The 57,671-nt window shown below is 73.6% G+C and carries 41 protein-coding genes, 1 tRNA gene, 1 other RNA gene and 1 pseudogene (1 of these 44 running past the window's edge); 11 read left to right on the forward strand and 33 right to left on the reverse strand.

Going from position 1 to position 57,671, the window contains the following annotated elements:
* Positions 1-382: 382 nt before the first annotated feature.
* On the reverse strand, positions 383-1,846 hold the full coding sequence (locus ACFWZH_RS29425) for an MFS transporter (RefSeq protein ID WP_384437799.1): 1,464 nt from the start codon (positions 1,844-1,846) through the stop codon (positions 383-385).
* 204 nt (positions 1,847-2,050) lie between these two features.
* Here ACFWZH_RS29425 and ACFWZH_RS29430 point away from each other — a divergent pair, with 204 nt between their 5' ends.
* A complete protein-coding gene (locus ACFWZH_RS29430; RefSeq protein ID WP_384437802.1) occupies positions 2,051-3,670 on the forward strand; it encodes a hypothetical protein in 1,620 nt (539 codons plus the stop codon).
* 128 nt (positions 3,671-3,798) lie between these two features.
* Positions 3,799-3,873, forward strand: a tRNA-Cys gene (locus tag ACFWZH_RS29435).
* Between the two features lie 491 nt (positions 3,874-4,364).
* Here the strand turns inward: ACFWZH_RS29435 and ACFWZH_RS29440 are convergent.
* The 12 genes and pseudogenes from ACFWZH_RS29440 to ACFWZH_RS29495 all read right to left on the reverse strand — a co-directional run bounded on the left by ACFWZH_RS29440 (position 4,365) and on the right by ACFWZH_RS29495 (position 20,228).
* Positions 4,365-4,907 carry a hypothetical protein gene (locus ACFWZH_RS29440; RefSeq protein WP_384437805.1) on the reverse strand — a complete coding sequence of 181 codons (543 nt, stop codon included), beginning with the start codon at positions 4,905-4,907 and terminating at the stop codon, positions 4,365-4,367.
* Between the two features lie 1,079 nt (positions 4,908-5,986).
* Positions 5,987-6,400 (reverse strand): cytidine deaminase family protein, encoded by a 414-nt coding sequence (locus ACFWZH_RS29445; protein ID WP_384437808.1) that lies wholly within the window; start codon positions 6,398-6,400, stop codon positions 5,987-5,989.
* A 167-nt stretch (positions 6,401-6,567) separates the two neighbouring features.
* Entirely contained in the window at positions 6,568-8,097 is a 1,530-nt protein-coding gene (locus tag ACFWZH_RS29450) for an ABC transporter substrate-binding protein (RefSeq protein ID WP_384437811.1), read from the reverse strand.
* Positions 8,094-10,145 (reverse strand): ATP-binding protein, encoded by a 2,052-nt coding sequence (locus ACFWZH_RS29455; protein ID WP_384437814.1) that lies wholly within the window; start codon positions 10,143-10,145, stop codon positions 8,094-8,096. Before ACFWZH_RS29455 ends, ACFWZH_RS29450 begins: the two co-directional genes overlap by 4 nt.
* Positions 10,146-10,417: 272 nt before the next feature.
* Positions 10,418-10,918, reverse strand: a complete 501-nt coding sequence (locus ACFWZH_RS29460; RefSeq protein ID WP_384437817.1) for a pyridoxamine 5'-phosphate oxidase family protein — start codon at positions 10,916-10,918, stop codon at positions 10,418-10,420.
* A gap of 33 nt (positions 10,919-10,951) precedes the next feature.
* On the reverse strand, positions 10,952-13,282 hold the full coding sequence (locus ACFWZH_RS29465; RefSeq protein WP_384437820.1) for a xanthine dehydrogenase family protein molybdopterin-binding subunit: 2,331 nt from the start codon (positions 13,280-13,282) through the stop codon (positions 10,952-10,954).
* Entirely contained in the window at positions 13,279-15,399 is a 2,121-nt protein-coding gene (locus tag ACFWZH_RS29470; protein ID WP_384437824.1) for a 2Fe-2S iron-sulfur cluster-binding protein, read from the reverse strand. The genes ACFWZH_RS29465 and ACFWZH_RS29470 overlap by 4 nt, the downstream gene beginning before the upstream one ends.
* A 73-nt stretch (positions 15,400-15,472) precedes the next feature.
* Entirely contained in the window at positions 15,473-16,369 is an 897-nt protein-coding gene (locus ACFWZH_RS29475) for an FAD binding domain-containing protein (protein WP_384437827.1), read from the reverse strand.
* A 346-nt stretch (positions 16,370-16,715) separates the two neighbouring features.
* Entirely contained in the window at positions 16,716-18,368 is a 1,653-nt protein-coding gene (locus tag ACFWZH_RS29480) for a beta-N-acetylhexosaminidase (RefSeq protein ID WP_384437830.1), read from the reverse strand.
* A gap of 4 nt (positions 18,369-18,372) precedes the next feature.
* Positions 18,373-18,486: pseudogene (locus ACFWZH_RS29485) on the reverse strand (carbohydrate ABC transporter permease); the annotation flags it as partial.
* A gap of 280 nt (positions 18,487-18,766) precedes the next feature.
* The gene (locus ACFWZH_RS29490) at positions 18,767-19,060 is read right to left on the reverse strand and encodes a DUF3039 domain-containing protein (protein WP_026169910.1); all 294 of its coding nucleotides are present in this window, start codon (positions 19,058-19,060) and stop codon (positions 18,767-18,769) included.
* Positions 19,047-20,228: an MFS transporter gene (locus ACFWZH_RS29495; protein ID WP_384437833.1), complete on the reverse strand. Its 1,182-nt coding sequence runs from the start codon at positions 20,226-20,228 to the stop codon at positions 19,047-19,049. The genes ACFWZH_RS29490 and ACFWZH_RS29495 overlap by 14 nt, the downstream gene beginning before the upstream one ends.
* A 129-nt stretch (positions 20,229-20,357) precedes the next feature.
* Here ACFWZH_RS29495 and ACFWZH_RS29500 point away from each other — a divergent pair, with 129 nt between their 5' ends.
* The gene (locus ACFWZH_RS29500) at positions 20,358-21,395 is read left to right on the forward strand and encodes a LysR family transcriptional regulator (protein WP_384437836.1); all 1,038 of its coding nucleotides are present in this window, start codon (positions 20,358-20,360) and stop codon (positions 21,393-21,395) included.
* A 34-nt stretch (positions 21,396-21,429) separates the two neighbouring features.
* Here ACFWZH_RS29500 and ACFWZH_RS29505 read toward each other — a convergent pair whose 3' ends face one another.
* Both ACFWZH_RS29505 and ACFWZH_RS29510 read right to left on the reverse strand, forming a co-directional pair.
* Complete coding sequence (locus ACFWZH_RS29505) at positions 21,430-22,110, reverse strand: hypothetical protein (protein ID WP_384437839.1); 681 nt, start codon at positions 22,108-22,110, stop codon at positions 21,430-21,432.
* A gap of 177 nt (positions 22,111-22,287) precedes the next feature.
* On the reverse strand, positions 22,288-22,959 hold the full coding sequence (locus ACFWZH_RS29510) for a YqgE/AlgH family protein (protein WP_384437842.1): 672 nt from the start codon (positions 22,957-22,959) through the stop codon (positions 22,288-22,290).
* Positions 22,960-23,276: 317 nt separating this feature from the next.
* Here ACFWZH_RS29510 and murA point away from each other — a divergent pair, with 317 nt between their 5' ends.
* Positions 23,277-24,623 carry a UDP-N-acetylglucosamine 1-carboxyvinyltransferase gene (gene murA, locus ACFWZH_RS29515; protein ID WP_384437844.1) on the forward strand — a complete coding sequence of 449 codons (1,347 nt, stop codon included), beginning with the start codon at positions 23,277-23,279 and terminating at the stop codon, positions 24,621-24,623.
* A 323-nt stretch (positions 24,624-24,946) separates the two neighbouring features.
* Here the strand turns inward: murA and ACFWZH_RS29520 are convergent, their stop codons facing one another.
* From ACFWZH_RS29520 to ACFWZH_RS29555, 8 genes are all read right to left on the reverse strand, one after another.
* Complete coding sequence (locus ACFWZH_RS29520) at positions 24,947-25,228, reverse strand: HU family DNA-binding protein (RefSeq protein WP_006605312.1); 282 nt, start codon at positions 25,226-25,228, stop codon at positions 24,947-24,949.
* Between the two features lie 333 nt (positions 25,229-25,561).
* Positions 25,562-26,995, reverse strand: a complete 1,434-nt coding sequence (locus tag ACFWZH_RS29525; RefSeq protein WP_384437848.1) for an NAD-dependent malic enzyme — start codon at positions 26,993-26,995, stop codon at positions 25,562-25,564.
* 432 nt (positions 26,996-27,427) lie between these two features.
* Positions 27,428-29,884: a HelD family protein gene (locus ACFWZH_RS29530; RefSeq protein ID WP_384437851.1), complete on the reverse strand. Its 2,457-nt coding sequence runs from the start codon at positions 29,882-29,884 to the stop codon at positions 27,428-27,430.
* 131 nt (positions 29,885-30,015) lie between these two features.
* The gene (locus tag ACFWZH_RS29535; protein WP_384437854.1) at positions 30,016-30,756 is read right to left on the reverse strand and encodes an anti-sigma factor family protein; all 741 of its coding nucleotides are present in this window, start codon (positions 30,754-30,756) and stop codon (positions 30,016-30,018) included.
* Positions 30,753-31,292 carry a sigma-70 family RNA polymerase sigma factor gene (locus tag ACFWZH_RS29540; RefSeq protein ID WP_384437857.1) on the reverse strand — a complete coding sequence of 180 codons (540 nt, stop codon included), beginning with the start codon at positions 31,290-31,292 and terminating at the stop codon, positions 30,753-30,755. The genes ACFWZH_RS29535 and ACFWZH_RS29540 overlap by 4 nt, the downstream gene beginning before the upstream one ends.
* Before the next feature lie 100 nt (positions 31,293-31,392).
* Positions 31,393-32,046, reverse strand: coding sequence for a CGNR zinc finger domain-containing protein (locus ACFWZH_RS29545; RefSeq protein ID WP_384437860.1), 654 nt, complete (start codon positions 32,044-32,046; stop codon positions 31,393-31,395).
* Between the two features lie 200 nt (positions 32,047-32,246).
* A complete protein-coding gene (locus ACFWZH_RS29550) occupies positions 32,247-33,452 on the reverse strand; it encodes a uroporphyrinogen-III synthase (protein WP_384437863.1) in 1,206 nt (401 codons plus the stop codon).
* Between the two features lie 238 nt (positions 33,453-33,690).
* Positions 33,691-35,127 carry a nitrate/nitrite transporter gene (locus ACFWZH_RS29555; protein WP_384437866.1) on the reverse strand — a complete coding sequence of 479 codons (1,437 nt, stop codon included), beginning with the start codon at positions 35,125-35,127 and terminating at the stop codon, positions 33,691-33,693.
* 256 nt (positions 35,128-35,383) lie between these two features.
* Here ACFWZH_RS29555 and ACFWZH_RS29560 point away from each other — a divergent pair, with 256 nt between their 5' ends.
* Positions 35,384-37,465, forward strand: a complete 2,082-nt coding sequence (locus ACFWZH_RS29560) for an asparagine synthase-related protein (RefSeq protein ID WP_384437869.1) — start codon at positions 35,384-35,386, stop codon at positions 37,463-37,465.
* Here the strand turns inward: ACFWZH_RS29560 and ACFWZH_RS29565 are convergent.
* Positions 37,422-38,438: a LysR family transcriptional regulator gene (locus ACFWZH_RS29565; protein WP_384437872.1), complete on the reverse strand. Its 1,017-nt coding sequence runs from the start codon at positions 38,436-38,438 to the stop codon at positions 37,422-37,424. The two genes, ACFWZH_RS29560 and ACFWZH_RS29565, sit on opposite strands and share 44 nt — an antisense overlap.
* Positions 38,439-38,559: 121 nt before the next feature.
* Here ACFWZH_RS29565 and ACFWZH_RS29570 point away from each other — a divergent pair, with 121 nt between their 5' ends.
* Positions 38,560-39,903 (forward strand): MFS transporter, encoded by a 1,344-nt coding sequence (locus ACFWZH_RS29570; RefSeq protein ID WP_384437875.1) that lies wholly within the window; start codon positions 38,560-38,562, stop codon positions 39,901-39,903.
* Positions 39,904-39,986: 83 nt separating this feature from the next.
* On the opposite strand, the gene ssrA is transcribed toward ACFWZH_RS29570, so the two are convergent.
* From ssrA to ftsE, 5 genes are all read right to left on the reverse strand, one after another.
* Positions 39,987-40,356, reverse strand: a transfer-messenger RNA (tmRNA) gene (gene ssrA, locus ACFWZH_RS29575).
* A 136-nt stretch (positions 40,357-40,492) separates the two neighbouring features.
* Positions 40,493-40,990, reverse strand: coding sequence for an SsrA-binding protein SmpB (gene smpB / locus ACFWZH_RS29580; RefSeq protein WP_384437878.1), 498 nt, complete (start codon positions 40,988-40,990; stop codon positions 40,493-40,495).
* An 18-nt stretch (positions 40,991-41,008) separates the two neighbouring features.
* Positions 41,009-42,223: a S41 family peptidase gene (locus tag ACFWZH_RS29585; protein ID WP_384437880.1), complete on the reverse strand. Its 1,215-nt coding sequence runs from the start codon at positions 42,221-42,223 to the stop codon at positions 41,009-41,011.
* 90 nt (positions 42,224-42,313) lie between these two features.
* Positions 42,314-43,225, reverse strand: coding sequence for a permease-like cell division protein FtsX (gene ftsX / locus ACFWZH_RS29590; RefSeq protein ID WP_384437883.1), 912 nt, complete (start codon positions 43,223-43,225; stop codon positions 42,314-42,316).
* 32 nt (positions 43,226-43,257) lie between these two features.
* Positions 43,258-43,947: a cell division ATP-binding protein FtsE gene (gene ftsE / locus ACFWZH_RS29595; RefSeq protein ID WP_018091242.1), complete on the reverse strand. Its 690-nt coding sequence runs from the start codon at positions 43,945-43,947 to the stop codon at positions 43,258-43,260.
* Positions 43,948-44,196: 249 nt separating this feature from the next.
* On the opposite strand from ftsE, the gene ACFWZH_RS29600 reads away from it, so the two are divergent.
* A complete protein-coding gene (locus tag ACFWZH_RS29600) occupies positions 44,197-44,391 on the forward strand; it encodes a hypothetical protein (protein ID WP_384437887.1) in 195 nt (64 codons plus the stop codon).
* Positions 44,392-44,512: 121 nt separating this feature from the next.
* Here the strand turns inward: ACFWZH_RS29600 and ACFWZH_RS29605 are convergent, their stop codons facing one another.
* The 4 genes from ACFWZH_RS29605 to ACFWZH_RS29620 form a co-directional block, all read right to left on the reverse strand.
* Positions 44,513-45,331, reverse strand: a complete 819-nt coding sequence (locus ACFWZH_RS29605; RefSeq protein ID WP_384437890.1) for a hypothetical protein — start codon at positions 45,329-45,331, stop codon at positions 44,513-44,515.
* A gap of 320 nt (positions 45,332-45,651) precedes the next feature.
* A complete protein-coding gene (prfB, locus tag ACFWZH_RS29610; protein WP_384437893.1) occupies positions 45,652-46,758 on the reverse strand; it encodes a peptide chain release factor 2 in 1,107 nt (368 codons plus the stop codon).
* A gap of 109 nt (positions 46,759-46,867) precedes the next feature.
* Entirely contained in the window at positions 46,868-48,205 is a 1,338-nt protein-coding gene (locus tag ACFWZH_RS29615; RefSeq protein WP_384437896.1) for a serine/threonine-protein kinase, read from the reverse strand.
* Between the two features lie 202 nt (positions 48,206-48,407).
* Positions 48,408-50,030, reverse strand: coding sequence for a protein kinase (locus ACFWZH_RS29620; protein ID WP_384437899.1), 1,623 nt, complete (start codon positions 50,028-50,030; stop codon positions 48,408-48,410).
* Between the two features lie 475 nt (positions 50,031-50,505).
* Between ACFWZH_RS29620 and ACFWZH_RS29625 the strand changes: the two genes are divergently transcribed.
* The 4 genes from ACFWZH_RS29625 to ACFWZH_RS29640 form a co-directional block, all read left to right on the forward strand.
* On the forward strand, positions 50,506-53,892 hold the full coding sequence (locus tag ACFWZH_RS29625; RefSeq protein ID WP_384437941.1) for an FtsK/SpoIIIE domain-containing protein: 3,387 nt from the start codon (positions 50,506-50,508) through the stop codon (positions 53,890-53,892).
* Positions 53,893-54,374: 482 nt separating this feature from the next.
* The gene (locus ACFWZH_RS29630) at positions 54,375-55,763 is read left to right on the forward strand and encodes an ABC transporter substrate-binding protein (protein ID WP_384437901.1); all 1,389 of its coding nucleotides are present in this window, start codon (positions 54,375-54,377) and stop codon (positions 55,761-55,763) included.
* Between the two features lie 412 nt (positions 55,764-56,175).
* A complete protein-coding gene (locus tag ACFWZH_RS29635; protein WP_384437944.1) occupies positions 56,176-57,429 on the forward strand; it encodes a carbohydrate ABC transporter permease in 1,254 nt (417 codons plus the stop codon).
* Positions 57,426-57,671: the 5' portion of a carbohydrate ABC transporter permease gene (locus ACFWZH_RS29640; protein ID WP_384437904.1), read on the forward strand. It continues 672 nt past the right edge of the window; only the first 246 of its 918 coding nucleotides appear in the window; its start codon is at positions 57,426-57,428; its stop codon lies beyond the right edge, outside the window. The genes ACFWZH_RS29635 and ACFWZH_RS29640 overlap by 4 nt, the downstream gene beginning before the upstream one ends.

A 57,671-nucleotide genomic window follows, 5' to 3' on the forward strand; every position in this document is an offset into this window, starting at 1 on the left:
GGTGTGGGACTGCTGCGCTTTACGTCCCACACCCCTACCCCTCCGACCCGCCCCCTCCCGTGGTGGGGAGGAAAAGAGACCGGCTGGGGCGCGCCCAGGTGGTCCACTGCCGCCCTTCCCCTGCCGCCACGGCGCCCGGCCACGACGGAGAGGGTCCGGCAGCATCGACGACGGCCGCAACCGACCCTCCCCACCACCCACGGGAGGGGGCGGACCGCAGGACGAAGTCCGGAGGGCCGCACCCGCACCCGAAAACGCCCCGCGCAGCGGCAACCAGCCCGCCGCCAGGCGCCACGGCGAGAAAGCCAGACAAGTCGGCCGCAGCAAAGCGCAGCGAAAGGGCGAAAAACCACCACGGCGGGAAAGCCGACAACGTGGGAGATCAGCCAAGCGCAGCGGAAAGCCGGTGGGAGACGGCCGCCCCCGCCACCGCGACCCCCGTCATCGCCGCGAACACCGCCGCGAAGGCCGCCGGATGGCCGGCCGAGCCGGCGCCGGCAGTCGTCGTGGCGGCATGCGCAGCCACCGCGCCGCCGCCGAAGGCGACGAAGAGGACGCCGCTGATGCCGACGAAGGTGACGTTGCCCAGCGCGTCCGACATCTGCAGGGACGCGGAGTTGCTGCCGGCCTCCTCCGGGTGGGACAGCTTCAGCAGCAGCACGCCGCCGCTGGAGATGTTCAGGCCCATGCCGAAGCCGCCGACCGTCCAGGCCGCCGCGACGATCCAGACCGGGACCCCGTCGAGCAGGACCAGCGGCACCATGGCGATCGCCGCCGCCAGCAGCAGCATCCCCAGGCCCATCAGGCGCTCCCGGTGCGGTTCGAGGCGCCGTCGGCTCTGGACGTACGAGCCGAGCGCCCAGGTCAGTCCGCCGCCGGTGAGGGAGAGTCCGGCGAACGTCGCGGACAGGCCGCGCTGGGTGACCAGCAGCAGCGGGATGAAGCTCTCGGCGGCGACCAGCGCACCGGCCGCCAGGCCGCGCATCAGCACGACGGTCGGCAGGCCGCGCGCCGCCCGGAACGTGCCGCGGGGCAGCAGCCGCACGATGGCCGGCACCAGCAGGGCCAGCCCGGCGGCCGCGAGCGGCAGCGCGGACCAGGCCGGATGCTGGCCCGCGTACTGCAGCAGGCTCGCGCCGACCGCGACGGCCAGCGCGAGCCGGCAGCGCCGTTCGGTCAGGACGTGCCGCACACCGCCGTGCGGGCCCGGCTCCGTACGCGGCAGGGTGCGCAGCGCCGGCAGCATCACCGCGAGCGGCAGCAGTATCAGCGCGGGGATGGCGAGGAAGACCCAGCGCCAGCCGAGCTGTTCGGTGACGGTCCCGGCGAGGAGCGGGCCGACGATCACCGGTACCACCCAGGCCGCCGAGAACGCCGCCATGATCGACGGCCGCAGCCGCTCGGGGTAGGCGCGCCCGACGACGACGTACAGCGAGACCACCACCAGCCCGCCGCCGATGCCCTGCACCCCGCGGCCCGCGATGAACATCCCCATGCTCTGCGCGCCGCCGGCGATCAGCAGCCCCGCCCCGAAGGCGGCGATCCCGGTGAACAGCGGCGCGAGCGGCCCGCGCCGGTCGCTCCACTCGCCCGAGAGCGCCATCGCGAACAGGCTCGCGGTGAAGAAGGCCGAGAAGGCGAAGGCGTACAGGCCGATGCCGTCCAGGGCGCGGGCGGCGAGGGGCATCGCGGTGTTCACGGCGCTGGCCTCGAAGGCGACCAGGGAGACGACGGAGATGATGCCCAGGGTCAGGGCCCGGTGGGTGCGGCCGAGGACGCCGTCGGCGGTGCCGTCGGCGAACCCCTTGCCGGGCGGCGCGGTCAGGGCGGGGCGGTCAGCGGTCATCCGGCCAGCGTAAGGGCCGTAGAGCGGTTGCGCCCCTGTCGGGAGACGGGGATCCGGTCGGTCGCCGGTCCTAGGCCGCACGGTCCCGACGCCGCCCGTCGGGCCGTGTGAACGCTGCGTGGCAGCGCGCCGGAAGGCATGGACTCCTGCGCCCCGCCGCCTTAGCCTCGGCCGCCGTTGCCGACGGACGGATGAGGAACTCCCATGCGACACAGGCTCTTTGGGCCCGGCCGGAGCGGACTTCGGGCCCGCGCCGCCACGGCTGTGGCGGCCCTGGTACTCACGCTGCCGGCTGCGGTGGCGCTCGCCCCGGCCGCCCGGGCGGCACCGATACCGCCCGCCCCGGGTCACCGGCTGGTCCCGCAGTACGAGGGCGCGCCGGCCACCGCCGCCCCGCTGCCCGCGGACCAGGCGCCGCCGCAGCACCCGTATCTGGCGCCCAACGGGCGGGCCGGTATGCACGGCGACGGTGCCAGCAGCGACACCCACCCCTTCCCCGGGCCGCTCGGCGCGGAGCCGGCCGTCAGCAGCGAGCGGATGGCGGCGCTCGGCGGCGAGTGCGCGACCGTCACCTTCGACTCCGGGGGCCGGATACTGACCGTCTGCGGGACCTTCCAGGGCTTCCGGCTCAAGCTCCTCGACCCCAAGAGCCTGGACACGCTCGCCGAGTACCGGCTGCCGCAGCGCCCCTCCACCGTCGAGGCCCTCACCCGCCTCGACTTCTCCAAGATCTTCAAGGACACCTCGGGCGGCGCGTACTTCTACCTCGACGACAAGGACCGCGTCGTCCTGGCCGACTCCCGCCAGCACGTGCTGCGGCTCTCGCACGGCCGCTCCGCCGACGGCCGCTGGCACTTCGCCGTCGACCGCGACTGGGACCTGACCCCGTACGTCCCGCACGACTGCGTCGGCTGGAGCAACCTCCACCCGCGCGGTCAGTGTGATCCGGTGACCTCGGTCCAGCCCGACTGGGACGGCCGGATCTGGTGGGTGACCCGCAAGGGGCGGATCGGCACCATCGCCCCGGACAGCGGCGCGATACGCACCGTCCGGCTGCCCGGCGAGGAGATCCAGAACAGCTTCTCGGCGGCCGAGGACGGCATCTCCCTCGTCTCCGACCACGCCCTGTACAGCCTGCGCGCGGACTCCTCGGGCACTCCGCGGATCCAGTGGCGGCGGACCTACGACCGCGGTACGGGCGGCAAACCGGGCTCGATCAACCAGGGGTCGGGCACCACGCCCACACTGCTCGGCGACGCCGCCCATCCCTACGTGGCCATCACCGACAACGCCGACGACCGGATGAACGTGCTGGTCCTCCGCCGCAGCGGACCGGACGCCGGCCGCCTGGTCTGCAAGGTCCCGGTCTTCACCGCCGGCGCCTCCACCACCGACAACTCCCTGATCGGCTACGGCCGCAGCCTCGTCGTCGAGAACAACTACGGCTACGAGAACGTCACCTCGCTGCTCCTGGGGAAGTCGGTCGTCGGAGGCATCACCAGGATCGACATCCGGCCGGACGGCTCCGGCTGCGACACCGTCTGGGAGAGCAGGGAGCGCTCCCCCTCCACCGTCGCCAAGCTCTCCACCGCCAACGGCCTGCTCTACTACTACACAAAGGACCCCCACCGCCTGGGCATCGACGCCTGGTACCTGACCGCCGTCGACTTCCGCACCGGCCAGACCCGCTTCAAGCGCCTGACCGGCACCGGCCCGCTCTACGACAACAACTGGGCCCCGATCACCCTCGGCCCGGACGGCACGGCGTACATCGGCGTCTTCAACGGCCTGGTCGCCGTACGCGACACCCGGCCGCGCCCCTGAGCCGGCGACCGCCCCACGGGGCTTCATGAACCTCGTGTTGCCCCGCATTGCGGCTCCATGGCAGCCCGCCCCGCACCCTTGCCCCCTCCCCCACCCCGCGGCCTACAGTCGGGAGCACACCGCAACCCGGCCGTGTGCCCGAGTGGTTCAGGGGCTCGCCTGCAAAGCGAGTTACGTGGGTTCGAATCCCGCCACGGCCTCCAGTGCCTTGAACAGGCGAAGAAAAGGGCGGCATCCCAGAAGGTGTGCCGCCCTTTTGGCCGTCCGTCTCAGTTCCCGTCTCAGTTGAGCGATACAGGCCGGCTGTCAGTTCGGTGCGCTCACGAACACGCCGGGAGGCAACCCGTCCTCAGAACGACTTAGCCGTCGTCTCATTTGGTGAGTCTGCGGTAGCAGATGAGGCTGCAGGCGATGGCAGTGAAGGGACCGCCCGCTCCGTTGGGCCATCCGGCGACGTGCTGCGGCATCCAGCCCGAGTTTGGTGCTGAATTCGTCCAGCCACTCTGACAGGGCGGGCTGCCGGTCGATAAGGGTGTTGTCCAGGTCGAAGAACGCCAGAAGCTGCACGCTACCGACCCTATCTGGGCTGGATCAGGCGGCTGACCGCAGAACGGCAGCAGTTTCGTGAGGAGTTACGGCTTGGGCGGCCGAGCGGTTCGGCTGGGGTGAGACGATCGCGGTGATCGCCAAGGACCTACGTGAGACGACAGCACCCCGCATACGCTGAGGTTCCACCATAGTGATGCCCAACCGGAGTTCCTCCGATGATCCGTTCTCCAAGCTTGAGTGCCCCTTCCGTTATCTTCTCATTGCACTTTGGGCAAACAGATACCTCGGAAGGGTTAACGCGAATAAGGGCGGTTTCCTTCATCTCCAAGGTGGCCTCCACCATCTCCCTGCCATGCTCACGAAGCCCTTGTTCGATGAATTCGAAGGCTCCGTAGACGTGTCCACAGTTCTCGCACGGGGTGCGATTTGCAAAGTGAATGACGTCTTTGAGGCCGAGTTCCTTCTCGATCCTCCTTAGCTCATCAGTTGACACTTCCTCGACACCAGTTTCCCTTATGCGTTCGGGAGTCCAGTACCAGGAGGTAATCGCTTCAGCCATTCCCCTAGAGACGTAGAATGATGCTGATATTCCGCCCTCGACTGCCTTCTTGATTATTTCCAAGACGGCTTCATCGCTTGCGGAGAGGACACAGCTTCCGCTTCCTATAAAGTCGTCGATGTCCGCCATTTTGCGTCGCATGGGAGACAGCCTCCAAGGTGTTCGGCAGATTCACTCATGCCGGGCCGACCGCAGCATGTGAGGTCAGCCGAAAGTGATAACGAGGCACTGCGAGCCGGAAAGTGCTAGATGTGAGTGCCTGTAACCCAGTTTCTCACCACTTGCTGACGGTGCAAGTTGATCGCCCCATGGCGCAAAGATTGCCACAATCTACACAGATGACCTCACCGGCGAAGAATCCCAAGAGGTAACAACATATGCGTTCCAACTGGATGGTTGGCGTACGAGATTGACCTTGGCCCAGACTCAAGTGCAAGCACGCCACGGCATAGCCGCGCGACGGGCCGCGTCCTTCGGGATGCGGCCCGCCCATCCGGTCGCGGTAGCCAGCGCAGCGCCTTCGCGAGCCGTGCCAGCCCCTCCCTGATCTCCTCCGGCGAGTGCGGCACGAACGACAGTCGCATGGCGCCCGGGTCGACGGGACCGACTCGGGATGCTCTAACGCGCGAATCACTGCCTGGCCCGTCGGACAACTCGTAATGCGTAGGTCAAGGATCCCGTGCGGCACAGCGGTTCCCCATCGGGCTCGGTACCGCTCGTTGTCCTGGTCTTTGTCCAGTGCGCTGACGAACGCCCTCGTTCACCTCCGTACGCGCACCCCGCCTGAGCTGTCGCGTGAACGCTTGCGACCGGCCCCGTACGGCCATGCGCACAGTTGGAAAGCGTGTTGGCGATGCTGATCTTCAGTGCAGCATGAAGACTCAAGGGCTGAGTGACACCTGGCACCCAGCCGGCGTGCGGCGACGACCGTCTCAGTTTCCGTCTCGTTCGTCGTCATCCGCAGCCGTCCAGGGCGGTTCATCCCGCCACGGTGGGCACCGCCTCCGTACGGGAATGAACGCCGGCGAACACTTCCGGATCAGGCTCTGACCAGCCCGGACAAACCTGCAAAGCGAGTTACGTGGGTTCGAATCCCGCCACGGCCTCCAGTGCCTTGAACAGGCGAAGGAAAGGGCGGCATCCCAGAAGGGGTGCCGCCCTTTTGGTGGTGTCGGGCGGTGGTGACGGCTCGTGCTGCGGGGCGGGGTTTACTCGGTGTCGAGCTGGTGGTCGGCCCAGACGTAGCTTTCGGGCAGCAGGTCGGTGATGGCGACGGATCGGACCCGGTCGTCTTCGCCGACGATGACCTTGAGGGTGGGGAAGTAGTCGAGAAGGACCTGTCGGCACCGGCCGCACGGGGGAACAACCCCGCGGTCGCGGTCGCCCACGGCGACGATCGTGTCCAGCTCGTAGGCGCCCTGGGCGGCTGCCGCGCCGATGACGACCAGCTCGGCGCACGGTCCGCCCGTGAAGTGGTACGCGTTCACCGCCGTGACGATCCGGCCGTCCTTGGCACGGGCCGCGGCCGCCATGGTGTGGTTGTCGCCCCGACAGCGGGTGCGGGCGACGTGCGCCGCGGCCTGGATGAGTTCGTGGTCGACGGGGTGGGGCTGCGTGGTCATCTTCTCGGCCTTCGTCAGGTGTCGGGTCTCAGGTGTCAGGTCTCAGGTGACGTTGACCCGAGTGGCGAGGGTGCGCAAGCGGATATCGGAGGTGTGCTGGTGCCGGCAGATGGTGTGGCGGTGGATCATGTTGCCTGTTCCTTGTGGGGGGAGGGCGTGGCCGTGGCTCAGCGGCCGGTGCGGAGCGCGGCCACGAAACGGTAGATGTCCCTGGCCTCGCCGGTGTCCGTCGGGGGGCGGAGTTCCACCAGGGCCAGCGGGCGGTCCACGGGCTCGCCCGTGTCCGGGTCGAAGGCGATGTAGCCGCTGATGCCGCGGACCTTGGACCTGCCGTTGGTCTGCTCCAGCATGGCCAGGACCATCCGGTCGGTGACCCGCCGGGTGCCGTAGACCGCGACGGCCTTCTGGGCGGCTTTGCCGACGGTGTACGTCGCGTCATGACCGAGCATCGCCTGGCCGCTGGCGAGGCCGGTGGCCGGGCCGCCTACCTCCTTGCCGAAGGTCCGCTCGAATTCGGCGAACGCCCCGTTCCGCGCACCGCCGTAGACCTCCTTGGATATCTCGGGGTGGGTGAACGCCGTGTAGTAGACGGTCAGCCCGCTGTACCTCCAGCGCCTGGCGAGCAACGCGAGCTCGTCGCGGTGCCCCTCTCCTCCGGTGCCGAAGTAGACGCCCAGTGCGCTGGAGCCGGAGAGCACGGTCGTGGGGCAGCGCCTGCCGCCCTCACCGGCCGCCTCGATGAATCGGCGCAGCTCCCGGCCGCGGCCGGCGAAGTACACCACGTCCGGCGGCTCGGGGTCGTCGCAGACCTTGTCGGCGACCAGGGACAGCGCGTTGCCCGCCGTCGCCTCCTCGCCCTCCCCCGAACGGAACGGGATCACCCCGTCGTCCACGTCCAGCTTCGCGCGCCGCGCCGCCGCCCGGAAGTCCTCGTAGAGCGAGGTGTTGTAGGCGTCCTCCTCATTGCCGTCCCTGATCACCTGGACGCGGTAGCCGGGGTGCCTGCGCTGCTGCTCCTTGAGGTAGCCGGCGGCGGCCGCGGTCTGGTCGCGGTTGGGGAAGGAGACCCGGTAGAACCCGGCGGTGGGGGAGCCCAGTCCGTCCGCCGCCACCGTCGCACCGACCATCGGCAGTCCGGCGGCGCGCAGCCGCTTCACCGCGCCGGCCGTCCGGTCGTTGCTCTGCCCGAAGCCCACCACCGCCACGAGGTGTTCCTTGCCCTTCATCGCGATGAGCTGGTCGACCACCTGGCGCCAACTACGGTCGCCTCGACCGGTGTTGGCGAGCAGCAGTCGGATCTTGGGCAGGGTCGCGCGTTCGGTGTTGAGCGTCCGCTGGGCGAGGTAGGCGCCGCTGACGGCCTGCCGGGTGGCCTCCGGCCCCCGGTCCGCGAAGCCGCCCGCCATGGCCTCCAGATACGCGATGGCGACCGACGGCTGACCGGACCTGGCGACCCTCTCGTTCTCGGCGCGGATCTTGTCGCTCAGACCGTGCATGTTCTCGAAGGTGTACGCGCCGTCCGTCACCCCCACGCACTCGCCTCCGGCCGCCTGATGCACCCCCTCACCGCACCGTCCGGCCGTGTCCACGATCCGTATCGCGGCACCCGCCAGGACGGCGGCCGCCACCAGCACCGAGACGATCCACAGCCCCCAGCGCCGCGGCGGTCTGGGGGGTTCGAAGACACGGGCGCTCACAGCCACGGCTCCTTTCCGTACTGCTTGGCCTTCCGCAGCAGCGCGGAGGTCCACGGCACGCTGTCGGCGTGCACCGCGAGGGTGTGGAAGCGGGCCTGTATCTCGCCGTACAGCTCGGCGCCGGGATCGCCGAGGGGGTCGCGATACGGGTCGCCGACCCGATCCGTACGCGGGTCGTCGGGCGGCTCGGGACCGATCCACACCGCGGCGAGCAGCCGGGTGACGGTCCGGAGCCGCTGGTCGACGACACCGTCGTTGAGGTGCTCCACCAGCCGCTCATAGTGCTCCCACAACGGCTGGTCGAGGCCCCCGCCCGCCTGGGCGAGCGGGGCGCGGCGCAGTCTGCACAGCTCGGCGCACCACTCCTCAGGAGCGACCCGGTCGAAGATCTCGTCAAGATGGGCGGCGGCCGCGGCCAGATCTCCCCCGGCCAGGGCGTGGTACGCCGCGTTGCCCCGCTCGCCGGTGGTGGCCGCCCGCTCCCGCAGGGCGTCGTGCACGGGCCGCCACCCCCGGACGGTGCCGGGCGGCCCGTCCTCGGGGGTCGCCGCGAGCCGGCGCAGCAGCAGGAAGCGCAGCAGCGGGTGGGGCGTCTCCGTACGGCCGTCGGCCTCCTCGTCCGCGCTGTCGAGGTGCATGGTGCGCAGCACGTCCGCGCAGAAGTCGTTGAACTCCTCCTGGACGCGGGCGCTCGACTCGCCCCACAGCACCCGGCCGGCCTGCGTCTGGGCGAGGTCGACCGCGGCCGCGGCGTGGGCCAGCGCCTGCGTGAGCTCCCCGCTCGCGTCTATCGGCAACAGCCGCTCCAGCAGGGCGTCGACAAGGGCGGACGAGGGCTGCAGGGCCTGGCGCAGCCGCTCCTCCCAGGGGGTCTGTGCCGGGTACTCCAGGAGGGCCGCCAGCAGGTGTGCGGTGCCCGCCGGATGCCCGCGGGTGAGTTCGTGCACCACCCAGCCCAGCCACTGCACGCCGTTGTCGGCAGCGGGTGCCGGCGCCCGGCGGCCGACCGACCTCAGCACCTCCTCGGCCTGCTGTTCGACCTCATGGCGGACCAGGTCCCGCAGCCGGCCCACCATCAGCCCCTTGACGACCCGCTCCGGAACGAACCCCTCCTCCTCCGCGGGCCACCGGCCGGGCAGCGCACCGGGCCGCCGCGGCCCGCCGAACGCGAAGCTCTCCAGCGCCGCCGGATAGCTGCCTGCCGTGGCGAGGACCAGCAGCGGATCGGGCGTCCCGCCCTTTCTCCGCGCGTCCAGCAGGGCCCTGAGGAAGTCGTTCCCCAGGGGACTGTCGACGTTGTCCAGCAGCACCAGGCACTGCGTCGTACGCCGCTTGTCGCCGCCGCGCGAGCCGTAGGCCCGCCGCAGATCGTCCAGGAAGGCGTCGAACAGCACCGCCTCGGCGCGCTGCCGCTCGGCCTCCTCGCGGTCGCCGTAGCGCTGGTTCAGGTCGATCAGGAAGCCGTCGACCGAGCCGGCGCCGCGGCTGCGCCGCTGGATGCGCGCCAGCCGCCAGCGGACCCGCAGCCGCGCCCAGTGGCGCCGCCACTCGGGCAGCAGGGGCAGCGCCGCGGTCACCGCCGTCGGGGCGCCCAGGACCGTGGCGGCATACATGGCCAGCTGATTGATCACCTCCGTCCGGCTGCTGGGCGGCCCGACCAGCGCCTCTTCCATCTGGCGCACGGCGGCGTCGCGGTCGGCCGCGTCCATCCGGGCCGCGACGGCGATCGTCAGCAGCCCGAACGCCGGAAACCGCAGCCTCGCGAAGTCCTTCTTCCTCTCGTTGAGTTGAAAGACCAGCGCGGCCAGCACGTCGATCGGTTTACGCCCCTCCTGCCCCAGCGCCGCCAGGTCGAGCCGGGCCACCGGCGCGCGCCGGCCCCAGTCCGCGAGATGCCGCAGCACCGTCGTCTTACCGCTGCCCCGCGGCCCCAGCAGCAGCGTGGCCGGCAGCTCCGGCCGGCTGCCCGGTCTGCGCACCAGCAGCTCCTGGACGTACCGCTCCACGGCCCGGTCCCGCCCCGACTCCCCCGCCCATTCCTGCGGCATCCCGCCCCCTCGGCCTCGCGCTCCCCGCCGCCCCCGCGGCCCCCATGCCCGGTCGGCTCACTCCGGCCGCCCCAGCATCCTCCAATTCCCCTCCACTGCAAGCGCTTTGACTCCTTCGGCCCCCTCCTTCCCGTTCATCCGACTTCACCTCGCACACCGAAAATCACTGTAAGTGACGGCACTGACAATCGCCGTGCCGGAGCGTGGGCCGTCGGGCGGAGCGTGGATCTTCGGGCGGAGCGTGGGTCCCAGGGGCAGCAGGCCGTGACGCCCTAACGCCCCTTGGGGTCCTGATTGCGGAAGGTGATCATCCGGTCGGGCTCGATCCGGGCCCACGGCAGCGCGCTCATCCAGCCGTCCCACGCCTCGCGCCCGTACACCCCGGTCAGGAACGAGGCCAGGGCCTGGTCGTCCGCCGGGGACACCTCCCGGGCCCTGCCGTGCACCGTGATCTGCAGCCGCTCACCGTCGATGACCGAGGCGGAGACGGCGGGGCGGGCGCGGAGGTGCCGGAACCGCAGCGAATCGGCGCCCGATCCGAAGTGCAGGCGCCCCCGGTAGAACAGTCCGTCGACCGGACCCACCCGGGGCTCGCCTCCGGACGTCGTGGTGGCCAGCGCCATCACGCGCATGGCGCCCATCTCGGCGACCACCCCCGCGGCGTCGAGACGGCGCTCCTCGGTGACGATGGAGCGCAGGTGCCGGCCTGCCGCGGCGTACGAGTCGTCGAGCAGGCGCTGTAACCATGCGAGGTCTTCCGGGCTCTCATACATGGCACCAGGCTGCCAGAGGGGCAGCCGTGGTCCCTACTGCCGCACCACCTGGGCCACCGCCGCCTGGGGGCGGATCGGGAGGCGTCCGATGGGGCGGCCGGTGGCGGCGCGGACCGCGGAGGCCACGGCGGCCGGAGAGGTGACCACCGGGACGGCGCTGGCGGGCTTGGCGCCGAAGGGGGCGACGACGTCGCGGTCCTCGATGAGCTTGACGATGCGGATGTCGGGGGCGTCCAGCGCGGTGGGCAGGGCGTAGCCGGTCAGGTCGGGGTGGCGCACCTGGCCGCGGGTGGTGCGCAGGTTCTCCATCAGGGCGGCGCCCAGGCCCTGGGTGACGCCGGCCTCGATACGGGCCCGCAGCTGCCGCGGGTTGAGCACCCGGCCGACGTCCTGGGCGACGGACATCTCCACGACCCGGACGGTGCCCAGTTCGATGTCGACGTCGGCGACGCAGCGGATGGCGCAGAAGGCCAGGCCCACGAAGGCGTCACCCTGGCCTTCGTCGTCCAGCGGCTCGGTGGGGTGCGGGCGGCACTGGGCGGTGGCCCACAGTTCCTTGCCGTCCAGGGCCTCCGCGACGGTGGTGCTGAGCACGCCGTCGTACGAGGTGATCTTGCCGTCGTTGATCTGGAGGAGTTCGGTGGACATGCCGAACTTGTGGGCCAGCGGCTGGAGGAGCTGGGTGCGGACCATCTTCGCGGCGCGCTCGACGGCGCCGCCGGAGACCCAGGTGTGCCGGCCGTGGCAGGCCGGGCCGGCCGGCGGCTGGTCGGTGTCGACGCCCGCGACGTGCACCTCCTCGACGCCGAGGGTCTCCTGGACGATCTGCCGCGCCAGGGTGGAGAAGCCCGAACCGGTCTCGACGGCGGCGCAGATGACGGTGGCGACCGAGCCGCTGACCTTGACGGTGGCGGTGGAGACCTCGTCGGTGCCCTCCGCGCCGAGCATGTGCACCATGCCCAGTGCGTAGCCGACGCCGCGGCGCACCGCGCCCGGCTCGCCGGCGCCCTCGGGGCCGCCCGGCAGCAGCCACTCCGCCTCTGGGGCGTCCTTGGGCAGTTCGGGAAGCGGTGCCTCCTTCACGGCGCGCAGGAGTTCGGCGACCGGGGCGGGGCAGGTGACCGTCTGCCCGGTGGGCAGCAGGTCGCCGGTGGCCATGACGTTGCGCAGCCGGATCTCGTCGGGCTCCAGGCCCAGACGGGCGGCCAGCTTGTCCATCTGGCCCTCGTAGGCGGCGCAGACCTGCATCGCGCCCTCGCCGCGTACGTGGCCGGAGGGCGGGTTGTTGGTGCGCACCGCCCAGCCGTCGACGACGGCGTGCGGGACGACGTACGGGCCGCAGGAGAAGGACACCGCGGCGGCGAGCGCGTCGGCGGAGGTGTCGGCGTAGGCGCCGGCGTCCATCAGGATCTGCGCCTCCACCTTGACCAGCTTGCCGTCGCCGTCCGCGTGGTGGCGGTAGCGCAGCAGCGTGGGGTGGCGGTGGGCGTGTGCGAGGAAGGACTCCTCGCGGGTGGCGGCGAGCTTGACGGGGCAGCCCGTGCGCAGCGCCAGCAGGCCGAGCGAGAGCTGGATGCCGGGGTCCTCGCGGTCGGCGGTGGCGCCGGGCACGCCGGTCACCACGACCTTGACCTGCTCCGGTTCCAGGCCGAAGGAGGCGGCGGCCAGATCGCGGTCGGTGTGCGGGTCCGTGGAGGCGGTGTAGATCTCCACGCCGCCGTCGGGGCGCGGCACCGCGAGCCCGGCCTCGGCCCCGATGGGCGCCGGGTCCTGGCGGCCGATCCGGTAGAGCCCCTCGACCATCACCTCGCCCACGGCGTCGGCGTCGCCGAAGCGGAGCGGGATGTGCCGGATCAGGTTGCCGTCGGGGTGCAGCGGCTCGGCCTCGAAGGCGAGCTGGGGGTCGGTGACGGCTTCTTGGACCTCGTACTCGACGGCGATGGCGGCGGCGGCCAGCCGGGCCGTGTCGGGGTGGTCGGCGGCCACCGCGGCGATCGGCTCGCCGTGGTGGCGGACCTCGTCCTTGGCGAAGACCGGGCGGTCGGCGGTGCCCCGGCCGTGGCCCGCGTCCCCGGGGACGTCCTCGTGCGTGACGACGACGCGCACGCCCGGCATCTGCGCGGCGGGCGCGGTGTCGATGGACCGGATCCGGGCGCGCGGGTGCGGTGAGCGCAGCACCGCCGCCCACAGCAGACCCTCGGCCCACAGGTCGGCGGCGTACGGGAAGGTGCCCTCCGTCTTCGCCGGGGCGTCGGCGGGCGGCAGGGAGACGCCCAGGCCGTGCGGCGGCGCCTCGACGGGGGTCTGGTCGCCCACCGCGAGGGTCGCGGTGACGGCACCTGCGCCATCGGACGTGCCGCTCATGCGGAGCCTCCCGGGTGCGGATCCTGGTGGTGCGGGGCGTGGCCCATGGGGTCGGCGGGGCCCGCCTGGTGGGGGATGCGGGCGGTGTCCGTCGGCGCCGCCCCGGCCGGTCCGTCCGCGTCGTCCGACGGATCCTCCGCCTGGGCGTAGGCGGCCTCCGCGGCCTCCGCGCGCTCCTTGACGACCTCCTCGACGGCGTCCAGCACACCCCGGTAGCCGGAGCAGCGGCACAGGTTGCCGCACAGCGCCTTGCGGGTCTCGAGCTCGCTGGGGGCGTGGTTGCCCTCCAGCAGGTCGTGCACGGTCATCGCCATGCCCGGTACGCAGAAGCCGCACTGCACGGCACCGGAGGCGGCCAGCGCGCGCTGGACGTCGGAGGGCACGCCGTTCTGCGCGAGCCCCTCGACCGTGCGGACCTCGCTGCCCGCCGCGGTGGCCGCGGGCACCAGGCAGGACGCGACGAGCCGCCCGTCCACCTGGACCGAGCAGGCGCCGCACTCGCCCTGGGAGCAGCCGTCCTTGGCGCCGGCCAGGCCGAGGCGCTCGCGCAGCACGTACAGCAGCGACTCGCCGATCCAGGCGTCGGTGACCGGCCGGTCGATGCCGTTCACCCGCAGGACGTAGGAGGCGGCGGGGTGCTCGTCGTGGGCGTCGGCGGCCGGTGCGGGGTCGTGGTCCGCGGCGGCGTCGGGCGTGGCCTCGGGCGCGCCGGCGGGGGCCTCGGTGTCCGTGGGGCCCCTGCCGTCGGCGGGGGCCGCGTCCTCGTCAGCGGCGGTGCCGGACGGGGCGGTGTCGGACGGGGCGGTGTCGCCGGCGTCGTCGGCGGGGGCCGCCGCGGCGGCGAGGTCGGGGCGGTCGCCGGGCTCCGCGGGCCCGTCGTGGCCGGCGGAGTCGTCGGGCACGCCGGACGCCGCGGGGTCCGCGGACGCGTCGGAGGCCTGCTCGGCGGGCGCCGCGGGCTCGGCCGCGGCGTCGCCCGGGGCGAACTCGGCGGACCGCTCCGGCCGTTCGCCCTCGGCCGCCGGGGCGGCCCATCCGCCGGCGCCGGCCGGGGCGGGCACGTCCGTCGTCCCGTCGTGCCGGTCCGCCGCCTCGGGCCGCGGCGCGGCGTCGGCGGCCGGCGGCCACTGGGCCAGCGCGTCGGCGGGCAGCGACCAGTGCCCGGTGGCGGAGCCGCCCGCGCCGTACGGGTCGCCGGCCGGCTCGGTGCCGTTGCCCGGGAGCGCGCCCGTGGCGTGGTCGTGGTCCGCGAGGCCGCCGCCGCGCGCGTACGGGTCGCCGGCGGGGCCGTCGAACTGATCCTGCACGCCCCCGCCCTGCGGGTCCTGGTGCGCCGGTGTGGCGTGCGTCTGGGCCCCGCTGGTGGCGTTCAGTCCGGTGGTGAAGTTCCAGTGCCCTGTCTGGGCGGGCTCGGCGGGGTCCACGGCGTCGTACGCGCCGGCGCCCGGATATCCGCCGCCCTGGTGGCCGGCGGCGCCACCGGGACCGGCGAGTCCCTGATGGTCCGTGTGGCCCGGATGCTCCGGATGGCCCGGAAGGTCCGCCCGGCCGCCCGTACGGCCCGTCAGACCGCCGTCGCCGACCAGGTACTCGCCGGACTCCTCCAGGCCGTCGTCGGCCGCCGCCGGCACCGACCAGGTGCCGGTGCCGCCCGCCTCCGGGCTGCCCGCCACGGGCCAGTCCACCGGCTCGCCGCTCCACGGCCGGGCCGCCTCGGGCACGCCGCCCTGGTAGGCCCCGGACGGGCCCTGGTGGGCCGCGGCGTCCGTCTGGGCGGCGTAACCGGCGGACGGGTCGGCGTATCCGGCCGAGGGGTCCGCGAACGGCATCGTCCACTGGCCGGTGGCCGCCGGGTCGGTGTCGGCCCCCGGAACCTGTGGCGCGGTGGTGTGCGGGGCGAAGGAGGACGGCGGGGTGTAGCCGTGGCCGGGCGCGGCGAGCGGGTCGGCGCCCGGGGTGTAGCCGGGCGTGCGCCGGCCGTAGATCCCGGTGGTGAAGCCCTCCGGGAGCTGTACGAAGGCCGTCGCCTCCGACTCGTACTCGCCGCCCTGCGGCAGCGGCTGCCAGCCCTGGTCGGGGTGCGGCTGCTGCGGGTTGCGGTGGTCTGCCTCGCTCATGCCGACACCTCACTTCGCTCGGCCTCGCACGCCCGCGGCGCGCACCTGCTGATGGTTCGCTCGGTGCACTCACTCACGACAGCGCCCTCCCCAGTGCGCGGCGGGCCAGGGCTGCCACCGTACGGCGCAGGTGCAGTGCGGCCGGCGGCAGGGCCGCCGGTTCCGAGCCGTCCTCCGGCGGTGCCGGGTCCGGGATGCAGGCGGCGGCGACGTAGTCGCCGAAGGCGGTCAGCGCCTCGGGGACCAGGCCGCGTTCGCCGTCCCAGTCGATGATCGAGGCCACCCACTGCTCGGCCTCCAGGGGGCGCAGCGGCATGGCGGCGACCGCGCCGACCGCGCAGCGCACACCGCGCCTGGCGGGGTCCAGGACCAGCGCGACCGAGGCGGTGGCGCGGCCGGGGCCGGTGCGTGCGGTGGCCTTGAGGAAGGCCTGCGGGGCGTGCAGCAGCGGCACCCGTACGAAGCCGACGAGTTCGCCGGGGTGCAGCATCTCCCGGCCGGCCAGGAGGTGGCTGACCGGGATCTCGCGGCGGGCGCCCCCGGGGCCGGCGATGACCAGCGTGGCCTCCAGGGCGGCGAGCACCGGAAGGGTGTCGCCGGTGGGGGCGGAGCTGACGATGTTGCCGCCGAGGGTGCCGGCGTTGCGGACCTGCGGCGGGCCGGCCGCGCGGGCGGCGGCGGCCAGGCCCGGGATCAGGGCGGCGAAGTCGGGGCGTCCCATGCGGGCGAGGGTCAGTCCGGCGCCGAGCAGCGCATGGCCGTCGAGGTACTGCCAGCCGCGGATCTCGCTGATCCGGCCGAGGCCCACCAGGCCCGCGGGTCTGAGGAGTCCGGCGTTGACCGCCGCCATGAGATCGGTGCCGCCCGCGACGGGCACGGCGGCGGGCATGGCGGTGAGCGCCGCCACCGCCTCGTCGAGCGAGGCCGGCAACGTCACCGTGTGCGACGCGTGCGGTGCGTGCGTGGTCAAGCCAGCTGCCCCTTCCCCGGTGTCCCGGCAGTTCCGCTCCGCCGTACGGTACGTGCTCACTGCCCGGACGTGGCAACTCTGGCACATCTTCCCGGACCCTCGGCGCGAGGGTCCGCCAAGCGACGTTCCGTCCCCGAACGGGGTGCTGGTCCCGGTTTCGTCCGTCGCCGCGAGGACCGGGCGTGCCGCCGCGGCCCGCCGGCCCGGGCGCGGCGGCAGGCCGCGTCCGACGGGGCACGCCCCGTGTGGGGGTGCCCGTGACGGCGAGGGCGGCGGCGCGGGGTCCGTCGTGGCGTACCCACCGTCCCAGGGTCCGGCCGCACGAGCGCTCTGCTTGCACGGGGGCTCACACGTTTGGGGGCGCCCCGTCGATCGGGCGTCCGAGCACGCCGGGGCGTCTGTGCCAGGGGCGGGGGCCGCCGGGCGGGCGGTAGTCGACGCCGAGGGCGTCGAGGCGGGCGTAGTGGACGGCCATCCGCCGGGTGAAGTCCTGGTAGTCGCGGTCGGCCGGGGCCGGCAGCCGCGACCAGGCGACCTCGGCGAAGGCGGCCAGCCGCGGGAAGACCTGGTAGTCCAGGCGCGCCTGGGTGTCCATGGCCTCGGTCCAGGCGTTCGCCTGGGTGCCCAGGACGTGCGCGGCCTGGTCGTCCGTCAGCTCGGGCGGCACCGGCTCGAAGCGGTAGACGTCCTCCAGGGTGCGCACGAAGCCGATCGGCACCGGCTCGTCGGGACAGGAGTGCTGACGGTGGTCCAGATACACCTGCTGTTCGGGGCACATGACGACGTCGTGGCCGGATTTGGCCGCGGCGATCCCGCCCGCGTAGCCGCGCCAGGAGGAGACGGCCGCGCCCTCGGCCAGGCCGCCTTCGAGGATCTCGTCCCAGCCGATCAGCCGCCGGCCGCGGTCGGCGAGCCAGCGGTCGAAGTGCCGCATGAACCAGCTCTGCAGCTCGTCCTCTCCGGCGAGGGAGAGTTCGGCGATCCTGGCCTGGGCGGTGGCGGAGGCCCGCCACTGGTCCTTGGGGCACTCGTCGCCGCCCACGTGCACGAAGGTCGAGGGGAAGAGGTCGAGGACCTCGTCGAGGACGTGCTCGTAGAACCGCAGGACGTGGTCGGTGGGCGCCAGTACGTTGGGGTTGACGCCCCAGGTGTCCCAGACCTTCAGGGAGGTGGTGTCGACGACGTCGGTGTTGCCGAGTTCCGGGTACGCGGCGATGGCGGCCTGCGAGTGTCCGGGGATGTCGATCTCGGGGACGACGGTGATGTGCCGCTGGGCGGCGTAGGCGACGATCTCGCGGATGTCGTCGTGGGTGTAGTAGCCGCCGTGCGGGCGCTCGTCCCAGAGGGGGGAGGCGCGGTGGCCGAGCTTGGTGCGCTCGCGCCAGGCGCCGGTCTCGGTCAGCTCGGGGTAGCGCTGGATCTCGATGCGCCAGCCCTGGTCGTCGGTCAGGTGCAGATGCAGGACGTTGAGCTTGTGGGCGGCGAGCAGGTCGAGGTAGCGCAGCACCCCGTCCTTGGGCAGGAAGTGCCGTGCGACGTCGAGCAGCATGCCGCGCCAGCCGAAGCGGGGGGCGTCCTCGATGGTCTGCGGCGCCAGGACGGCGAGCGCCCGCGGGGCGAGCGGGGCCCGGCGGAAGGCCTGCGGGCCCAGGAGCTGACGCAGCGTCTGCGCTCCCCAGAAGACCCCGGCCGGGCCGCCGCCGGTGATCCGTACGCCCCAGCGGGCGTCGGCCTCCAGGCGGTAGCCCTCGGCCGGCAGGGCGCCGTCGAGGGCGAGGGCGAGGGTGTCGGTGGCCTCGGCGGAGCCGGGCGGCAGCGGGAGGCCGAAGGCCGCGCCGAGGGTGGTGCGCAGCCAGCGCGCGGTGTCCTCGGTGCCGGGCGCGGCGGCCAGCGCGGTGTTCTCGTCGAGGCGGACGGCGCCGAGGCCGGGGCCGTCGATGCTCAGCGGGGCCGGGATCAGGCCGCCGCCGGGTCCCGTGGGGGTGTCCGTGTCCGGCATACCGTCAGTCCTTCACCGCGCCGCCCAGGCCCGAGACCGGTCGGCGCTGTACGCGTACGAAGAAGACCAGCACGGGGGTGGTCGTCACGGTCGATGCTGCCATGATCCCGCCCCCGGCGCTGCCGTCGGACCGTCAACTGCCCCAGGGGGTGCAGGTTCTGGGCCTGCCGCACGGGCCGGCCCGGACTTGAGGTACGCCCAACCCCCACAAGGCGGGCGTCACCGCACGGGCCGCCTCTCCACGGGGTCGCCGCCGTCCGCCCGCCCCGTCCGGGAGCGAGGACGGGCCCGGGTCCACGAGGGACCCGGGCCCGTAGCCACTGCGGGGCACCGCTGCCGCCCGGACGGGGGCCGGGTCGTGCGGCCACTGCCGTTCCGGGCGGGACGGCGCACGGCCGCTACTTCTTGCCGCCGTCCTTGCCGCCCTTGTCCTTGTCGCCACCGGCGCCCATGGACTCGAAGATCTCCTTGCACATGGGACAGACCGGGTACTTCTTCGGGTCGCGACCCGGGACCCAGACCTTGCCGCACAGCGCCACGACGGGGGTACCGTCGAGCGCGCTCGCCATGATCTTGTCCTTCTGGACGTAGTGGGCGAAGCGCTCGTGGTCGCCGTCGCCGTGCGACACCTGCGGTGTCGGCTCTACGAGGGTCCCCGTACCTGCCCCGCGCTCGGGCTCAAGAGTGCTCATAACTGCCAAGGGTACTCACGCCCGCCGCAACCCGGGAGCGTCGGCCCGCCGCCAGGTGGAGCACCAGACCCGCCGCCGCCACCCCGGCGGCCGCCCACGGCAGCGCGTAGGGAGCCAGCCCCGCCCCGAGCGCCAGCCCGCCGAGCGCCGAGCCCACCGCGCTGCCCAGATAGAGCGCCGAGTTGTTCAGTGCGAGGGCGACCGTGCCGCGCTCCCCGGCCACCTCCAGCAGCCGGTGCTGCTGGGGCACCTGCGCCGCCCAGCCCGCCGCGCCCCACACCACCAGCGCCACCACCGCGCCGGGCAGCGCCGCGGCGGCCAGCGACGGCAGCAGCGCCTGCGCCACGGCGATGGTCACCAGCACCCCGCCGACCAGCGCCCGGGTCGCGCCCGTACGGTCCACCAGCGGCCCGGCCAGCACGCTGCCCAGCACCCCGCCGGCGCCCCAGGCCCACAGGTACGGGGCCACCTCGCCGACGCCGCCCGCCGCGGCCAGCACCGGCGCGAGGTAGGTGTACAGACCGAGGCTGGCCACGGCGGCCAGGAAGGACACCCCGACGACCGGCGCCACCGCGCGGTCCGCGACGGCCGCCAGCCGGGCCCGCACCGGCACCGCGGGCTGCGCCGGGACCTGCGGCAGCAGCGCCGCCAGACCGGCGAGCGCGACCGCGCCGAGGCCGGTGAGCAGCCACATCGTGGCCCGCCAGCCGGTGTGCTCGGCCAGCAGCACCCCGATCGGCACGCCGAGTACGGTGCCCGCGCTCATCCCGCCCATCACCAGGGCCAGCGCCCGCCCGCGCCGCCCCTGCGGCGCCAGCGCGGCGGCCGCGGCGGTGGACAGCGCCGAGTAGACCCCGGCGCCGGCGCCCGCGACCGCCCGGGCGGCCAGCAGCGTGCCCAGCGAGGGGGCGAGGGCCGTGGCGCCGTTGCCGAGCGTGAAGACCGCCAGCGCGACCAGGATCAGCAGCCGGGGCCGTACGCCGGAGAGCAGTCCGGCGACCAGCGGCGCGCAGATCGCGTACGCCAGCGTGAAGACCGTCACCAGCTGGCCCGCCAGCGACACCCGGGTACCGATGTCGTCCGCGAGGACCGGCAGCAGTCCGGCCATCACATACGCGTCCAGGCCGAGGGTGAACGCCCCCAGCGTCAGCAGCCACACCTTGCGCACGTGCTCATCTCCCGTGATCGTCCGGAGCGCTGGGTTCCGTGCGCCCCGGGGTGAACCGACGAGAGAAACGTAGGGAGTCTCCGGATGGCCGGGGAAATGCCCGGTGAGGGGTACTTATGCTGGGGCGGCATGAATGACGACAGCGCGCACCGCGGGGCCGCGGGCGCCGCGGACCCGGCCCCCGGGCCCGACCCCGGCCCCGCCCTCGACCCCTTCTGCGACCGTGCCCTCGACGGCATCGAGCTGCGGCATCTGCGGGGTTTCCTCGCCGTCGCGGAGGAGCGCAGCTTCACCCACGCCGCCGACCGGCTGCGGATCGGCCAGCCCGCGCTGACCCGGACCGTCCGGGCGCTGGAGACCACGCTCGGCGCCCGGCTGCTGGACCGTACGACCCGCCGGGTCGACCTCACCGACGCCGGCCGCCGGCTCTACACCGACCTCGCCCCGCTGCTCCCCCGGCTGGCCGCCGCGCTCCGCTCGCCCGCCGGCCCGTCGATCCTGCGACTGGGCTTCACCTCGCTGCTGCCCGCCGCCTGCACCCCGCTGGCCACGGCCTTCGAGGCGGCGACCGGGGCCGGCGTGCGGCTGGTGCGCCGCGACGCCCCGCTCGCCGGGCTGCAGAGCGGGGAGGCGGACATCGTGGTGCTGCGCGGCGAGGTGCCCCACGACGCCGGGCTGCGCACTGCGGTCCTGCTCCGCGAACCGCGGGTCGCCGCCCTGCCCCGCACACCGTTCCCCGCGGGTGACCGAAGCGGCACCCGTACGCCGGGCCTTTCGCCGGGCCGCCCCGGAGGCAAGGGCTTCACCGGCGCGCAGCAGGACGCCCTGCGGGCCGTGGCCCGCCGCCGGGTGCTGGACTGGGACGAGTTGGCCGGGCTGCCGCTGGTGGTCAACACCGTCACCGGCAGCACCCGGCCCGAGCTCTGGTCGGCGGACCGGCGCCCCCGACTCTCCTGCACCGCGGGGAACTTCGACGAGTGGCTGGAGGCCGTCGCCGCCGGGCACGGTGTCGGGGTGGCGCCGGAGCCGGTGGCCGAGCGCCACACGCACCCCGGCATCCGCTACGTACGCCTGAAGAACGCGCCCGCCGTGCCCGTCCATCTGGCGCTGCCCGCCCGCGACGCCCATCCGCTCGCCGAGCGGTTCTTCACCCTGGCGACCCGGTGACCCGGCGGGCACAGCAGGCCCGGCAGGCCGCCCGCTACGACGCCACCGCGACCCCGCCCCGGTCGCCGGCCGTCAGGCCCAGCTCCGCGGCGAAGGCCAGCGCGGCCTCCGGCCGGACCTCGTACCAGGAATCCTTGTCGCAGACCGCGTCCAGCAGCGCCGCGACGTCCCCCGCGCCGACCGTGCGGGCCTCGGCCGCGGCGAGGAAGGCGCACACCGCGGGGGCCGCGTCCCGCTCGGTCTCGGTGAGCGCCACGAGGTCCTCCACGATCTTCGCCACCGCGGCGTCCCCCGGCGCGACCCAGCTCATGGCCATCGCCAGGCCGTCGTCCGGCAGCTGGGCGGGGTACGGCGCGCGGGCCCAGGCGCCGTCCTGCCACCAGTAGACGAACCCGAGGAGATTGCCCTCGGCGTCCTCGCGCAACCGCTCCCAGGGCAGCCACGCGGGGCCGCCGGCCAGGAAGTCGATCTGCCGGCCCCCGCTGTGCGTATGGCTGCCGTCCGCGTCCTGGCCGCACAGCACCGCCCGGCCGTCGGGGCACGGCGTCAGCCGCCACCAGTAGCTGCCGCCGGCGTTCCAGCACTGCAGCCCCTTCTCGCTCCAGGAGAACTCGTCCCCGTCGTCCATGGCGGCCGCCACCACCGCCAGCGTCGCGGCGCGCGCCCAGAGCCGCTCCGGGCGGTCCAGGTCCTCGGGCACACTCGGCCTGTGCATGGCGCTCTCCCCCGTCGTCCAGCGCGGCCCCGCCGACGCGGCCGCGCACCGTCCCCTGCCGTCTCGCACCATAGCGACGAGGACTGACAATTCCCCATGACGAAGCCGTCACAATAATCCAGCGCTCAACAACATCCGGCCGGTTCGCGACGGCGCGCCCGGCCGCGCGCCCGCCGCTCAGTTCAGGGACGGATCGTCCGGGTACGTCGCGACCATCGCCAGCTCGTTGCGCTGGCGCCGCAGCACCGCGCGCCACAGCTGCTCGGGGTCGGGCGAGGAGACGTCGCCGGGCTCGGACTCGACCACGTACCAGGCGCCCTCCACCAGCTCGTCCTCCAGCTGGCCCGGCCCCCAGCCCGCGTAGCCGGCGAAGATCCGCAGGCTGCCGAGGACCGCCGCGAGGAGTTCGGGCGGCGCCTCCAGGTCGACCAGGCCGATCGCGCCGTGCACCCTGCGCCAGCCCAGCGGCTCGTCACCCGACTGCAGGCCGGTGCGGTCCGCGGCCTGCACACCGGCCGTCTCCTCACCGTCGCCGGCCGGTCGTGCGCCGCCGTCCGCGGGGGCGGCGCCGCCCTCACCGGAGAGGCCGCCGGGCACCACGGCCACGCCGAGCGCCGAGTCCAGCGACACCGGGCCGCCCTGGAAGACCACCCCCGGCTCACCGGCCAGCGCGGCCCAGGGCGCGAGGATGTCCGCGACGCCGACCGGCGTGGGGCGGTTGAGGACCACGCCGAGGGAGCCCTCCTCGTCGTGGTCGAGGAGCAGCACCACCGCGCGGTCGAAGTTCGGATCGGCGAGCGCGGGCGTCGCGACGAGCAGCCGGCCTGTGAGCGAGGACACCTCGGTCATGGGCACATGATCCCGCACTTCCGGCCGAAGCGGGGAGTCAACGCCCACGACCGCGCGAAAGCAGGGCAGGGCGTACGGCGGCAGCACCGGGCGCACGCTTTTCCCCGCCGGCGGCCGCCGCTCGCCCTCCGGCCGGACATTCAGGGCATTTAGCAACGCTTCACCCATAAGGCGATTACGAATCAAAGGCGGACCGTAGCGGAGTGTGTTGTGACAAAGCCATTACATGCTCAGAGCCTGCACGGGCCTACGGACACACCCTCGGCCGCCCTTACCATTTCTGCTTGGCCCTGCCCGTCTCCAGGAACGCGAGATCCATGACCGTCTCTACTGACGACGTACTGCTTGTCCACGGCGGCACCCCGCTGGAGGGCGAGATCCGGGTTCGCGGTGCGAAGAACCTCGTACCCAAGGCCATGGTCGCCGCCCTGCTCGGCAGCGGCCCCAGCCGGCTGCGCAACGTCCCCGACATCCGGGACGTCCGCGTGGTGCGCGGGCTGCTGCAGCTGCACGGCGTCACGGTCCGCCCGGGTGACGAGCCCGGCGAGCTGGTCCTCGACCCCTCGCACGTGGAGAGCGCCAACGTCGCCGACATCGACGCGCACGCCGGCTCCTCGCGGATCCCGATCCTCTTCTGCGGCCCGCTGCTGCACCGCCTCGGCCACGCCTTCATCCCGGGCCTGGGCGGCTGCGACATCGGCGGCCGGCCGGTGGACTTCCACTTCGACGTGCTGCGCCAGTTCGGCGCGAAGATCGAGAAGCGCGCCGACGGGCAGTACCTCGAGGCCCCGCACCGGCTGCGCGGCTGCAAGATCCGCCTGCCCTACCCGTCGGTCGGCTCGACCGAGCAGGTGCTGCTGACGGCCGTACTGGCCGAGGGCGTCACCGAGCTGTCGAACGCCGCCGTGGAGCCGGAGATCGAGGACCTGATCTGCGTGCTGCAGAAGATGGGCGCGATCATCTCCATGGACACCGACCGGACGATCCGGATCACGGGTGTCGACAAGCTCAACGGCTACACCCACCGCGCCCTCCCCGACCGCCTGGAGGCCGCCTCCTGGGCGTCCGCGGCGCTGGCCACCGAGGGCAACATCTACGTCCGCGGCGCGCAGCAGCGGTCGATGATGACCTTCCTCAACACCTTCCGCAAGGTCGGCGGCGCCTTCGAGATCGACGACGAGGGCATCCGCTTCTGGCACCCGGGCGGCTCGCTCAACGCCATCGCCCTGGAGACCGACGTCCACCCCGGTTTCCAGACCGACTGGCAGCAGCCCCTGGTGGTCGCGCTGACCCAGGCGTCGGGGCTGTCGATCGTCCACGAGACGGTCTACGAGTCCCGGCTCGGCTTCACCTCCGCGCTCAACCAGATGGGCGCGCACATCCAGCTCTACCGCGAGTGCCTGGGCGGCTCCGCCTGCCGCTTCGGCCAGCGCAACTTCCTGCACTCCGCGGTCGTCAGCGGCCCGACCCGGCTCCAGGGCGCCGACCTGGTCATCCCCGACCTGCGCGGCGGCTTCTCGTACCTGATCGCGGCGCTCGCCGCCCAGGGCACCTCCCGGGTCCACGGCATCGACCTGATCAACCGCGGCTACGAGAACTTCATGGAGAAGCTGGTCGAGCTCGGCGCCAAGGTGGAACTGCCGAACGGCGCGCTGCGCAACTGAGCGGCCCGTCAGCCGACGTACCGAAGGGGCGGTCACCCGAGCCGGGTGGCCGCCCCTGGTGCGTCCCGGGAAGGCCCCGGCGTTGCGGGTGCGACGGGTCGGACGCCGCCGCGTGCGCCGTCCCCGTCCGGTGCGGACCGCGCTACGCCGCACCGCGGCCCCGGCCGCCCGCCGGTGGCCGTCGCCTCCACGGCGCCCGTCCCGGCGCCCCCCAGACGGCCGTGGCGGGCCCTGAGGGGCGCGCCCGGCCCCGCTGTGGCGGCACGCACAAGGGCGGCCACCCCTGGAAGGGGTGGCCGCCCTGTTGTGCCGTGCGGAGGGCCTTACTTGCCCTTGGCGGCTTCCTTGAGCTTGGAGCCCGCGGAGACCTTCACGCTGTAGCCGGCCGGGATCTGGATCGGGTCGCCGGTCTGCGGGTTGCGCGCGGTGCGAGCGGCACGGTGGGTGCGCTCGAAGGTGAGGAAGCCGGGGATGGTGACCTTCTCGTCGCCCTTGGCGACAACCTCGCCGGTCACCTCGGCGAGGGCGGCCAGAACGGCGTCGGCGTCCTTGCGGGTCACCTCGGCGCGATCGGCCAGAGCGGCCACCAGCTCACTGCGGTTCATGTTTGTACTCCCGTGTTCTTCTTGCCAATGAGGCGTGCCACGCGGCTTTGGCCGCATGTAGGGCACAGCGAAGCCGATGCTGCCAGGGTCCTCGGACACTCTCCGGACCCAGGTCTGGTGCCAGACCCTCTCGCCCGGTTACGCATCCTGCCCCTACCTGCGGCGGTAAAGCCAATCCGGCACCCAGCAGGGTCACACGAAAAGCGCCACTGGCTGCACCTGGTGACGCTCCGTGCCGACCCCGCTCCGTACCGGCCCCAGAAGACGGCGGCCACACACTGCCCGCCACCCTATGGGGCCCCCAACGAGGGCGTGTCGCGCGACGCGCCGTGCTCAGACCGCCGTGGTGGCCGTCACAGCGCCGTCGCCGCCCTTGGCCGCGTTCCGCACCGCCCCGGCCACCGCGCCCGCGACCTTCTCGTTGAAGACGCTGGGGATGATGTAGTTCGGGTTGACCTCGTCCTCCAGGACGACGTCCGCGAGGGCGCCGGCCGCGGCCAGCATCATCTCGGTGTTCACCGTACGGGAGTGGGCGTCGAGCAGGCCCCGGAAGACGCCGGGGAACACCAGGACGTTGTTGATCTGGTTGGGGAAGTCGGAGCGGCCGGTGGCCACCACGGCGGCGGTCTGCCGGGCGATGGCGGGGTCGACCTCGGGGTCGGGGTTGGCAAGTGCGAACACGATCGCGCCGTCGGCCATCTTCGCGACGTCGTCGCCGTCCAGGACGTTGGGCGCGGAGACGCCGATGAACACGTCCGCGCCGACCACGGCCTCCTTCAGGGTGCCGGTGACGCCCTCGGGGTTGGTGTTGTCGGCGATCCAGCGCAGCGCCGAGTCCGGGTCGGCGTCGACGAGGTCGGTGCGGCCGGCGTGCACCACACCGTGGATGTCGGCGACGACGGCGTGCCGCACACCGGCGGCGATCAGCAGCTTGAGGATGGCGGTGCCCGCCGCGCCGGCCCCGGACATCACGACGCGGACGTCCTCGATCTTCTTGCCGACCACGCGCAGCGCGTTGGTGAGCGCGGCGAGCACCACGATGGCGGTGCCGTGCTGGTCGTCGTGGAAGACCGGGATGTCCAGGGCCTCGCGCAGCCGCGCCTCGATCTCGAAGCAGCGGGGCGCGGAGATGTCCTCGAGGTTGATGCCGGCGAAGCCGGGGGCGATGGCCTTGACGATCTCCACGATCGCGTCGGAGTCCTGGGTGTCCAGGCAGATCGGCCAGGCGTCGATGCCGGCGAAGCGCTTGAAGAGCGCCGCCTTGCCCTCCATGACGGGCAGCGCGGCCTTGGGGCCGATGTTGCCCAGGCCCAGCACCGCGGAGCCGTCGGTGACGACCGCGACGCTGTTGCGCTTGATGGTCAGGCGGCGGGCGTCCTCGGGGTTGTCGGCGATGGCCTGGCAGACCCGGGCGACGCCGGGGGTGTAGACCATGGACAGGTCGTCGCGGTTGCGGATGGGGTGCTTCGACGACATCTCGATCTTGCCGCCGAGGTGCATCAGGAACGTACGGTCGGAGACCTTGCCGAGCGAGACGCCCTCGATGCCCCGCAGCTGCTCGACGATCTCGTCGGCGTGGGCGGTGGAGGTCGCCGCGATGGTGACGTCGATGCGGAGCTTCTCGTGTCCGGACGCGGTGACGTCGAGGCCGGTCACCGAGCCTCCGTGGGACTCTACGGCCGTGGTGAGCTGGGAGACCGCGGTTCCGCTCGCGGGCACCTCCAGCCGGACCGTCATCGAGTAGGAGACGCTGGGCGCCGTTGCCATGGCCGACTTCCTCTGCTTTCACCGTGTCGCTGGATCGCGTCCGATCGTCGCACCTACCGCCGAGTACGTGGTAGCCGCCCCGTATTGCGAACGTTTTGTTCGCGCGCGGTGGGTGGAGCCGGAAAACTTCTTCCACCATACGAGAGATGATCGTGCGGGCGGAACCCCTCCGGGACAGTCGTGAGCACCGCCACGCGAAAACGGCTGCGGGCGCCTCTCCCTGTGGAGAGACGCCCGCAGCCGACGTTGGCGACACCGACCCGCCATGCTCGCCTCGCGGCAAGTGGTCGCTCGTAGCGACGATGGTTGGGCCCGGGGGCTTGGATCGAGCCGGTGCCGTCACCCAGGCTAACAAACCATCTCCGGAAGCGAATCCCGTCGTGGGGCACCGATTTCCAAGACCGCCCGTACGGCGGCCCGCCCCCGGCCCCTTCAGTCCCGCAGCAGGTCGGGCACCCCGGCCGCGTCCGGCTCGTCGCGTCCGGCGGAGAGCACGGTCAGCTGCTGGGTGGCCCGGGTGAGCGCCACATAGAGCACCCGCAGGCCGGCCGGGGACTCGTCGGCGATCTCGGCCGGCGAGACCACCAGCGTGGCGTCGTACTCCAGGCCCTTGGCCTCCAGGGAGCCCAGCGCCACCACCCGCTCGCCCAGCGGGGCGAGCCAACGGCGGGCCTGCTCGCGGCGGTTCATCGCCACCACGACGCCGACCGTGCCGTCGACCTCGCCCAGCAGCCGCTCGGCCTCCGCCACCGTGGCGCGCGCCAGCGCCCCGTCGTCACGGCCCGCGCCCTCCCCGTCCCCGGCGAGCGCGAAGCGGGGCTCGACGCCCGTGGAGCGGACCGCCTTCGGCGACTGCATGCCGGGCATCGCCAGCGCCAGCACCTTGCCGGCCAGATCGGCGATCTCCGCGGGGTTGCGGTAGTTCACGGTGAGCGTGAAGCGGCGGCGCGGGCGGGTGCCGAGCGCCTCTCGGCGCGCGAGGTCGGCCTCGTCCGGGTCGGACCACGACGACTGCGCCGGGTCGCCGACGACGGTCCAGGTGGCGTGCCGGCCGCGGCGGCCGACCATCCGCCACTGCATCGGCGTCAGGTCCTGCGCCTCGTCGACGATGACATGGGCGTAGTCGGTGCGCTCCTCCTCCAGCCGCTCGCGCCGGCCGCGGCCGCCGCTGCGGTCCGCGAAGGTCGTCAGCTCCTCCAGGCCCGTGAGGTGGTCCAGCGGGTCGGCCTCGCGCGGGCGGGGCGGGCGCGCGGGCGCACCGAGGATCAGCTGCAGCTCGTCCAGCAGCGCGACGTCGTGCACCGACAGCGGGCCCTGACCGCGGTCGTCCAACCGCCGCAGGGAGCGGGCGAGTTGGCGCACCTCGCGCGGGTTGAGCAGGCGGCGCGCCCAGCGGCCCAGCAGCCGTTCGTCGGCCATCGACGCCAGGACCGCGCGCGGGGTCAGCTCCGGCCACCAGGACTGGAGGAACTCCTGGAAGTCCGCCTCGGTGGTGATGTCCTCGTCGAAGCCCTCACGGGCCTCGGCGGCCAGTTCGGGGTCGGTGTAGCGGCGGCCGGCGCCCGACTTGGCCCACAGCGCGTCCAGGATCAGCCGGCGGGCGCGCGGACGCAGCAGGTTGACCGGGGCGGTGCCGCCGAGGGCCGACTGCCGGATGGCGTGCAGCTCGTCGGCGTCCAGCTCGATACGGGCGCCGAAGGCGACGACCCGCAGCCGGGCCGGGGCGGGCCGCGCGGCGCCGCCGCGGGTGCGGCGGCGCGAACCGGCCTCGGGGGCGGGTGCGGCCAGGTCCTCCAGGGACAGCTGGTCGCCCGCGACGGCGGGCGCCGGCCCGGCCGCCGGTGCCGCCAGCTCCAGCGCCCCGCGGGCGGCCTTGCGCAGCAGCTTCTGCATCCGCGAGGAGCCCTTGATGCGGGCCACCGCCGGCGGGTCGTAGGCGGTGGCCTCGGCGCCGTCGACCAGCGAGCCCAGGGCCCGGATGGCCACCTGGCCCTCCTCGCCGAGGGACGGCAGCACGCCTTCGGTGTAGGCGACCAGCAGCGGTGTCGGGGAGACGATCAGGATGCCGCCCGCGTAGCGGCGCCGGTCCTGGTAGAGGAGGTAGGCGGCGCGGTGCAGGGCGACCGCGGTCTTGCCGGTGCCGGGCCCGCCCTCGACCTCGGTGACGGAGGCGGCGGGGGCGCGGATGACCATGTCCTGCTCGGCCTGGATGGAGGCGACGATGTCGCGCATGGTGTGGCTGCGGGCCCGGCCGAGCGCCGCCATCAGCGCGCCGTCGCCGATCGCCGGCAGCTCCCGGCCGTCCAGCGTCGCGGTGACCTCCGGGCGCATCAGATCGTCCTCGACGCCGAGGACCCTGCGGCCCTTGGAGCGGATCACGCGCCGGCGGACGACCCGGCCGGGGGCGACCGGGGTGGCGCGGTAGAAGGGCGCGGCGGCCGGCGCCCGCCAGTCGATGACCAGCGGGGAGTAGTCCGCGTCGAGCACGCCGAGGCGGCCGATGTGCAGCGTCTCGGCGATCGCGGCGCGGTTGTCCTCGATGGCGCCGTCGGCGGGCTCGACGGAGGTGTAGGCGCCGTCCGGGCCCTTCTTGCCGTCCTTGCCCAGGAGCAGGTCGATCCGGCCGAAGAGGAAGTCCTCGTACTCGGAATTGAGGCGGTGGAGATGGACGCCGGCCTGGAAGACCTGCGCGTCGCGCTCGGCGAGCGCGCCGGGCGTGCCGACCTGGCCGCGCTTGGCGGCGTCGTCCATCAGGAACTCCGCCTCGTGGATCTTCTCCTCAAGGCGCCGGTAGACGCGGTCCAGGTGCGTCTGCTCGGCTTCGATCTCGCGGTCGCGAACGGAATCCGAGGCGTGATCCGGTGCGTGCGTGGCGTTCTGCGCGGCCACCCAGGCCCCCTTCTGCTGTGCGTAGGGCAGCCGTCAACCGTACGCGAACCAGGGGCCCTGCGCACCTGGTGAAAGGGACAAAGTCGGGCGGATTTGGTCGGATGTTGATTCGGACCGGTACGTCGGGCGCCTCAGACCTTCACGGTGGCCAGCCGCCTGCCCTCCAGCGTGTTGATCTCGAAATGGTCGATGTCGCCGCGGTTGAGGGCCGCGCCGCCGGCCGCGTAGAGGGGCTCGCGGTTCCACTTCGCCGGGCTGCCCTCGATGCCGTAGCCGCCCTTGGGGACGGCCCAGGTCGTGACGGTCTGCCGCCGACCGTCCTTGCCGACCGCGACCAGGTCGCAGCTGAGCGGCCCCTTGACGTTGGCGAGTTCGAGGACGACCTGGGTGCCCCAGGTGCGGGGTGCCATGGACACGCCCGCCGAGACCTTGGTGTCCGGGTCGACGGAGCGGACCTGCTCGCCCTCGGCGTACTGGGCCCGCACGGCACTGGCGAGCGGCGGGGCCGGCTTCTGAGGCTCCCCGCCCTTCAGGGAGAGCGCGGCGAGCGGTCCGCCGACGATCAGCACGACGGCGGCGGCGACCAGGAACAGCCGGCGCCGGGCGCGGCCGCGGCGCACCTCGGTGACCTCGTCGAGCAGCCCGTCCAGCAGCCCGGGGCCGGGCACGGCCGTGATCGTCTCCACGGTGGGGGCGGACGCCTTGAACTCGGCCAGCACCGGCGTAAGGCCCATGAGCTGCTCCAGTTCGGCGGCGCACCGGTCGCAGCCGACCAGATGCACCTCGAACCGTTCCGCGTCGGCGGCGTCCAGGACGCCCAGCGCATAGGCGCCGACGTCGGTGTGCCGGTCCGGCTGCGTGGGCGGGGTCACTCCGTCACTCCTCGTTCCTCAAGCGAGAGCCGCAGGGAGCGCAGCGCGTAGAAGACCCGGGACCGGACGGTCCCGGCCGGCACGCGCAGCACCTCCGCCGCCTCGCTGACCGTACGCTCCTTGAAGTACGTCTCGACAAGGGCCTCTCGGTGGGCCTGGCTCAGGTCGCCCAGCGCCTCGGAGATCGTCATCAGGCGCAGCGCCCGGTCGATCACGTCGGTGGCGGGCATCATCTCCAGCGGCGTCGCGTCGACCTCCTGGGGCCGGGCCTTGCGGCTGCGATGCCCGTCGATCACGATCCGCCGCGCGACGGTCACGAGCCAGGGGCGGATCGAGCCGGTGGCGCGCTGCAGTTGCTCGGCGTTGCGCCAGGCCCGCACCAGTGTCTCCTGCACCACGTCCTCCGCGCGATGGCGGTCGCCCGCCACCAGTCGCAGGACGAAGGCGAGGAGCGGGCCCGCGTGCTCGTCATAGAGGGCTCGCATGAGCTCCTCGTCAGGTGTCGTCCTGTCTGCCACGACGGCATCCTTACGCACTCCAACTCCCGGGTCGATAGCGCGGATCGCCCAAGATCGCCGGGGACCTGGCCATGAATCGGACTTGCGGTGAGGAGTACGGACGCTACGGGCGGGGCGTTCAGCGGTCGGCCGAAATATTTTCCGCGGCGGGGGCGGGGGCGGCGGCCCGGGACGGCGGGACCTCGTCGGCCGCTCCCCGGCGCACCATCGTGCGCCGGCGGTGCCGCGCCACCCGCGCCCGGTTGCCGCACACCTCGCTGGAGCACCAGCGGCGGCGCCGGCCGCGCGAGGTGTCCAGGTAGACCAGCGAGCAGCTCTCGCCCGCGCACTGGCGCAACTGCCCCCGTGCCACCGCGTCGGTCAGCAGCCCGACCGCGTCGCGGGCCACCGCGGCCAGCAGCCCGGCGCAGTCCGGCGGGCCGGGCAGCGTACGGGCCAGGGCGCCGTCGGCGGTGCGCACCGCGCGCGCGGCGGGCGGCTGCCCGGCGGCGGCCGCGGAGTTGAGCAGGGTCAGGTCGCCGTCGGCCGCCCGGCCCCGCAGTTCGTCGTGCACCACCCGGCCCAGCAACTCGCGCAGCGCCCGGAAGCGGGCGACCCAGCGGCCGTCGACGCCCTCCAGCGGGGCGCCGGGCGGCACCAGCCCCGCGCCGACCAGCCAGGCCGTCAACTGCTCGGGGCCGGTGAGGCGTTCGGCCGGGGCACCGCCGGCCGTGGCCACCAGGTCCAGGCAGATCCGCCCGCAGTCGAACCGCAGGTCGCAAGGCGCCGCCATGTGCCTGTCACTCCTTAGGGCCTACTCCGGCGGGTCGGGGCCGCACAGGCCCGGGGAACCCACCACGCGTGTGCTCCCCAGAGTGCCCGGCGCGCGGTCCGGCCGGAACCCTCCGGAAGGCGTCCGCCGCCCGGCCGTCCGCCCGGCACCCGGCCGCGGGCGGACGACGGGGCGCCGCGGACGCGCCCCTCGGACAGCCCCTAGACGCCGTCGTACTTGTCGGTGTCGGCGTGCGGATCGAGCGACAGCCGGTACCCGCGCTTGACGACCGTCTGGATCAGCTTGGGCGCGCCCAGCGCCACCCGCAGCCGGGCCATCGCGGTCTCCACCGCGTGCTCGTCGCGGCCCGCGCCCGGCAGCGTGCGCAGCAGCTCGGCGCGGGAGACCACCCAGCCCGGACGGCGGGCCAGCGCGCGCAGCAGCGCCATCCCGGCCGGCGGCACCGGTCGCAGCGCGCCGTCCACCACGGCCGCCTGCCCGCGGATCTCCAGCCGCCGCCCTGCCACCGGCAACGGCCGTACCCGGCCGGGCAGTTCCCGGCACAGCAGCTGCACCAGCGGCCCGAGGCGGAATCGCTCCGGCTGGAGCGTGGCGACGTCGACCGCCTCCAGCGGCAGCGCGGTCACCGGCCCCACACACACCGGCAGTACCTCCTGCCGCAGCGCCGTCAGCACCTCCGGCTGGATACCGCGCTCCGCGGCGCGGCTCAGCAGCGACGCGGCGGCCGGTGCGCTGGTGAAGGTCACCGCGTCCACGGCGCCGGAGACCACCGCGTCCAGCAGCCGGTCGACCGGGCCGATGTCCTCCGGCGGCATCCAGCGGTAGACGGGGACGCCGACCACCTCCGCGCCGCCGGCCCGCAGCGCCTCCACGAACCCCGGCAGCGGCTCCCCGTGCAGCTGGACGGCCACCCGGCGCCCGGCCACGCCCTCGGCCAGCAGCCGGTCCAGCACCTCGGCCATCGACTCGGAGGCCGGTGACCACTTCTCGGTCAGCCCGGCGGCCCGGATCGCGCCGCGCACCTTCGGTCCGCGCGCCAGCAGCTCCACACCGGCCAGCCGGTGCAGCAGCGCCTCGCCCAGGCCCCAGCCCTCGGCGGCCTCGACCCAGCCGCGGAAGCCGATGGCGGTGGTCGCCACGACGACGTCGGGGGCGTCGGCGATCAGGTCCCGGGTCGTGGCGAGCAGTTCGGTGTCGTCCGGCAGCGGGACGATGCGCAGCGCGGGCGCGTGCAGCACCTGCGCGCCGCGCCGCTCCAGCAGCGCGCCCAGCTCCTCGGCCCGCCGGGCGGCGGTCACCCCGACGGTGAACCCGTCCAGCGGCCGGACCGCCGGCCTGGTCTCCGGCTCCGTCCGCTCCGGCTCCGTCTGCCCCTGTTCGCCCTGCTTGTGCTGCTGATCGTGCATGGCCCGCTCCGCCCAGAGTGGTTGTGCTGCGTCTCTGGCGCACCGGCCGCCGCGGCTCGGGCGGCACGGGGTGCCAAGGTGCCAAGGCTGCCAACGGCACGTGACAGGCTCGGTCCTCCAGTATTTCCCCGCGGTTACGGCGCGGCGCGCGGCGGCCCGCTCCGGCCACCGCGGACAAGGCCCGGCGCGGGGCGCGGCGCGGCGGCCTGGATACGACCGCCGTGCCGCGCCGGCCGGCTCAGACCTCCGCGTAGACCGGGCGCCGCTCCCCGTCGGCGGCCGGCGCCGTCCCCGCCGGCGCCGTACGCCGCGCGCGGGCCGCGGGGCGCAGGTACACCGCCCAGGTCACCGTGGCGCACACCACGTAGCAGGCCAGGAACGACACGAACGCGGGCGTGCCCGAGCCGGTCGCCGCGAACGACTGCCGGAAGGCGAGGTTGATGCCCAGCCCGCCCAGCGCGCCGACCGCGCCGATCAGCCCCATCGCCGCACCCGACAGCCGCCGCCCGTGGGCCTCGGCCGCCTCGCCCACCAGTCCGCGCCGCAGCGCCTCGGCCTGGAAGATCCCCGGGATCATCTTGTACGTGGAGCCGTTGCCGAGCCCCGACAGCACGAACAGCGCGATGAAACCGGCGAGGAACACCGGCAGCGACCGCACCGACGAGGCGTAGATCACCACGCCGGTGGCCAGTCCCATCGCCGCGAAGTTCCCCAGTGTGATGCGGGCGCCGCCGAACCGGTCCGCGAGCCGCCCGCCGATCGGCCGGATCAGCGACCCCAGCAGCGGCCCGACGAACGTCAGCGACGCCGCTTGCAGGGGCGTGCGCGCGAACTGGATCTGCAGCACCAGGCCGAAGGCGAAGCTGTAGCCGATGAACGACCCGAACGTGCCGATGTACAGCAGCGACATCACCCAGGTGTGCGGCTCCCTGACGGCGTCGCGGGCCGCTCCGGTGTCGTTCGTCACCGGGGCGAGGTTGTCCATGAACCGCGCCGCGAGCACCGCGGCGAGCACGATCAGCGGCACGTAGACGGCCAGCACGATCCGCGGGTGCCCGGCCCCGGCCGTCCCGATCACCAGCAGCCCCAGCAGCTGGATCACCGGCACCCCGATGTTGCCGCCGCCGGCGTTCAGCCCCAGCGCGACCCCCTTCTTGCGCAGCGGGAAGAAGGAGTTGATGTTCGTCATCGACGAGGCGAAGTTCCCGCCGCCGACCCCCGCCAACATGGCGACCAGCATGAACGTGGTGTACGAGGTGCCCGGCTCCATCACCACCGCGGCCGCCGCGGTCGGCACCAGCAGCATCGCCGCGCTGATCACCGTCCAGTTGCGCCCCCCGAACAGCGCCACCGCGAAGGTGTAGGGCACCCGGAGCACCGCGCCCACCAGCGTCGGCATCGCCACCAGGAAGAACTTCCCGGCCGGATCGATCCCGTACTGCGGCCCCATGAACAGCACCATCACCGACCACAGGGTCCAGATGGAGAACCCGATGTGCTCGGAGAGCACGGAGAACACCAGGTTCCGCCGGGCGACGCGCCGGCCGGTCTCCCGCCAGAACCCCTCGTCCTCCGGCTCCCAGTGCTCGATCCACCGCCCGCCGCGCCGCGTGCGTGCCTCGGTACCGCTGTGGTCAGGACTGTCGCTACGGGTGCCGGCGGCCTCGGCCGTCATCGCGCCTCCCAGGGAGTCGGGTCATCTGCCCCGAAGGTAGGGACGGCCGGTTTCCGGTGCCGTGGCGGGGAGGTGACCGCCCGGAAACCTTGCGCTCACCGGGAGCGGGGACGGTACGTGAGCGACGGCGGACGCCACGGCGTACGCGCCGGCGGCGGACGCCCCGAAATGCCTCGCACGCTCCCTTTCACCACTCGTTCGGGGTAATGGATATTGACGTGGACACTGTCAGGATTTCGGTCCTATGCGCCGCTTCATGCCCTCGGCACGGTCCGTGCCCGGCATCGGGCGGCGCCTGGGCTCCGTCACCGCGCACCAAGTGGAGTGCTCCCCCACCGTGGATTTCCTCGTCTTCCCCGACCACCCCGCCGGCCAGGCGCTGTGCCGCCTGCTGCCGGCCGGCCCGCCCGCGCACCTCCTGCGCCACCCCTCGGGGCGCCCCTGGATCGTCGGCCGCTGGACCGCCGACGAGGCGGTGACGGCCGAGGCCGGACCGCGCCGCGCGGTGCTGCTCGGCACCGCCTCGGCGAGCCCCGGCGCGCTGGCCCGGCTGCTGCCCGGCCCCGGCCACCTCGACGGCGTCGGGGAGCGCGTCCGCCGCATCCCGGGCAGCTATGTGCTGCTGACCGCCGCCGAAGGCGACCTGCGCTGCCGCGGCGACCTCGCGACCGTCCACCCCGTCCACCACGCCCGGATCGGCGGCATCACCGTCGCCGGCAACCGGCCCCAGGACCTGGCCGCGCTCGCCCGTGCCGCGGCCGGCGCGCACCCCCCCTGCGGCGCCCCCGGTACCGGCCTCGTCGACGAGGAGTCGCTGGCGCTGCGCCTGCTGTTCCCCTTCGCGCCACTCCCCCTGGCCCTGCGCCCGCTGTGGCGCTCGGTGCTCGCCGTACCCCCGGGCCATCACCTGACCCTGTACGCCAACGGGCGCCACAGCGTGGCCCGTTGGTGGCAGCCACCGGAGCCGGACGCCTCGCTGGAGCAGGCCGCGCAGACCGTGCGCCGGGCCCTGACCGACGCGGTCGCCGCCCGCGCCGACCGCGTCCGGCGGGCCGCCCACGGCGCGGCGGGGAGCGGCGGCACGCTCAGCGCCGACCTCTTCGGCGCCACCGACTCCGCCGGCCTCGCCTTCCTCGCGGCCCGCGAGGACGTCCCCCTGCTCACCGCGTCCTGGGGGTGCCGCCACCGCGGCGCCGACACCACGGGCGGCGCCCGCGCCGCGGCCCGCCCCGGCGCCGTACCCCACCAGCGCGAGCGGCCGGCCGGCCGCGACGGCTGCCGGCGGTCCTGCCCCTGCGACGGCGAACACCTCGTCCTGCCGTACGCCGAGGCCCCCACCTGGTACACCCCGCCCGACGACCCCGGACACCCCACCCCCGCCGACCCGGCCGCCCCGCTCGCCGCCTTCCACGAGGCCGCCCGCCTCGCCCACCTCGCCCGCCTGCTCGCCGCGCACGGCTCCCGGCTGCACCTGGCCGGCGTCGGCGCCGACGCGCTCTTCGCCCACCGCCCCGCGGCCCTCAACTCCCTGGCCCGCAGCGACCCGCGCACCGCCGCCCGGCGCGCCTGGACGGCCCACCACCTGTGCCACTGGAAGGCCCGCGACACCCTGCGCACCCTGCTGGGCGGCTGCTCCTACCCGCGGTGGCTGGCCGGCAGCGCACCACGGGTGGCCGTCACCGGCCCCCGGACCACCGGCGCCGACTGGGAGGTCCGTGCGGCCCTGCCGCCCTGGACGCACCCGGACGCCGTCGCCGTCGTCCGCCGGCTGCTGCGCGAGGCCGCGGCCCGGGCCCCCGAGCCGTTCGCACCGCTGCGCTCCCCGCACGAGACCGTCCGGGCCGCCGTCCGCGCCGGGGAGAGCGTCCGCGGCATCGCCGCCCTGGCCTCCGCCTACGGCATCGGCTACGAAGCGCCGTTCCTGGACGACGCCGTCATCGAGGCGGCGCTGACCCTGCGGCTCGCCGACCGCACCCGGGCCGGCGTCCACGCCCCGCTGCTGACCCGCGCCCTGCGCGGCATCGTCCCCGGCGCCGTACTCTCCCGCGGCACCACCGTCGGGCACGACGCCGAGGCCCGGACGGGGCTGCGCACCCACCGGGACGCCCTGGCCGCCCTGTGCGACGACTCACTGCTGGCCGAGCGCGGCCTGATCCGCCCCGGCGTCCTCAAGCACCACCTGACCTCGCCCCAGCCGTCCCCGCACACCGCGGACCCCACCCTCGCCACCGAGTACTGGCTCCGCGCGCACGACCCGGGCCGCACCCCCGCCCCCGAGGTGCCGGGCCCGGCCCTCAGCGTCCCGGCGCGGCGTCCGCGTCCCGCGGCCCGCAACTGACCTCCCCGGTCACCCCCATCACCCGGGCGTCCTCCGGCGGCAGCCACCCGTCGCCGGGGACGGACAGCCACCCGCCCCGCCGGGCGAACTCCCCGGCCACCGCCCGCAACGCGCCCAGCCCGGGGTGCCGCAGCCCCCGCCGCCACACCATCGACACCGGCGACAGCGGTACGGGGTCGACGACCGGCCGCAGCACCATCCCCGGCACCTCGATGAACTCCACACTCGCCAGCACCGACCACCCGCGCTTGCGCACCACCCGCACGAACTCCTGCGAACCCTCGATCTCCGGGAACGGCTCGGCCATCGCGATCCCGCGCCCGGCGAAGAGCCGCTCCGCCAGCTGTGTCCACTCCGCGGTCTGCGGGTTCCCGGCCGCCGCGTACAGCGTCTCGCCGGCCAGGTCCGCCAGCCGGACCGCGGCGTGCGCGGCCAGCGGATGGTCCGCGCGCAGCAGCACCGCCATCGGCTCCAGCCGCACCGGCTGGTGCGCGAGGCCGGCCCGGACGGCGGGCGGCAGGCCCGCGTACCGCCCGAAGGAGACGTCGAGCCGCCCGGCCGCGAGCTCCGCCGCCGCGCCCGTCAGCCCGCTGTGGAAGCGGGCGACCAGCTCGCAGCTGTCCGGAACCCGTCCCCTGGCCTCCTCCAGCACCCGGTGGGCGGTGCCGATCGGGACGCCGACGTCGACCAGCAGCGGCCGCTCGGGAGCCGGGGCGAAGGCGGCCGCCAGCTCCTCGTGCGCGGCCAGCACCCGCCGCGCGTACGGCAGCAGCCGCTCGCCGTCCGCGGTCAGCGTCACCTGGCGGGTGGTCCGCACGAACAGCGCCGCGCCCAACTCCCGCTCCAGGCGGCGGATATCGCGGCTGAGCGCCTGCTGGGCGACGTAGAGCCGCCCCGCCGCGCGGGTGAAGTGCAGCTCCTCGGCGACGGCGACGAACGCCCTGAGCAGACGCGGATCGATGGCGAACGGCATCCGGACATCCTGGCAGTGCCCGCCCCCGCCACACCCCTCACCCCGATTGACAACGCAAGTGCGTCAATGGGTGCCGATCAGGTGTTGGACCGGCGACGGGGGCAGCCGCGACCGTAGAGGCATGATCCTCTTCCTCGCCGCCCGACCGGTGGTCTCCCCCCCGCCCGGCCCCTCCCCCGCCCTCGGCCGCGCTCGCGCGGGGGGACCCCCAGGCGCCGCGGGAACCCGACCGCCCCTGCGCCCGGCCCCGCGCCGCCGCGCCCGGCCCGGCCTGCTCGCCCCCTACCGCCGGATCTTCGCCGTACCGGGCACCCGCGCCTTCACCGCCGCCAACCTCACGGCCCGCCTGCCGATGGGGATGCTCAGCGTCAGCGCGGTGCTGATGATCGCCGGTGTGCGCGGCTCCTACGCCCTGGCCGGTGCGGTCACCGCGACCGGGCTGGCGGCGACGGCGCTCGTCGGGCCGTGGACCGCCCGGCTCGTCGACCGCCACGGCCAGGCCCGCATCGCGGTCCCGGCCACCGCACTCGCCGTCCTCGGCTCGCTCTCCCTGCTGCTGTGCGTACGCCACGGCGCGCCCGACTGGACCCTGTTCGCCTCGTACGCCGCGACCGCCACCACGCCCAACACCGGCGGGATGTCCCGCGCCCGCTGGGCACACCTCTTCAGGGACGACCCGGCCGCCCGGCACACCGCCAACTCCTTCGAGCAGGCCGCCGACGAGCTGTGCTTCATGCTCGGGCCGGTACTGGCGACGCTGCTGTGCACCACCCTCTTCCCGGAGGCCGGCACGGCGGTGGCCGCGGCGCTGCTGCTGACCGGGGTCCTGCTCTTCGCCGCCCAGCGCCGCACCGAACCGCCGGTGGCCGCACGGGCGGCGGGCCGCACCCCGGCCAGGGGGTCGCTGCTGCGCCGGTCCGGCCTCGCACCGCTGCTGCTCACCTTCCTGTGCACCGGCGCGATCTTCGGCTCGCTGGAGGTCGTCACCGTCGCCTACGCCGACGACCACGGCATACGCTCCGCCGCGGGCGGCCTGCTGGCCCTCCAGGCGGCCGGATCCGGTGCGGCCGGACTGCTCTACGGCCTGCTGCGCCCGGCGGCCCGCGCCGCGCACCGCTTCGCGCTGTGCGTCGGCGCGATGGCCGCCCTGATGCTGCTGCCCGCGCTCGCCGCCCGGGCCGGGGGCCCGGCGGTACTGGCGGTCGCGCTCCTGGCGGCCGGTATGGCCACCGCGCCGGCCATGGTCACCGGCATGGGACTGGTCCAGTCCCGCACCCCCGAGGGCCGCCTGAACGAGGGCATGACGCTCGCCGTGACGGCCCTGCTGGGCGGCATCGCGGCCGGCTCGGCGACCGGCGGCTGGGCCGTGGAGCACCTGACGGGCCCCGGGCCCGCCTACCTCGTCCCCGCCGCGGCGGCCGCGCTCGCCCTGGCCGCGACCCTGCTCGCGCCCCGCCCCCGCTGAGTGCGCACCGCGGGCGGAACGCAAAACGGCCCAGGCCCCGCTCGTCCTGTCGGACGAACGAGGCCTGGGCCGTCACATGGGAATTGTGGAGATGGCGGGAATCGAACCCGCGTCCAACGGTGCGGAACCAGGGCTTCTCCGAGTGCAGTCCGCTGCGATTTTCTCGGCCCCGGAGATCACACGGACAAGTCTCCGACGGGCTCAGCCACTGTTTGATTTCCTTCTGGACCCCGTGACCGGGTCTAGAAGTTTAGTCCCCTAGCTGATGCCAGGATCCGGGTCGGGAACAGCCCCGGGCTGACACTTCGCAAGTCGCTACTTAGGCAGCGAGGGCGAAGGAATCGCGCTTGGTGTTGGCGATTATTGGTTTCGGCATATGGTTTACGAGATCATTGCCGCTTCCTCGACTCGCTTCCCCTGCTTCGACATCCGCTGTCGAAACCGATCATCCCCATGTTCAATTAAAAAACTGCATCGAAGTGATGCCTACGCCCCTCGTGGGGTGCGGAGCCATCGTACGTGAACAACGCGCGAGGTCGCCAGCGTATTTCCCCGCGGCCGGACGGCGTGGCCGGACGGCACGCGCACCTCAGGCCCGCTGCCGGCGGCGAGCCGCCGACACCGCCCGCTCCACCTCACGGCGGTCCTGCTGCTCGCGGAGCGTCTGCCGCTTGTCGTACTCCTTCTTGCCCTTGGCCAGCGCGATCTCGACCTTGGCCCGGCCGTCCTTGAAGTAGAGGGCCAGCGGCACGATCGTGTGCCCCGACTCCTGGCTCTTGGACTCCAGCTTGTCGATCTCGGCGCGGTGCATCAGCAGCTTCCGCTTGCGCCGGGCCGCGTGGTTGGTCCAGGTGCCCTGGGCGTATTCGGGGATATGTACGTTGTGCAGCCAGGCCTCATTGCCGTCGATCTGGATGAAACCGTCCACCAGCGACGCCCGGCCCTGGCGCAGCGACTTCACCTCGGTGCCGGTCAGCACCAGGCCACACTCATAGGTGTCCAGAATGTGGTAGTCGTGCCGCGCCTTCTTGTGCTGTGCCACGAGCTTGCGCCCGGGGCTCTTGCCCTTGTCCTTGTCCTTAGTCATAGTGCGGCCATTTTCGCACTAGGCACCGGCCCCGAGGCCACTCAATACTGTGCGGGCCCGTTTCTCGGCCTGGCCGGCGACGACCAGGTCGGGGGTGATGCCGGCGCCGTCCACCGCCCGCCCCGACGGAGTGCGGTAGTGGCCCACGGTCAGCTCGGCGACCGAGCCGTCGGCCAGCCGGCTGGGCATCTGCACCGAGCCCTTGCCGAAGGTCGGCGAACCCACCACGACCGCCCGGCCACGGTCCTGCAGCGCGCCGGCCAGCAGCTCGGCGGCGCTCATCGTCCCGCCGTCGACCAGCACGACGAGCGGGAGGCGGGTGTTGCCGCCGCGCTCGGCGTACAGGGCACGCTGGCTGCCCCGCATGTCGTAGGTGGCGACCAGGCCGCCGTCGAGGAAGGCGGAGGCGGTGGCGACGGACTCGGTGACCAGACCGCCGGTGTTGCCGCGCAGGTCGAGCAGCAGACCGCCGTGGGCGGAGGCCCGGCGCACCGCGCGGCGGACCTCCGCACCGGTGCCCTTGGCGAACGCGGCGATCTTGACGCGGGTCGGCCCCCGCGCTCCGGCGGGCCGGTCGGTGACGACGTTCTGGGTCCGCAGCCGGGTGCGGTGCAGGGTCACGCTCCAGTGGCGGGCGCCGCGCTCCACATCCAGCCGTACGGGGGTACCGGCGGCCGACCCGCCGGCGCCGTGCGGGGCGGCCCCGCGCAGCCGGGCGACGATCTCGGTGACCGGCCTGCCCCGGGTGGCCCGGCCGTCGACGGCGTGCAGCCGGTCCCCCACCTCGACGCCGGCCCGCGCGGCGGGGCCGCCGGGCTGGACCCGCGACACCTCGGTGCGGCCGCCCGCCGTCTGCCGCACCCACAGGCCGACACCGACGTACGCGCCGTCCAACTGCTCCTGGAAGGACTCGAACTCGCCCGGTGTGTAGATCGTCGACCAGCGGTCGCCGCTGCGGCTGACGACCTCGGCGGCGGCCTGGGAACCGGACTTCCCGTCCTCGATGGCTTCGCTCGCGGCCCGTTCGACGGCCGCGCGGTCGGCGGTGGCGGCGTCGGGTGCGTGCGCCCCGAAGGCCGTGCGGTCCGCGGCCGTACGGCTCGCGGCACGCTCGCCGTGATCGCTCCAGGTGCCGGTCGCGGCGCCGGTGGCGAGCACGCCGGCGAGAAACAACGTCAGGGCCGCCCCGCGGCGAATGCGGCGGGGCCGGTCGTACGAACACGGGCCCGACATGCCGGTGAGTCTAGGGGACAAAGGGGCGCCGCACGGCGAGTTGACCGTACGGCGCCCTTGGCAAAGCTCACACCTTGAGGTACTTGCGGCTCACACCTTGAGGTACTTGCGCAGCGCGAAGAACGCGGCGAGCGCGGGCATCAGCAGACCGATCAGCAGCACCAGCGGCAGGACCGCCACCACCGAGTCCCAGCCGATGAAGTTGATCACCTGGATCTTCTCCGCCAGCCAGTTGTTGACGAGGATGTACTTGCCGCCGACGATCAGCACACAGGCGAAGGCCGCGCCGAGCAGGCCCGCGATGGCCGCCTCCAGGATGAACGGCATCTGGATGTAGAAGCTGGACGCCCCCACCAGCCGCATGATCCCGGTCTCCCGCCGCCTGCTGAACGCCGACACCCGGACGGTGTTGACGATCAGCATCAGCGCGACGACGAGCATCAGCCCCATCACACACAGCGCGGCGATGTTCATGCCGTTGAGGAGGTTGAACAGCGGCTCGACGGTGTCGCGTTGGTCCTGCACCTCCTGGACACCGGGCCGCTCGGAGAACGCCGACTTGATGACCGTGAACTTCGTCGGGTCCTTGAGCTTGACCCGGAAGGACTCCGGCAGCTGGTCGGGCGTCACCAGGCCGGCGACCGGCGTGTCGCCGAACTGCTCCTTGTAGTGCTTGTAGGCCTGGTCGCTGGACTCGTAGGTCACGTCCTGCACGATCGGCAGGTTGTTCAGCTCGGTCTTGATGTCGTCCTTCTGCTGCTGGGTGGCCGCACCCTTGGCACAGTTGGCGCCGGTTTCGGCGTCGTTCTTGTTGCAGAAGAAGATGGAGACGTTGACCTTGTCGTACCAGTAGCCCTTCATCGTGCTGACCTGGTCGCGCATCAGCAGCGAGGCGCCGAACAGGCCCAGCGAGAGGGCTACGGAGACGATGACGGCGAACGTCATCGTGAGGTTTCGGCGGAGACCGACGCCGATCTCCGACAGGACGAACTGGGCGCGCATGGCGTCCTTTCAGTGCTGGGGGCCGTACACGCTTAGTGCTGGTAGCCGTACACGCCGCGCGACTGGTCGCGGACGAGCCGGCCCTTCTCGAGTTCCATGACCCGCTTGCGCATCTGGTCGACGATCTGCTGGTCGTGGGTGGCCATGACCACCGTCGTACCGGTCCGGTTGATCCGGTCCAGCAGCTTCATGATGCCGACCGAGGTCTGCGGGTCGAGGTTGCCGGTGGGCTCGTCCGCGATCAGCAGCATCGGGCGGTTGACGAAGGCCCGTGCGATGGCGACGCGCTGCTGCTCACCACCGGAGAGCTCGCCCGGCATACGGTCCTCCTTGCCGCCGAGGCCGACGAGTTCGAGGACCTCGGGGACCGTCTTGCGGATCTGGCCGCGCGGCTTGCCGATGACCTCCAGGGCGAAGGCGACGTTCTCCCCGACGGTCTTGTTGGGGAGCAGCCGGAAGTCCTGGAAGACCGTGCCCACCTGGCGCCGCATCTGCGGGACCTTCCAGTTGGAGAGCTTGCCGAGGTCCTTGCCGAGCACGTGCACATGGCCATGGCTGGCCCGTTCCTCACGCAGCAGCAGCCGCAGGAAGGTGGACTTGCCGGAGCCCGAGGAGCCCACCAGGAAGACGAACTCGCCGCGCTCGATCTCGAGCGAGACGTCCCTGAGTGCGGGACGGTTCTGCTTCGGGTAGGTCTTGGAGACGTTGTCGAATCGGATCACAGATGCACCACGGTCGACCTGGATAGGGGCACGGTTGCCGAGTTGCGGCTCCCGTCGGTGTGCGTGACCATACGCGAACCTCGCAGCACGGTGCAGTCGCCGTGGGCGGTTGGTGCGTTTATTCACGGCATCTACGGGACAAAAGGCGCACAATCTCGCGGGGCGCGCCGTTCCCTCCAGGAGCTGGCACAGTGGTAGGGGGAACCAATGCGCCGTCCGGTGCGTTGGTGCAGTGGAGAAGGAGGTCGCATGACGTACGACCGACTGGTGTGCGCCAACTGCGCGGCCCCTGTGAGCGAGGGCCGCTGCCCTGTGTGCCGGGCGAGCAGAGAACGGCTCCAGCAGCAGGCGGGCGGTATCTTCGCCCAGCTCAGCCCCGCGATGCTGGTGGCTTTGATGATCGCGCTGTTCGCGGTCGGTGTGCTGCTCCACCAGGCCGTCTGACCCGCCGGATCCGTTACGCGGCGGAGTCGGGGCCCCCGCCTGGTAGCGGCCCGTGACAAACGAACGCCAAGGGGCCCGGGACGCTGCTGCGTCCCGGGCCCCTTGTGGTGCCGCGTCAGCGTCAGGCCGCTGCCGCGCCGCCGCCGTTCTTGTTGATCAGACGGGGCAGCATACGGAAGCCGACACCGCCCGCGATCATCGTGGCCGCACCGATGAGCAGGACGGTGGTACCGGAGGAACCGGTCTCCGCCAGCTCGCCACCCTTGGCCTGCTGCTTGGCCTGGCCGGGGGTGTCGCCGATCTGCTCCTTGCCCTGACCGGGCTGCTCGATCGGCTTGGAGCCCTCGTTGTCGGTGCCGGTACCGGTGGAGTCGCCGCTGGTGTTGCCACCAGAGTTCCCGTTGCCACCCGAGTTTCCGTTGCCGCCCGAGTTTCCGGTGCTGCCGGAGTTACCCGTGCTGCCGCTGTCGCCGGTGCTGCCGGAGTCACCGGTGCTGCCGCTGTCGCCGGTGCTGCCGCTGTCGCCAGTGCTGCCGGAGTCACCGGTGCTGCCACTGTCGCCGGTGCTGCCGGAGTCACCGGTGCTGCCGCTGTCGCCGGTGCTGCCGGAGTCACCGGTGCTACCGGAGTCCCCAGTGCTGCCGCTGTCACCGGTGCTGCCGGAGTCACCGCCGATCTCGCCGCCGGTGGTGCCGGAGTCACCGCCGATCTCGCCGCCGATGCCGCCGGTGTCGCCACCCGTGTCGCCGCCGGTGTCGCCACCGGAGTCGCCGCCGCCGATGATCCCGCCGATGATGCCGCCGATGATCCCGCCGTCCGAGCCGCCGGTCTCACCCGGGCTGGCCGCGGAAGCGGCGCCGGCCGCGGTGAGCGACGCACCCGCCGCGATCACCGCACCGGCCGCAATGCGCGCTACGCGCAGCCGCGTCTTCTTCGTCATGTACTGCTACCCCCAGTAGCTGAACTCGTCATTGGAGCACCGCTGCACGGGGCGACGAGCCGATGGGGGTAGGCGAGTTTTGGCCACGGAATGCCGACCGGCCACTCTTCCCCCGTTCATACACGCGCCCCAGAACATACGCATGCCGCGCTCAGCCTTCCCAGTCAGGCCGACATCGTCAAGGTCGAATAAAGTCTCGATGTCCGAATTGCCAAGGGATGGGCGGTACATGGACATACGACTGTGACCAAACCGCCACAGCAAAAACAACTGCCTCCCCGAGGGAGGCAGTTGTTTCGCGTGTTCTCCGGCCCGGGCCGCTACTTCTCCTGCTGCTTGCGCCAGCGGATTCCGGCCTCCAGGAAGCCGTCGATGTCGCCGTCCAGCACAGCGGTGGGGTTGCCGACCTCGAACTCCGTGCGCAGGTCCTTGACCATCTGGTACGGGTGCAGGACGTACGAACGCATCTGGTTGCCCCAGGAGTTGCCGCCGTCGCCCTTGAGCGCGTCCATCTTGGCCTGCTCCTCCTGGCGGCGGCGCTCGAGGAGCTTGGCCTGCAGGACGTTCATCGCGGTCGCCTTGTTCTGGATCTGCGAGCGCTCGTTCTGGCAGGAGACGACGATGCCGGTGGGGATGTGCGTCAGCCGGACCGCGGAGTCGGTGGTGTTGACGCCCTGGCCGCCGGGGCCCGAGGAGCGGTACACGTCCACCCGCAGCTCCGACTCGTCGATCTCGATGTGGTCGGTCTGCTCGACGACGGGCAGCACCTCGACACCGGCGAAGGACGTCTGGCGGCGGCCCTGGTTGTCGAACGGCGAGATGCGCACCAGGCGGTGCGTGCCCTGCTCGACGGAGAGCGTGCCGTAGGCGTAGGGGACGTTCACCGCGAAGGTGGTCGACTTGATGCCGGCCTCTTCCGCGTACGAGGTCTCGTACAGCTCGGTCTTGTAGCCGTGCCGCTCGGCCCAGCGCAGATACATCCGCTGCAGCTTCTCGGCGAAGTCGGCGGCGTCCACGCCACCGGCCTCGGCACGGATGTTGACGACCGCCTCACGGGAGTCGTACTCACCGGACAGGAGGGTGCGCACCTCCAGCTCCTCGACGGCCTTGCGGACCTCCGCGAGCTCCGCCTCGGCCTCGGCGCGGGTCTCCTCGTCGCCCTCGGCCTCGGCGAGCTCGAAGAGCACCTCGAGGTCGTCGACCCGGCCGCGCAGCTCCTCGGCGCGGCGCAGCTGGCCCTGGAGGTAGGACAGCTGGCTGGTCACCTTCTGAGCGCTCTCCGGGTCGTCCCACAGGGACGGCGCCGCCGCTTGCTCCTCAAGCACGGCGATGTCGGCCCTCATCTTGTCGAGGTCCAGGACGGCCTCGATCGACCCCATGGTCGAGGAGAGGGACTTCAGCTCTTCGGATACATCGACGACTGCCACGCACCCAGCCTAACGGCTACCACCGACAACCTGACCCGCCCCGGCGGACCGGGTCCCCGGAGGGCGTGTCCCCGCCGGAGAACACGCACCACCCGGGGTCGTCACACGGTCACGGAGCGTCCCGCTCGGACTGGTGGACACCCGGCGTGGCGTCGCCGGCGTCGTCGTCACCCGAGGCCAGCCAGCCGCCCAGCCCCGCCGCCACGACCACCACCGCGGCGGCCGCGCCGAGCCTGGTCCGGCGCCGGCGCACCGCCTCCGGGGACGCGCGGTGGCGGGCCGAGCCCGCCCTGCGCTCACCGGACGCCCGGGGGGCGCGGGCGGTGCCGTGCGCGCCGCCCGCCAGCTCGTCCGGGCCCGGGACCCGCATGCTGGTGTGCGTCTCCCGGTTGGAGTCCGGGGCCGAGCCCTGGACCAGGGGGACCGCGCCGCGCGGCGGCGTGGCCTCGCCCGCCACCGGGGGGTAGAACGATTCCTCGCGGGACCTGCCGGCCGCGCCCTCCTGCTCGTCCTCCGGCTGCTCGTCGTCCGGCTCGTCGATGTCCAGCGGCGGCATACCGGCCAGTCCGGGCAGCAGCTCGCGCAGCCGGGCGGCCAGCTCCGGGGCCCGCAGCCGGGAGGCGGGCGCCTTGGCCAGGCACTGCAGCAGCAGCTGCCACAGCTCGTCGGGGATCCCGGGCAGCGGCGCCACGCTCTCGGTGACATGGCGGCGCAGCACCGCCCCGGGGTGGCCTCCCCCGAAGGGCGTGAACCCGGCGAGCATCTCGTACAGGACCGTCGCCAGCGCGTAGACGTCCACGGAGGCGCGCGGCGGCAGGCCCTCGATGATCTCCGGGGCGAGGTAGTCGGGGGTGCCGATGACCTTGGTCGAGCGCAGCGGGACGGCGGTACCCCCGGCGGGAGTCCCCCGGCCGGCGCCGGGAGGCGCCCCCAGGGGCAGGGTCCGGCGCGGCGAGTCGACGAGCCGGGCGATGCCGAAGTCGGTCAGCAGGGCGGGGTGCGCGCCACCGGGGCCGAGCGGGCCCTGCATGTCCAGCAGGACGTTCTCGGGCTTGACGTCGCGGTGCACGATGCGCGCGGTGTGCGCGGCGGCGAGCCCGTCGGCGACGTCCGCGGCGATCGCCACCGCTGCCTCCGGGGCCAGCCGGCGCTCGCGCTCCAGACGGGTGCGCAGGTCGGTCCCCCGTACGAGGTCCATCACCAGCGCCAGGTCGTTGCCGTCGACGACCAGGTCGCGCACGCCGACGACATGCGGGTCCTCCAGGCCCAGCAGCGCCGCCCGCTCCTGCACGAAGCGGCCGACGAGCTCCTGGTCGGAGGCGAGGTCCTCACGCAACAGCTTGATGGCCACGGCCCCTTCGGGACCCTCGCCCAGCCATACCGTGCCGGCGCTGCCGCGCCCCAGGATCTGGTGGGCGGTGTACCGGCTGCCGATCTTCCGTGCCAAGACTGCTCCGACGTGTCGGGCCCCCGAGCGTCCTGCGGGGGCTGAGGTTGGCGTCAAAGCTACGCGGATGCCACCGGGTTCATTGCCCCGGACGGCGGCAACCTTCACTTCTGTGAGCGAAATTGCCCGGAGAAGTCGACAAATCAACGAAGCCGCCCGTGGAGCCGCCGTGCGGCGCACGGGGACCACGGGCGGCTTCGCGTCAGCCGCCGAGTTTGTTCACGAACTGCTCGACGTCGCGGTACATGTGCCCGATCTGGGAGAAGAAGCCGCGGGTCGTGCCGATCCACTCCTGGAGCGGGGTGAGCTCCCAGATCAGCCAGGCGGCCACGAACAGCAGTATCAGCGTGAACAGGCAGCCCTTGAGGCAGCCGAGACCCGGGATCTTCATCGGGTTGGCGCTGCGCTGACGGGGCTCCCGCCAGGGCCGGGGCTCCGGCGCGGGCGGCCGCTGCGGCTCGTAGCGCTGCGGCGGCGGCTCCTGGCGGCGCTGCGGGGCCGGCGGCCGCTGCTGCGCGTACGGCGCCGGAGCGGGCTGCTGGCGGTACTGCGGCTGCTGCGGGGCGGCCGGGCGGCGCTGCGGGCGGCGGCGCAGCGGGTCCTGGGTGGGGTCCAGGTACTGCACCTGGGTCTGCTCGTTGCGGTCGCGGGCGGCCCGCATCTGCGACTCCCACGGATGGGGGCCGTCGGGCTCCGGCGGACCACCGGCCGGCGCGCCCATGGGCATCGGCGGCATCGCGCGGGTCGGGTCGGCATCGCGACCACCGGGGCCGCCGGTGGACGGCAGCACGCTGGTGGCCGCCGCCGGGTCGTAGCCGCCGGCCCCGGGGCCCGAGGGAAGCACCTGGGTGGGCTCGGCGTCGCCTCCGGCGGCCTGGCCGTCCGCGCCGGTACCGGGGACGGACGCGGGCGCCGGGTCCGGGGCGAGCAGCGCGGCGACGCCGAGCGCCGCCTCGGCCTGCGCGGGGGTGGCGTGCACGCCGATCCCGGAGGCGACGGTGCGCAGCGCACGGGCGAGGTTCTCGGCGCTGGGCCGCTCCTCGGGGCGCTTGCTCAGGCAGCGCTCTATGACCGTCCACAGCGGCTCGGGAAGCGTGCTGGGGCGGCGCGGCTCCTCGCTCAGGTGGCGGTGCAGCACCTCCAGGGCGGTCGACCCCGCGAACGGGGGACGGCCGGTGACCAGCTCGTACAGCAGGATGCCGGCGCCGTAGACGTCCACCGCGGAGGTCTGCGGACGGCCCTCGGCGGACTCCGGCGCCACATAGGCGGGGGTCCCGACGAACTCGTGGGTGCGGGTCAGGCCCGGGGAGTCGGCGAGCCGGGCGATGCCGAAGTCCGTCAGCATCGGATGCATCTCGCCGCCGTCGGACCCGGCCAGCAGGACGTTGGCGGGCTTGAGGTCGCGGTGCACCACGCCGTCGGCGTGGCTGGCGGCCAGCGCGTCGGCGATCTGGGCGGTCAGCAGGGCGGCCGCCACCGGGCTGAAGGGGCCGTTGTCGCGCAGATAGCGGTGCAGGTCCGGGCCGTCGACCAGGTCCATGACCAGCGCGAGCAGATCGCCCTCGACGACCAGGTCCCGGGTGCGGACGATGTTGGGGTGGGTCAGCCGCAGCAGGACGGAGCGCTCGCGCAGGAAGCGCATCACCACGTCCGCGTCGTGCGCCAGCTCCTCCTTGAGGACCTTGATCGCGACCGTCTCACCGGGCTGTCCTGCCACGGCGGCCTCGGCGCCCGCCGTCTCCCGCTGGCGGGCACGCCAGACGGTGCCCGTGGCGCCGCGTCCCAGCGGCTCCTCGAGCAGGTACTTGCTGCCTACCGGCCGCACGTCATGCGCTCCCTGGTCGTGATGGATCTCTTGCCTGGCCCGCTGGGTCAGCCGCGGCCGTCCGATCCACTGTAGTGCCGTCGCACAAGCTTTTCGGTCCGGCGGACCGGGCGGGGCTTGTGGGGAAGACGCGCGTTTCGGACAGATGGTTGCCCGCCGCCGGCGGCGCCCGCCCGGCGGGCCGCACCACCCGATCGGGGATGGTTCCGAGATGACCATGGCAGCGCGAATCCGGCCGTGCACCGCGTACAAGCAGGCACTTTTTCGTCCTTAGAAGACCAATCAAGATCACTGATTGACGGTCGGCGGGCGTGTTGTCAGCGGCAGGTGCGAGGATGCACCCAGCACGAAGCGGTGGGGGCGCGGTCTTTGTCGCGGCGTGCACTTGGGACTTGTACGTGCCGACGTGCTCGGGCTGGCGGGGGGAGCGAGCGGCCCCCTGCCGAAGCCCCGGCAGAAGGGACCGTTGACGGCGATGCAGATCCGGCTGACCGTCCTCGGGCCGCGCAGCGGCCACACCACACGGGCCTGCGACGTGCTCGTGACCGCTCCCGCCGGCACCGCCCTGGCGGCCGTGGCCGGCTCGCTCGCGGCCTCCGTGGCGGGCGCGGGCGCGGAGGCCGGCAGCGGCCCCGTCGTGCTGTACGCCGGCTCCGAGCGCCTCGACCCGCAGCGCGCCGCGATCGGCGAGCCCCCGCTGATCGACGGCGCGGTGCTCTCCCTCCAGGGCCCCGGCCCCGCCCCCGCCCACGGCCTGCCCCACGGCACCGCGCGGCTGCGCGTCGTCTCCGGGCCCGACGCCGGCGGCGTCCATCTGCTGCACGGCGGCCAGATCCGCATCGGCCGCTCCGCCGACGCCGACGTCCCCCTCGACGACCCGGACGTCTCCCGGCTGCACTGCGCCGTGACGGTCGAGCCGGACGGCTCGGTGCACGTCGCCGACCTGCGCTCCACCAACGGCACCGTCGTCGACGGCGGCGACCTCGGTGAACGGCCCGCTCCGCTGCGCCCCGGCGCCCTGCTGCGCATCGGCGAATCCGCCCTCCGCCTCCAGTCCGCCCCCAGCACCCCCGACCCCGCCCTGCGCACCACCCCCGACGGCGAGGGGCAGCTGCGCATCGCCCCGGGGACGGACGGCTCCCCCACCGGGACCGGCGCCGACACCCCGCCCGGCGCGTACGACCGCGGCCCCCAAGGCGCCGCCGCGACCACCCCCGTACCCCCGCCCCGCACCGCACCGCCCACGGGCCCGGCGACGCGACGCGACACACCGCTGCGCGGCACCCCCACGCAGGACACCTGGCAACCGCCCGGCGCCGGGGACGGCCACGGCTACAGCGCCCCGTACGGCGGCGCCGCGGACGCCCTTCCCGACGCCGCCACCGCCCACGGCTACGGCCACGGCTTCGACCGCGCCACCGGCACCGCCGACGGATTCGGCCCCGCGTTCCGCGAGGAGCCGGCCGAGCGCGCCCCCACCGGTGCGCAGGACCTGACGCACGGCGGACAGCGGGCGCTGGCGCCCGCCGACGAGGTGCCCGGCGACGAGGCGCCCCGCAAGGGCGGCCGGCGGGGCGGGATCGGCGCCTGGGCGCGGCGGCTGGCCGGCGGCCGGCCCGCCGTGGAGCGCCCGGACGACGCCCGTACCGACTTCGCCGCCCGCTACGAGCCGGACGGCGCCCCCGCCCCCAGGGGAACCACCGTCGGCGCGCAGGGCGCCGCGGGCCCCTCCGGGCCGGCCGAGCACGAGCGCTGGCCGGACGCCGCCGCGGTCCTGCTCACCGCGCTCGGCCCGGGGCCCCGGCTCTGGGAGCGCGGCCGGGACCACCCCGACGCCCTGGCCGTCCGCCTGGGGACGACCAGCCGCGGCGGCGGCCGGAGCGCCGTACCGGTCACCGTCGAGCTGCGCCGGGCGGGCTCCCTGGGCCTGGCCGGACCCCGCGCCCGGCTCGCCGGACTGGCCCGCTCCGCCGTCGCCCAGCTCGCCGCCCTGCACTCCCCCGGCACCCTGGAAATCGTGCTGATCAGCGCGGACCGGGCGCGCGCCACCGAGGAGCGGGTGGCGGACTGGTCCTGGCTGGGCTGGCTGCCGCACGTCCGCCCCGCACACGGCCAGGACTGCCGGCTGCTGCTCGCCTACGACCGGGAGCAGGCCACGGCCCGCACCTCGGAGCTGGCACGGCGGCTCGACGACAGCCCCCTGGGCCCCGGCTGGGCCAGCGCCGAACGCGCCGAGATCGCCTCCGCCGCCGCCCACCACCAAGGCCCGTACACCCTGGTGATCGTGGACGGCGACCCCGGCTCGTCGGCGCTGCGCGAGACCACCGCCCGCCTCGCCTCGGGCGGCCCGGCGGCCGGTATCCACCTCCTGTGCCTGGCGGAGACCCCGGCCGCCTCCCCCGCCTTCCCGCTGGCCTCGACGTACGAGGCGGCCCGCACGGCGTCACCCGCCTTCGGCGAGTGCGGAGCGGTCGCGGTGCTCAGCGGCGACGTCGCCACGGCGCTGCGCGTGGTCCAGCCGGGCTCCGGACCGAACGGCACGGTCGCGACGGTCGACGCGGTCTCCGGCGCCTGGGCGGACCGCTTCGCGCGGGCGCTGGCGCCGCTGCGCGAGACCGACGCCGCGGCGACCGCCGACGGCTCCGCGGTGCCCCGCGCGGCCGTCCCGCTGCCCGATTCGGCGCGACTGCTGGACGAGCTGGGGCTGGCCCGCGCCACCCCGGCGTCGCTGATGGCCCGTTGGGCCGCCACCCTGGACACCGACCGGGCCGGCGCCGCGGCGGTGCTCGGCGCGGGACCGCACGGCCCGCTCCACGCCGACCTGGCCGCCGACGGCTCGCATCTGCTCCTGGAGGGCGCGCCGGCCACCGGCAAGACCGAGCTGCTGCGGTCGCTGGCGGCGTCGCTGGCCGCCGCCGACCGCCCGGATCTGCTGTCGCTGGTGCTGGTGGACGGCGGCGGCAGCGAACGCGGCGAGGGGCTGCGGGTGTGCACGGACCTGCCGCACGTCACGACGTACCTCGCCGCCTCCGACCCGGTCCGGATGCGGGAGTTCGCCCAGGCGCTGTCCTCGGAGCTGAAGCGGCGCACGGAAATACTGGCCGGCACGCCCTTCGCCGAGTGGCGCGCCAAACACCTCCCGGCACCGCGGATCATCGCCCCGCGCCGCTCGACCGAAGGCGGTCACGGAGAGCAGGAACCAATCACTCTCCGTAATCGTTGCCGAAACAAGGAGGAGGAGAGCGGCACACCGGCGGACTCGTCGACAACCGGCACGCTACGGCTCCGCGCCCGCAGCGGAGCCACCGCCGAGGACACCGCCACCGGATCCCCGGAGCCCGCCGCGCCGATGCCCCGGCTCTTCGTCCTCGTCGACGACTTCGACGCACTGGTCGCCCCGGCCCTGGGCAGCCCCGGCCGGCCCGCCGCCGGTTCCGTCGTACGGGCGCTGGAAGCGGTGGCCCGCGACGGGGCGGCCCTCGGCGTCCACCTGATAGCCGCGACCGGCCACCCGGACCGCACAGCCGAGACCGCGACCAGCGAACGGGCCGGCCTGCGCGTCGAACTGGGCGCGGCCGCCGACCCCTCGGAGCCGGTACCGCCCGGCCGGGGCCGGCTGCACCGCGCGGCGGACGGCTCCTCGACACCGTTCCAGGCGGGCCGGGTCACCGGCCGGATACCCCGCACCTCCACGCTGCGGCCGACCGTCGTACCGCTCGAATGGCAGCGGATGGGCGACCCCCCTGCCCGGCGCCCGCTGCGTGAGTTGGGCAACGGCCCGACGGACCTGGCCCTGCTGGCCAGCGCGCTGCAGAGGGCGGCACAGTCCTCGGGCGCACCGTCCGCTCCACCCTTGGTGTGAGCGGGGCGGCCCTGGGTGTCGCCCGCATCCGAGCCCCCGGGTGTCGCCCGTATCCGAGCCCCGGTGTCGGCGTATGCGAACCCCAGGTGTCGCCGTATGCGGGCACCAGGTGTCGCCGGAATCCGAGGTGTCGCCCATGCCCTCCCCCGTCCTGTGCCGTTGGGCCTGGCGTAGTCGCTGATCCCGTAACAGGCCCATCACGAAAGGTGAGTTGGCGGCGACGGCGGTATTGCGGAGCCCGTGGCCAGGGCGTAGACCTGTCGCACACCACCACCGCACACACAACCGCACAGAGGCTCGACACCACCGCACCACGCAACACCACCGCACCACGCACCGGACCAGAAGCACCGCACCACCCACCGCACCACGACACCACCGCACCACGGACCGGACCAGAAGCACCGCACCACGGCACCACCGCAACCGCACCGCACCGCACCGCACCGGCATGGCAGGCGCAGCGACAGGGGGCTACGGGGATGCGCAGACGACTCGACCGTACGGCTGGACGTGCGACCGCCGCGGTGGCGGCGGCGGGGCTGGCTCTGGCGCTGGCCGCCTGTGGCGGCGGTGGCGGGGCGAAGGGCGGCGGCAGCGGCGGGAGTGGCGGCAGTGGCGGCGGCAAGGGGGGCTCCACCGCCCCGACCGTGCGGCTGCCCCAGCTGAACGGGCAGAAGTTGCAGGTCACCGCGGTCTGGACGGGGCCGGAGCGGGAGAACTTCGTCAAGGTGCTGGACGAGTTCGAAAAGCGCACCGGCGCCGACGTCGCCTTCGTGCCCAGTGGTGATGACATGGCCGGTTTCATCGGCTCCAAGATCGCCGGTGGTGGGCCGCCCGATGTGGCGATGCTCCAGCAGGTCGGCGTGCTCAACGAGTTCGCCCAGAAGGGCTGGCTCAAGCCGCTCGGCGCGAGCGCGAAGGCGCAGCTCGCCAAGAACTTCTCCAAGGGCTGGCAGGACCTCGGCGCCCACAAGGGCACCCCGTACGGGGTCTACTTCAAGGCCAGCAACAAGTCGCTGGTCTGGTACAACGCCCAGGCGTTCGACAACGCCGGCGCCAAGGAGCCGAAGACCTGGCCGGACTTCGTCAAGGCGGCGGAGATCATCGCCGAGTCGGGCGTCGAGCCGGTGTCGGTGGGTGGCGCGGACGGCTGGACGCTGACCGACTGGTTCGAGAACGTCTACCTCTCGCAGGCGGGTCCGCAGAAGTACGACCAGCTGGCGCAGCACAAGATCAAGTGGACCGATCCGACGGTCAAGCAGGCGTTGACCACGCTGGCGCAGCTCTTCGGCCGCAAGGACCTGCTGGCGGGCGGCGGTTCCGGTGCGCTGCAGACGGACTTCCCGACGTCGGTGACCCAGACCTTCAGCGGCGGTGACGCCCCCAAGGCCGCGATGGTCTCGTCGGCCGACTTCGCCGCCGCCAACATCACCCAGACCAGGGCAAAGGTCGGTACCGATGCCAAGGTCTTCGCGTTCCCCGCGGTGGGCGCCAGGTCCCCGGTGGTGACCGGCGGCGATGTGGCGGTGGCGCTCAAGGACAGCAAGGCCTCACAGGCGCTGCTGACGTTCCTGGCGTCGACGGACGCGGCGAAGCTCTGGGCGCAGGCGGGCGGGTTCGTCTCGCCCAACAAGGAGCTCGACCAGGCGGCCTACGCCGATGACGTGATGCGGGAGATCGCCAAGGCGCTGATCGCGGCGGGCGACGACTTCCGTTTCGACATGTCCGATCAGGCGCCCGCTTCCTTCGGCGGCAAGCCGGGGCAGGGCGAGTGGAAGGACCTGCAGGACTTTCTGAAGGACCCGAAGGACATCGCCGGTACGCAGGCGCGGTTGGAGAAGGACGCCGCCAAGTCGTTCGGGCGTTGAGGGCACGTGTGGAGTTGAGGGCACGTGGAGTTGAGGGCGCGTGTGGGTTGAGGGCGCGTGTGGGTTGAGGGCACGTCGAGTTGAGGGCGTGCCGAGTTGAAGGCACAGCGAGGGCGCGTCGTTGCGGGCGTGTCGTCGAGCGCACGTCGTCCGGGCGAGGAGAGGCGCATCGTCCGGGCACCGAGAGCCTGCCGCCGACCGCTTCGACCGGGACCGGGGGACCGTCACGATGAGCGACCGACAGCGCGACCCGAAGCGCCGCGTACGGAGCGATGTACGGGGCGACGTCCGGAGCGATGTAGGGGGTGGCGTCCGGGCCGGGGCGGCCGGGAGGACCGGCGCGGCCGCGAAGGCCGTCGGCGGGCGCCGGGGGCGCGCGGGGCTGCCGGCGACGCGCCGCTGGATCGCCGCGGTGTTTCTGCTGCCGGCGTTGCTGCTGCTGGGTGCGCTGGTGGTCTATCCCATCGTCTTCTCCGTCTGTCGCAGTCTGTTCGACGCGTCCGGTGACGGGTTCGTGGGGCTGGACAACTACGGGGAGATGTTCTCGGACGAGGGCATCCGTACGGCGCTGCGGAACAACGTCGTCTGGGTGGTGGTGGCGCCGACGGTGTCGACGGCGCTGGGGCTGGTCTTCGCGGTGCTGACCGAGCGGATCCGGTGGGGCACCGCGTTCAAGTTGATCGTGTTCATGCCGATGGCGATCTCGATGCTGGCGGCCGGGATCATCTTCCGGCTGGTGTACGACCAGAACCCGGAGCGGGGGGTCGCCAATGCGGTGTGGGTGGGTGTGCACGACACCTTCGCCGATCCGGCGCCGTTCCCCGGTGCCAAACCGCGGCCGCGCGCCGATCTCCGGCCGTCCGGTGGCGGCGCGTTCACCACGCGGTCGGCCGCACGGGCGGGCTCGGCGGTGAACCTGCCGCTGGTCGCGGTGCGGCAGGACGATCTGCGGGGTGCGAGGCCGGCGGTCGCCGCCGTACCGCGCCCCGGGAAGGTCACCGGCACCGTCTGGCTGGACTTCACCCGCGGTGGCGGCGGGCGGCCCGGTGTGATCGACGGCGGGGAGCGGGCGCTGGCGGGTCTGACGGTGGAGGCGGTCAAGGACGGCCGGGTGGTGGCCACGGCGACGACGGCGGCGGACGGCACGTACGCGCTGCCCGCGGACCAGGCCGGCGGGGCGCGGCTGCGGCTGCCGGCGGCCGACTTCGCCGAGGCGTACGGCGGTGTCGACTGGCTGGGGCCGGCGCTGGTGACCCCGGCCATCATCGGCTCCTATGTGTGGATGTGGGCCGGTTTCGCGATGGTGTTGATCGCCGCGGGGCTGGCGGGGGTGCCGCGTGAGCTGCTGGAGGCGGCGCGGGTGGACGGTGCCGGTGAGTGGCAGGTGTTCCGCCGGATCACGGTGCCGCTGCTGGCGCCGGTGCTGGTGGTGGTGCTGGTCACGCTGATGATCAACGTGCTGAAGATCTTCGACCTGGTGTACATCATCGCGCCGGGCTCCAGCATCCGGTCCGCCAATGTGCTGGCGCTGCAGCTGTTCCAGTCGTCGTTCGGCACGGATGTGGACGAGGGGCTGGGCAGCGCGATCGCCGTGTTCCTGCTGCTGCTGGTGATGCCGGTGATGTACGTCAATCTCCGGCGCATACGGAAGGAGCGTCGCCGATGACGACCGTGGACGGTGCCGTACCGGACCGGCGGGCCGGCGCCTCGGGTGGTGCCGTGCGGGCCGGGCGGCCGCTCGCCGCGCGTCTGGTGGCGCGGGCGGGTGGCGGCGCCATGCGGGTCTTCCTGGTCCTGGTCGCCCTGTTCTGGCTGATGCCGTCGGTGGGGCTGCTGCTGTCGTCGCTGCGTGGTCCGCAGCGGAGCGCCGAGTCCGGCTGGTGGCAGGTCTTCGCCGAGCCGGCCCAG

Origin of the sequence: Streptomyces sp. NPDC059008 (genome assembly GCF_042749045.1) — a bacterium.
Taxonomy (GTDB): Bacteria; Actinomycetota; Actinomycetes; order Streptomycetales; family Streptomycetaceae; genus Streptomyces.

Excerpts from the sequence above, each read along its gene's own strand:
- ACFWZH_RS29425 (WP_384437799.1), bottom strand. The coding sequence starts at position 1,846 with ATGACCGCTGACCGCCCCGCCCTGACCGCGCCGCCCGGCAAGGGGTTC.
- ACFWZH_RS29430 (WP_384437802.1), top strand. The coding sequence starts at position 2,051 with ATGCGACACAGGCTCTTTGGGCCCGGCCGGAGCGGACTTCGGGCCCGC.
- ACFWZH_RS29440 (WP_384437805.1), bottom strand. The coding sequence starts at position 4,907 with ATGGCGGACATCGACGACTTTATAGGAAGCGGAAGCTGTGTCCTCTCC.
- ACFWZH_RS29445 (WP_384437808.1), bottom strand. The coding sequence starts at position 6,400 with ATGACCACGCAGCCCCACCCCGTCGACCACGAACTCATCCAGGCCGCG.
- ACFWZH_RS29455 (WP_384437814.1), bottom strand. The coding sequence starts at position 10,145 with ATGCCGCAGGAATGGGCGGGGGAGTCGGGGCGGGACCGGGCCGTGGAG.
- ACFWZH_RS29460 (WP_384437817.1), bottom strand. The coding sequence starts at position 10,918 with ATGTATGAGAGCCCGGAAGACCTCGCATGGTTACAGCGCCTGCTCGAC.
- ACFWZH_RS29465 (WP_384437820.1), bottom strand. The coding sequence starts at position 13,282 with ATGAGCGGCACGTCCGATGGCGCAGGTGCCGTCACCGCGACCCTCGCG.
- ACFWZH_RS29470 (WP_384437824.1), bottom strand. The coding sequence starts at position 15,399 with ATGAGCGAGGCAGACCACCGCAACCCGCAGCAGCCGCACCCCGACCAG.
- ACFWZH_RS29480 (WP_384437830.1), bottom strand. The coding sequence starts at position 18,368 with ATGCCGGACACGGACACCCCCACGGGACCCGGCGGCGGCCTGATCCCG.
- ACFWZH_RS29490 (WP_026169910.1), bottom strand. The coding sequence starts at position 19,060 with ATGAGCACTCTTGAGCCCGAGCGCGGGGCAGGTACGGGGACCCTCGTA.
- ACFWZH_RS29500 (WP_384437836.1), top strand. The coding sequence starts at position 20,358 with ATGAATGACGACAGCGCGCACCGCGGGGCCGCGGGCGCCGCGGACCCG.
- ACFWZH_RS29505 (WP_384437839.1), bottom strand. The coding sequence starts at position 22,110 with ATGCACAGGCCGAGTGTGCCCGAGGACCTGGACCGCCCGGAGCGGCTC.
- ACFWZH_RS29510 (WP_384437842.1), bottom strand. The coding sequence starts at position 22,959 with ATGACCGAGGTGTCCTCGCTCACAGGCCGGCTGCTCGTCGCGACGCCC.
- murA (WP_384437844.1), top strand. The coding sequence starts at position 23,277 with ATGACCGTCTCTACTGACGACGTACTGCTTGTCCACGGCGGCACCCCG.
- ACFWZH_RS29520 (WP_006605312.1), bottom strand. The coding sequence starts at position 25,228 with ATGAACCGCAGTGAGCTGGTGGCCGCTCTGGCCGATCGCGCCGAGGTG.
- ACFWZH_RS29525 (WP_384437848.1), bottom strand. The coding sequence starts at position 26,995 with ATGGCAACGGCGCCCAGCGTCTCCTACTCGATGACGGTCCGGCTGGAG.
- ACFWZH_RS29545 (WP_384437860.1), bottom strand. The coding sequence starts at position 32,046 with ATGGCGGCGCCTTGCGACCTGCGGTTCGACTGCGGGCGGATCTGCCTG.
- ACFWZH_RS29550 (WP_384437863.1), bottom strand. The coding sequence starts at position 33,452 with ATGCACGATCAGCAGCACAAGCAGGGCGAACAGGGGCAGACGGAGCCG.
- ACFWZH_RS29555 (WP_384437866.1), bottom strand. The coding sequence starts at position 35,127 with ATGACGGCCGAGGCCGCCGGCACCCGTAGCGACAGTCCTGACCACAGC.
- ACFWZH_RS29560 (WP_384437869.1), top strand. The coding sequence starts at position 35,384 with ATGCCCTCGGCACGGTCCGTGCCCGGCATCGGGCGGCGCCTGGGCTCC.
- ACFWZH_RS29565 (WP_384437872.1), bottom strand. The coding sequence starts at position 38,438 with ATGCCGTTCGCCATCGATCCGCGTCTGCTCAGGGCGTTCGTCGCCGTC.
- ACFWZH_RS29570 (WP_384437875.1), top strand. The coding sequence starts at position 38,560 with ATGATCCTCTTCCTCGCCGCCCGACCGGTGGTCTCCCCCCCGCCCGGC.
- smpB (WP_384437878.1), bottom strand. The coding sequence starts at position 40,990 with ATGACTAAGGACAAGGACAAGGGCAAGAGCCCCGGGCGCAAGCTCGTG.
- ACFWZH_RS29585 (WP_384437880.1), bottom strand. The coding sequence starts at position 42,223 with ATGTCGGGCCCGTGTTCGTACGACCGGCCCCGCCGCATTCGCCGCGGG.
- ftsX (WP_384437883.1), bottom strand. The coding sequence starts at position 43,225 with ATGCGCGCCCAGTTCGTCCTGTCGGAGATCGGCGTCGGTCTCCGCCGA.
- ACFWZH_RS29600 (WP_384437887.1), top strand. The coding sequence starts at position 44,197 with ATGACGTACGACCGACTGGTGTGCGCCAACTGCGCGGCCCCTGTGAGC.
- ACFWZH_RS29605 (WP_384437890.1), bottom strand. The coding sequence starts at position 45,331 with ATGACGAAGAAGACGCGGCTGCGCGTAGCGCGCATTGCGGCCGGTGCG.
- ACFWZH_RS29625 (WP_384437941.1), top strand. The coding sequence starts at position 50,506 with ATGCAGATCCGGCTGACCGTCCTCGGGCCGCGCAGCGGCCACACCACA.
- ACFWZH_RS29630 (WP_384437901.1), top strand. The coding sequence starts at position 54,375 with ATGCGCAGACGACTCGACCGTACGGCTGGACGTGCGACCGCCGCGGTG.